A 57671-nucleotide genomic window follows, 5' to 3' on the forward strand; every position below is an offset into this window, starting at 1 on the left:
CCAGTGGGCCCGCCGCAAGTACTACACGCTCGTAATCAAGGCCACTCATTAATACTTTAACGCCTTCGTTTAAGTTACCAAGAATGTTTTCTTCTGGTACTTCACAGTTTTCGAACACTAACTCACACGTGTTTGAGCCACGCATCCCGAGTTTATCGAGCTTTTGTGCGGTTGAAAAACCAGGGAAGTTGCTCTCAACAATAAACGCAGTAATGCCTTTGGCACCGGCGGTTAAATCAGTTTTTGCGTAGATCACAAGGGTATGCGCATCCGGGCCATTAGTGATCCACATCTTATTACCATTAAGAATGTACTTATCGCCTTTTTTCTCTGCTTTGAGTTTCATTGACACTACATCAGAGCCGGCGTTTGGCTCACTCATTGCAAGGGCACCAATGTGTTCACCACTGATAAGCTTGGGTAAGTATTTTTCTTTTTGTGTTTGTGTGCCATTACGGTTAATTTGATTTACACACAGATTTGAATGAGCACCATAACTTAAGCCAATAGAGGCACTCGCACGGCTAATTTCTTCCATCGCGATAACATGCTCTAAATAACCTAAACCAGCACCACCTAGTTCTTCAGATACGGTCATACCTAATACACCCATTTCGCCAAGTTGTGGCCAAAGTTGATTAGGAAACGCATTATCAAGGTCGGTTTTCTCTGCTAAAGGGGCAATCTCTTGGCTGGCAAAGCTATTAACATGATCGCGGATCATATCTGCGGTTTCGCCAAGGCCAAAGTTCATTTCTTTATATAGTGAAATAGTGCTCATGATTCATTCCTGTGTGAGAGACTGTTAATGAATAGTCTTTTATTAATTGTTTAAACTGGGTTATTCATCTAATTGATTTAAGGTATCGCGACAACGACGCTCAGCGGTTACTAGCTCCATCAAGACAACTTTAATGTCATCCATTTGTTGGCTGAGATCGGCTTTTTTTTCTGAGATCAAGTCAAGCATAGTCACTAACTGTTTTGCGCTCGATTTATCCGCGTCATACAGTTCAAACAAACGGCCGGTTTCAGCTAAGGTAAAACCTAAACGCTTACCACGTAAGATTAGCTTTAAACGCACTTTGTCACGTTTTGAATAAATACGGGTTTGGCCATTACGCTCAGGTGAAATTAAGCCCTGATCTTCGTAAAAGCGAATTGAGCGGGTAGTGATGTCAAATTCTTTAGCTAATTCACTGATGCTAAAGGTTTGCTCGTGGCTGGCAGGCTCAGCGGCTGAGCTTGCAAAGTTTGTTTGATTATCTTGATTCATAGTCTAGTTACCTCATTCGAATAACTCCAATATAAGTGAAGTTTACGTAAAGGTAAAGTGGATAATAGAACTTATACTTTAGACTAATGCATTTCTAGTATAAAACAGGAGGTTTACCCGTATTTACAGGTGTTATAGCCCCAGTGTTTGCAAATGGCTACGCTAAAATAAAGATAAGTTTACAGTTTTACTTGCCGCAAAAATCTTGATTTTAGATTTACGTTGGCGTAAACGTAAATATTATGTATGCTCATAAACAAATCAAATTATAAATGACTAGGTGTAGCTCAAACAGTTGTGATTACACCTGATATTAAATGGAGCCTTTTTATGACTAGTGAAGCCGTTGTTATTGTAGCAGCAAAACGTACCCCGATGGGCGGTTTTATGGGATCCCTTAGTGATGCATCTGCCACCGAGCTAGGTGCAACCGCCATTGCCGGTGCTTTAGCCGATACAGGTTTAAGTGATACCGCGATTGATGAAGTGATCATGGGCTGTGTACTACCCGCAGGCTTAGGTCAAGCACCTGCGCGCCAAGCCATGTTAAAAGCTGGACTTGCTCGTTCAACCGGCGCAACAACAATTAATAAAGTGTGTGGCTCAGGCTTGAAAGCGACAATGCTTGCACACGATTTAATTAAAGCGGGCTCAATTAATAGCGCGGTTGCCGGTGGCATGGAAAGCATGACTAACTCACCGTATTTTATTCCTAAAGCCCGTGGCGGAATACGTATGGGCCACGGTGAAATAAAAGATCACATGATGAGTGATGGCTTAGAAGATGCCTACGATAACAAAGCCATGGGGTGTTTTGCACAAGACACCGCTGATGAATACGGGATTGGCCGTGAACAAATGGACACCTTTGCACTGGGTTCATTAAGCAAAGCCAATGCGGCGATTGAAAACGGCAGTTTTACCAACGAGATTGCACCACACACAATCAGTGGCCGCAAAGGCGATGTGACCATCAGTATTGATGAACAACCGGGTAATGCTCGTCCTGAAAAAATACCTAGCCTGCGCGCTGCGTTTAAACGTGATGGCACTATTACCGCTGCTAATTCATCGTCAATTTCAGACGGTGGTGCCGCACTTATTTTAATGAGTGAGTCACATGCAAAAGCACAAGGGCTGACGCCACTGTGTCGTATTGTTGCTCACAGCACACACTCACAAAAACCAAGTGAATTTACCCTAGCACCGGTAGGCGCTATGAATAGCTTACTTGAAAAAGCAGGCTGGACAACTAGTGATGTTGACCTTTGGGAAATTAACGAAGCCTTTGCCATGGTAACTATGCTTGCTATCAACGAGTTAAAGCTTGATGAAAGCAAAGTTAACGTTAATGGCGGTGCCTGTGCACTGGGCCACCCAATTGGTGCAAGCGGCGCACGTATTTTAGTGACCCTTATTCATGCTTTGAAAAACCGCGGCCTTAAAAAAGGCGTGGCGTCATTATGTATTGGCGGTGGTGAAGCAGTCGCATTAGCAGTAGAAGCTATTTAAAGTTGCGCTGTACAAATTAGTTAAATTTAAACTCTCACAGCCGCAGGCTCTTTTAATAATAACGTACCTTAACAGGTTAATGCTGCGGCTTAATTAATTACCCTCTGGGGAGGAGTGCAAAATGCACCAAGTACCATTACTTATCAACGGCGAATTTGTTCAATCAACATCAGATCAACTGATTGATGTTATTAATCCTGCTAACCAAGAGGTGCTTGCCCAAGTACCTTGTACAACAGATGCAGAAATGGATGCCGCAATTGCATCGGCAAGCAACACATTTAAAACCTGGAAAGACGTACCAATCACTGAGCGTGCGCGCATCATGATGAAGTATGCAGCGCTGTTAAAAGAGCATCACGATGAACTTGCCACCATTATTTGCCACGAATTAGGCAAAACATTTGAAGATGCCAAAGGCGATGTATGGCGTGGTATTGAAGTTGTTGAACAAGCAGCGAATGCCCCTTCATTAATGATGGGTGAGACCATGGAAAACGTGGCTCGTAAAATTGATACTTACTCATACATGCAGCCTCTGGGTGTATGCGCGGGTATTACGCCGTTTAACTTCCCAGCGATGATCCCACTGTGGATGTTTCCACTGGCGATTGTTTGCGGTAACACCTTTATTTTAAAACCATCAGAGCAAGACCCACTTACGCCAATGCGTTTGGCTGAGCTATTCATTGAAGCGGGTGCGCCTAAAGGTGTGTTGCAAGTTGTTCATGGTACTAAGCCACAAGTTGATCGTTTATTAGAAGATCCAGCCGTGCGTGCTATTTCGTTTGTAGGTTCATGTGGCGTAGGTGAATACATTTATTCTAAAGGCACCGCTAATTTAAAACGTGTACAAGCCTGTGTTGGTGCCAAAAACCACATGGTGATCATGCCTGATGCTAGTCGCTCTCACGTTGTTAATAACCTTGTGGGTGCTTCTGTTGGTGCGGCAGGTCAGCGCTGTATGGGGATTTCTGTGGCGGTATTTGTTGGCCAAGCAAAAGACTGGGTTGAAGATATCAAAGCAGGTTTTGCTAATGTTCGCCCAGGTGTATGGGATGACAAAGATGCAGCTTATGGCCCACAAACCTCAGCGGCAGCTAAAGCGCGTATTTTATCATTAATTGAAAGTGGTAAAGCGCAAGGCGCAACCTGCTTAATTGATGGTTCTGACTTTACTGTTGAAGGTTATGAAAAGGGTAACTGGGTTGGACCAACTCTGTTTAGCGATGTCACGACCGACATGGATTTATACAAAGAAGAGATTTTTGGCCCAGTTTTAGCCTGTATGTTTGTTGATTCGCTTGATGAAGCCATTGCCCTGATTAATGATTCACCATTTGGTAATGGTACGTCGTTATTTACCTCAAGCGGTGCAGTTGCGCGTAAGTTCCAACATGAAATTGAAGTAGGTCAAGTCGGTATTAACGTGCCAATTCCTGTGCCACTGCCATTCTTTTCGTTTACAGGCTGGAAAGGTTCATTCTACGGTGATACTCACACATACGGTAAGCAAGGTATACGTTTTTACACAGAGACAAAAACCATTACTTCACGTTGGTTTGAAGATGACATTGCTTCAGGTCCAAACATGAGCATTAATCTTAAATAATACGTTTCCCATAATAAAAAAGAGGGGTAACGAAGGCACTCCACAGCATTGAGCCTTCGTTACCCTTCACTAATCTTGATTTTGACAACACACATTTTATAAAGAGGTCGCTAATGGACTTTAACTTAACAGAAGATCAGCAAGCTTTTGCTGATACGGCGCGCCAATTTGCGCAGTCAGAGCTTGCACTCCATGCAGCCAAATGGGACCGAGAACATATTTTCCCAAAAGACACTATCAAAGCCGCCGGTGAGCTTGGTTTTTGTGGTTTATACACCCCAGAGGAAGCAGGCGGTCTAGGTTTATCTCGCCTTGATTCAAGTATTATCTTTGAACAACTTGCAATGGGCTGTACAGCAACCACCGCGATGCTGACTATTCATAATATGGCAACCTGGATGATTGCAAGTTTTGGTACTGAGCAAACTAAACAGCAGTACTGCGAGCAATTAGTGATGGGCGAATTATTAGCATCTTATTGTTTGACAGAGCCAGGTTCAGGCTCTGATGCTGCATCACTAAAAACCAAAGCTGTGCGTGACGGTGATGAGTACGTGATCAACGGCTCAAAAATGTTTATCTCAGGTGCCGGTGAAACCGAAGTGTTAGTGGTTATGGCACGCACTGGCGGCGAAGGCGCAGCGGGTATTTCTGCATTTGTCGTACCGGCTGATGCTAAAGGCGTTGAGTACGGTAAAGCAGAAGAAAAAATGGGTTGGAATGCACAGCCTACACGTTTAATAAGTTTTGAAGATGTACGTATACCAGCGCATAACTTACTAGGTGCTGAAGGCGAAGGCTTTAAGTTTGCCATGCAGGGCTTAGACGGTGGGCGCATCAATATTGCTACTTGCTCAATTGGTACGGCGCAAGCGGCACTTGAAACCGCTCGTGAATACTTAAAAGAGCGAACTCAGTTTGGTAAACCGTTAGCGGCTTTTCAAGCGCTGCAATTTAAAATTGCCGATATGAACACCGAACTTGTCGCTGCACGCCAAATGGTGCGTTTAGCGGCCTTTAAACTTGATGCAGGTGACAGCGAAAAAACCACTTATTGCGCTATGGCAAAACGTTTTGCTACCGATGTTGGTTTTACAGTGTGCAACGATGCGCTGCAAATTCATGGTGGTTACGGTTACATCAAAGAATACCCACTTGAGCGTCACGTGCGTGATGTGCGCGTACATCAAATTTTAGAAGGCACCAACGAAATTATGCGTGTGATCATCGCACGTCGTATTTTAGCCGAATCAGCCGCTGATATTTTATAAGGAGCAAGTTATGTCAAACCCAAGTATTGATTTAACCATTGAGGGTCACGTAGCGATTTTAACTATGTCTAACCCGCCAGCAAATACCTGGACCAAAGACACGTTAATTGCATTAAAAAATACCGTAAATGAGCTTAACGATAATAAAAATATCTATTCGTTAGTCATAACGGGTGAAGGCGAGAAGTTTTTTAGTGCCGGTGCCGACTTAAATGTATTTGCTGATGGCGATAAAGGCGTTGCCGCGACGATGTCGCAAGTGTTTGGCGAAGCCTTTGAAGCACTGACCGCCTTTAGAGGTGTATCAATTGCCGCGATTAACGGTTATGCCATGGGCGGCGGTTTAGAAGTGGCCCTTGCTTGTGATATTCGTATTGCTGAAGAGCAAGCACAAATGGCCTTACCTGAGGCGAAAGTTGGTTTATTGCCGTGTGCTGGTGGCACACAAAACCTTTCATGGTTAGTTGGCGAAGGGTGGGCTAAACGGATGATCTTATGTGGCGAGCGCCTAAAAGCCGATAAAGCGCTGCAAATAGGTTTAGTTGAAGAAGTGGTTGCGCAAGGCGAGAGTTTTGCTGCGGCACTTAAATTGGCTAATCAGGTGGCAGAGCAAAGCCCGGTTGCAGTTTCAGCGTGTAAAACCCTGATCCAAAAAGGTCGCACTCAGCCAATGGCGCATGTATTACCCCTTGAGCGTGAATTGTTTGTAGGTTTATTTGATACAGAAGATCAGCGCGAAGGCGTAAATGCTTTCTTAGAAAAACGCAAAGCAAACTGGGTGAACGGCTAATGGTTGCTTTAACACAATTAAATTCGCCTGATGCGCCAGTGGTGTTTGAAACCGCGGCCGCTGCAAACGGCTCATTAATTGGTTTTGCCACCCTTAATGCGCCAAAGTCATTAAACGCACTTAATTTTGCGATGATCAAATTATTAGAGCCACAGCTATTAGCGTGGCAAGAAGATAGTAACATTGCCATGGTCATCATCAAAGGTGCCGGGGATAAAGCGTTTTGCGCCGGTGGTGATGTGGTAAGCCTACACACAGCCATGAAAAGTGGCGAGCCTGCTAATCTAATTGAAGACTTTTTTACTCAAGAGTATCGCCTTGATCATTTAATCCATTGTTATGACAAGCCGATTTTGGTGTGGGGTAACGGGATTGTGATGGGCGGTGGCTTAGGCTTAATGGCCGGTGCTAGCCACCGAGTGGTCACTGAAACATCGCGCATTGCAATGCCTGAGCTGACCATAGGTTTATACCCAGATGTAGGCGGCAGCTACTTTTTACATAAAATGCCAGAGCACGTTGGGGTATTTTTGGGTTTAACCGCTGCGTCGATTAATTGTGACGATGCGATGTTTGTGTCACTGGCTGATCATTTTGTCAAAGCTGATAAATATGACACATTAATTAACCAGCTAGTGGATATTAAATGGGGCAAAACCGCAGCCCTTAATCACGAAAAGTTATCTAAACTATTGACCGAATTAGACAATACGTCTGGTCGTATGCCTAAAGGCAATGTAAAAGCCAATTTAGCGACCATACAGCGCTTGGGTGAATTTAGTAATTTAGCCGATAAAGTTGCCTACATTTTAAATCTTGAAACTGACGATACATGGCTTACCCGTGCACAAAAAGCATTAAAGCACGGTTGCCCATTAAGCTGTGCACTGGTTGAGCGCCAACTGGCAAACTCAAAAGGCAAGAGCTTAGGTCAGTGTTTTCAAATGGAGCTAGGCATGTCTGTTCGCTGCGGCGAAGTTGGTGAATTTCAAGAAGGCGTGCGAGCGTTATTAATTGATAAAGATGGCGTGCCTAATTGGCAGTTCAAATCAATTGCAGCACTGCCTGAAGAGCTCGTAGAGAGCTTTTTCACACCGCGTTGGACTGCTGACACGCATCCACTAAAACAACTCACACAAGGATAATGTTATGTCACTTTCAATTGGTTTTATCGGTTTAGGTAATATGGGCGGCCCAATGGCGGCCAACCTTGTTAAAGCAGGTCATCAAGTTAAAGTGTTTGATTTAAACCAGTCGGTCGTAAATGACTTGGCGAATAACGGGGCGATTGCCGCAACGGATGCTAAACACTGTGCAACCGACATTGATGTATTGATCAGTATGCTACCTGCTAGTAAGCATGTGAAGTCGCTTTATCTTGGTGAGACAGGGCTTGTTCATGTGTTAGCTAAAACCACCTTGGTTATTGATTGCTCTACGATTGATGCTGCATCGGCACGCGAAGTAGGCGTAGAGTTAGGTGAACACGGCATTGCTTTTGTTGATGCACCGGTCTCTGGTGGTGTTGCTGGCGCAACTGCTGGCACATTAACCTTTATTGTTGGTGGCGATGATGCCCATTTTAAGCAAGCACAGCCCGTGCTTGCTGATATGGGCAAAAATATCTTTCATGCCGGTGATATTGGCGCAGGGCAAGTAGCAAAAATTTGTAATAACATGTTGTTAAGCATTTTAATGGCAGGCACCAGCGAAGCGCTACAAATGGGTATTAATAATGGTCTAGACCCAAAAGTGCTGAGCGATATTATGACAGCAAGCTCAGGGCGTAATTGGACGTTAGAGCTTTATAACCCATGTCCGGGTGTTATGGATACGGCTCCTGCCAGCAATAATTATAAGCCAGGCTTTATGGTTGATTTAATGGCTAAAGATTTAGGTCTAGCGATGGAAGCCGCGCAGCAAAGTAATTCAGCAACCCCAATGGGGTCAATGGCGAAAAACCTTTATACCATGCTACAGCACCAAGGTGCTGGCAGTGATGACTTTAGCGCCATTTTTAAACTATTCTCGAAGGAGTAACAGGTGGAAATTAAAAATAATACGGTAGTGATCACCGGTGGTGCACAAGGCTTAGGTTTTGCAATGGCGCATAAATTTGCAGCACTGGGTGCTAATCTTGCGTTAATTGATATGCAACAGGATATATTGGATGCAGCCGTTGCTGAACTTAGCCTGCAAGGAACTACCGTAAAAGCCTATGTAGCAAATGTTACAGACGAGCAAGCGATGGTTGATACCTTTAATACCATTAATGCAGATTTTGGCCACATTGGTGTGTTAATCAATAATGCCGGTATTTTACGCGATGGTATGTTTATCAAAGCCAAAGAAGGCAAAGTGGTTGCTAAAATGGCCCTAGATCAATTTAAGTCAGTGATTGATGTAAACTTAACCGGCGTGTTTTTAGCGGGGCGTGAAGCTGCGTGTCATATGATTGAATCGGGTAAAGGCGGTGTTATTGTCAATATGTCGAGTGTGGCTCGTGCGGGTAATATTGGTCAAACTAACTACGCGGCATCGAAAGCCGGTGTGGTAGCGATGACCACAGGTTGGGCAAAAGAGCTTGGCCGTTTTGGTATTCGAGTAGGCGCTATTGCTCCTGGTGTTATTCGTACTAATATGACCGACGCCATGAAGCCAGAAGCTAAGCAACGTATGCTTGCAGTCACGCCAGTAGGGCGCTTTGGTGAAGCCGATGAGATAGCACATACTGCACAGTACATTATTGAAAATGACTTCTTTACCGGTCGTGTAGTTGAGATAGACGGCGGTATTCGTCTGTAATTAAGTCGTATTTTTTTGTTTAAAAAGCATAACTCATATGAGTTGTGCTTTTTTTTGCCCAAAGTTTAGAGTCTAGGAAAGGATCAGTAACTTAGTTAATAGCTTGCCTTAAAACAATTAATTTATCTGAATAGAGTCAATTCAGCGTTTACTTATAATAAGTCTCAGATTTACACTGTACTGTATAAATAACCAGTTGTTGTGGTTTGCCAAATTTTACTGTTGCTAGCGTTTTAGTGTATTTGCGCATTTATAAAATTTGAACCATAGCTAACTAATTGTTTACATAGGCGTATTTAATAGATAAGGTAAATTCATTGGAATATCTAGTAATGTGTCAGTTTAATAATAAGACAAATGTATTTTCGCGCTAGTTCACGAATTATAGTCGATTATGGAAAAGCGGTAGTCGGAAACAAAGCGTTGCATCGGGCAAACTGATAAGCGCGTCGTTCAATGACATAAGGAATAGTGGTATGTTTCAAAGTTTTTTTAAAACTCGAAAAATTAAAAAATACGCAAGAAAGTTGCCTCAAGACTTAAAAGCTCATTATGGTTACAAACAACATTACTCAAAAGCGCAAGTAGATTATGCTATTAAGCGTAAGAAGTTAGGTAACAGTGGTGCTGTTATTGTTACCGATAATTGCTACGCATATGCAATGTATTGCTCCCCAGAAGAGTTTAAAGAGATCCATGATAACGCAGGTGAAAATTGTGATTATGCTGCGATGCGTAGTGAAATTTCTGGCACTCTTTTCAACGGCGCATGCGACTTTTCATTTTCTACTCTTTTAGTCGAATCAACAAACTCAGCTTCTAGTTTCTCAACAGGAGATTTTGGTGGAGATGGCGGAGGAGGTTTCGGTGGTGGAGATGGTGGAGGGGGCGGTGATTAATCGCCAGCTAACATACATTTATTTTAACTCTGCCAAAAAGTATATATTCTTTTCACTTAACTTGTTAAGGCCTTAACTCGCTGATTGCAAATGGATTTAGCGCTAGAGCGAAACCGCGCCAAACTTAAGCGCATTGTGGCCTTATTGCAATATAAGTTTTAGAGATCAAAATCGAGCATCACGTATTTTTGTTTTTCTAGCAGATCTTGGCTGAAGGTTGTATTTAAAAAATCCACTAATAACTTCGCTTTTTCAAGTGATTGCGTAGATTGAGTATTAACAATTAATACTAAAGGTCTTACAAAGCTATACTCGCCACTTTTGATTGTTTGCTCTGTAGCTGTGATACCGTCAACACTTAGGATCCTAATTTTATCTATCGCGTTTTTATCAGTGAACTGTGCAATTGCACCAAATGAATCATAGGCAATTGCATTGGGAAAGCGTTGAACTATGCCTAACGCCTGATTGAATTCGTCATACATGTATACGTCTTGCTGTAAAAATAACCCACGGTTACCAGCCACTTTAAATTTAACGGTATCAGTGCCTGGCTCGTTTATATAGTCTAGTTTTAAAAACTCTAAAAGCACATCAAATGTGCCATGCTTGACACCTTTACTGAACAGTTGGATTTGATCATCCAATGTTGATTTCGGTTCAATATCGTCGTTTATTTGACTCCATAAAATATATTTCCCCGAATAGATATCGGTTAATTGCTGGGTACTTATATCGGTGATTGGATTTGCTGTATTAGTAAAAAAAACCATACCATCTTGGGCTAAAACGATCTGTTTTAAATAGGGCCATTGCTGTTGTTCAGATTTAGTCAAATAGCGAGAGGCTGCACCTATATCTACCAAATTCTCGCCTATGGCTTTGATACCTTGATCGCTACCCATGGCTCGTAATTGCATGATGGTGGTAGATTGTTGATTAAACCAAGCTTTTAATGGCTCAAGCATATGTATTACAGAAGTTGAGCCTGCAATTAAAATTGGTGTGCGTTGTGGTAGTTCTTCGCATACCGCACTCCAGGAGGCGGTAAACAAGCTTGCGACGATTAAAAAGTTTCGGTACATGATTTGCATTTGCTATTGCAATTTAGGTTAACTGTAGCGCATAACGACAAATTTTAAAGTGTAAAATGAAAACTAAAAGAATAAAAGTTTAGGCACATATTCTACAAAGTTATAGAAACTGGCTTATATAGTGATTAAAGCTATAAAGTACAAAATGAAAGGGTATTAGTATTTGCAAAGATGGCTTTTGGCGTAAAAGCCTATGTAGCAAATGTTATAGCCGAGCAAGTTACTGTTGATACTTTTAGCAGGTATTTTACACGATGGTATGTTTATCAAAGCTAAAGAAGGCAAAAGTGGTCACGTTGTTTAGATTGACAGCGGTATTCGTTTGTCAGTAATAGCTTAACTATTTGAGCTGTTAATCATCTAGCACTTTCTATTTTAGTTGGCGTAGTTGCGATGAACTTCTATTATTAATTATCTATTTGTTCTTATAATGATAAGAACCTTCAAGGATCGAACATACATGATTGAGATAAACGAACAAATATTGAAAGATATAAATAGAAATTTTATTATTCCCCCTAAACCTGAAATATTAACTGAGTTACAAAATTTAATTGCAACTGGCGATGCGCCTATTGCTGATGCCGCCAAGGTTGTGGTAAAAGATTTAGCGATTTCATCAGCAATACTAAAAATAGTAAATTCTCCTGCCTATGGCTTATCCCGTACTGTGGCTGATATAAAACAAGCTGTGATGTTTCTTGGTTGGGACGGAATCAATGCGCTTGTACAGGGCTTGAAATTAAAGGAAATGTTTGCAACCGATAACAGCTGTATTAGCTTAGAACGATTTTGGGATACGTCAACCGAAATTGCTAATGTAAACATGATGATAGGCCAGCGTCTTAAAAAACAAATTGCCATAGAACCCTTGTATACGCTTGGTCTTTTCCATGATTGCGGTGTGCCACCTATGGCCATAAAATATGATAATTATTTAACCGCTTTGCACTGCGCTAATCAAACAGACAAAGAAACTATTATTGAGATTGAAGAGCGTTTGTATAATACAAACCATGCAGTTGTTGGCTATTATTTTGCTAATAGTTGGCATTTACCAAAAGAGATATGTCAGTTAATCCTCAGCCACCACAATGCAGCTATTCTTGCTGAGGTGACAGATACAGATGAACAAATCTGCTTTGCTATTTTGAAAATGTCTGAAAACTTAGTGACTACGGTCAGGCGAGGTTCACCGATATCACAGTGGGGTATTATAGAATCAAAAGTCTTAGATGTACTGCATTTTAACAATGATGAATATTGTGATTTACAAGAGGACGTTATTGATTTTTTAAACAATTTATCATAAATATTCAGCATAAAAGTCAGCCATCACAGCTAAAGCCATTTGGTGGTAACCACATCAAAAACACAATCCCTTTTGCCTTAATTGATTACATTGAATTAGTTGATTGGAGTGGTCGTCACATAGATCCAAAGAAAAAAGGGCATATCAAGAACGCTGTACCAAAAGTGCTACTCACTTTAAATATAGAAGAAGCGCAATGGCTTGAATCAATAATGCGATTTAGGCAACAGTACTCAAATTTCGCAGGCAGTAAACAACGGTTAAAGCTGCACGCGGCAACCAACGATGTCAAATGGTACAAAGGGGTAGGTTAGCACTAAGTTCGTCAATTAATTGAAAAAACAACCTCATCAAAAAAGTAACCGTATTTAGCCAAGCCTTGCTCTGCAGCTTAATATCCTATCCAAGAATGTAAAATTTTTAATAATCATCAAATAGTGAATTTGATAGTGCATAAATGCTGGGGGATTAGTAAGTCCAAAGACGATTTTTGATGTTAGGCAAAATTTAAAACATGCCTGTCCTTTTTAGTTCTTGATCAACTATCGACATTTTTGCAGGAATAAACATTGCGCTAGACAATAACTACTTAGCTTTACAAGGTTTAGTGTCATTGAGAGATATTTGAATCAATATTCATTACGGAAGATGAACCGCCCATTGCACTTTCTGTTAATAAAAAGTGCATGATGAGTGGTGTGGGAGCTGGAGGAGATCTCCGGCTACCCGATTAGGCCAATTCTTGAATACCATATTTACGCTCTCTCTTCTCGAAAGCATAACTCCCACCTTCCAAAATATTACAAATCTCTGCTCTTATCCCTATGTTTTCTTTAACATTACCGTCTTCAACAGAACCTGAAGTGTAGCGGATACTCTCACCTTGGTTATCAGCGATAATAATTTGTTCAGCATCGGTATTTACCACCAAATTTGCATTATGAGTAACTATAATAACTTGTCGGTATTTCTTAATTTTCCTAAAAAGGGGAACCAGCTGTGACATAATAAATTCATTATCTAAGTCATCCTCTGGCTGATCAAATACAAATGGACTACCGAACGGGTCTGTTGCTAATTTTAAACAAACGTAGAATGTACCCCTTTGCCCTACAGATAATTTATTTACTGTTTTACCTTTGTACTGGAAATCTGCATTAGCATAAAGATATCTTCTAATATTTGAAGGTGAGTAGAGGTAATTTAACAACTCAAATCGTCCTCCCTTATTAAAGAACTCAGGCTTCCAAAAGAACTCTTCAATACTTGTAGGAGCTCCATCACAGTTGATAATTTTTTCCCCGGAAAGCAGTTTAAAAAAGTCATCAATTGATCTTACGCAAAATGTTTCTTTCAACCGTTCAAATGTCGATTTTTCACTTGTGCTTCTAAACTTTCCACGATTTAGGCATTCTTCAATTCCACTGTAGAAATGATTTACATTAAATACGACACGACCATTAATATGTATGTCTGAAAGAATCTCCTGTACTAATTCATTTTGCTCATCATTCCAATTGGGCTGTTTTATCTTAAGATTTTGAAAGGCCTGATCTATATTGTCTTTTTGGTAATCAATGTACTCTTTGTACTTTAATGCAAGTTCACCACGCTCTTTAACAAACGCTTGATAATCCATCGTCTTTTGGTTTATCTCATCTAATTTTGATGACGCCAGATCAATAGATTTTTGATATTCAGTCACTTTGCTTAACAAGGATGATATATCTTGATTGATACCTTGTTGTCTAAACTGGCTTGCTATTTCACTATTTGATTCTGTTAGTGCTTCTATTTCTTTATTGCATATATCAATATTTTTGCTAATAGGATATTTAATCAAAGAATCATCAATCAATGGCGCTTGATTGGTTGAGCATAGATTGGTATTTAAGAGTGTAATTTTTTGATTTATTTCTATTGCGTGCCGATTCAAAAGAGCTAAAGTGCTTCTTGCTTCGTCAATGAAGTTATTTTTTTCGTTAATATTCTTTGAGTTCTTTTGATATTGTTCAATTAACAGCTTATTTTGTGGATTGGTAAGTGTTCCAATTAACTGAGTATTATTGTCGATAACGCTTTGTTGATATTGTTGCGTATTAACACGCTGATTTTGAGAGTCAACATCTTCCCAATATTCAACGAACGTGCGATATTTACTCAGGTTATTTGATATTTCAGAACTGGTAACAGAATCAAATTCCACACCATGAATTCCTAACATTCTTTTAATTTCGCCACTTAGGTCATCAGGCTTTTGGCTAAAGTGTTGCACATCTCCTTGTGAAACATGCAAATAGGAGTAGGTATTTGCCGATGAATCGAACTTTAAAACTGTTCCATCACCTTGATCTAGTTCAACGCAAAGGCTTTCTCCACTTACTCTTCGTGCATTTGAGTGCTCAGATTGATGATTGAATCTTGAATGCATCGCATCTAAAAAAAGACTTTTACCTGTCCCTCTACCGCCCACTATTGTGACTAGGTTTGGATTTAATGGGATAGTTTGACTAAAAAAGTTAATATCCTCTCCAGCAAATACCTTTCCACCTAACTCAACTGATTTAAACCAAGGCTTTATGTATGTGTTTTCGACAAAGTCGTCAGTTTGCTGAACTCTCAAATCTGGCTCAATAATAGATTGCCTTAAGCCTTCAAAGGTTGGTTTAGCCTTAACCCAAGAGTACATTGTTCCGATATCTTCCAACTTGTGAGCATCTGAAGCATGAAATACCGGCTTTTGTTTTGCAGATGGATATCTATCCTCTTTAAGGAAAAAGTTCCTGTCTTGAGGTCGGCCTAAGATAATTTGGCACCGTTTCTCTATTTCTAGTGCAACAGCTAGAGACCTCCCTTCCTTCATATCAGGTCTAAAGCCACCATAACCATTTGGGCAAGCAGCTATTAAAAAATCAACTCCGAACTTTAAGTTATTATTTAGATGAGCTATCAATGAATCAAATTTTACAAACGCTTCAGATGTTTTAGTTTGGGATTCAGTAAAAGACTGTTGGGAGCAATAGATATGCTTACCGTCAGAAGTTGTATTGGAGATGGGAAGTGTGGATAAAATGCTGTTTATCTGCTGGGTGCTAATATTTTCCGAAAATATACAATGAACGTTAATCCACTCACCATCCTTATTTTGTTGATCAATACGAAATTCTAGGTTTCCTAGGACTGTATGTTCAACGCCTTTCTCTTGAAACTTTTCTCTGATTTCACCTAATTCATTATCTTTAAAGAAAAAGTAATTGGTAATCCCGGTTAGGCTAAGTTTTGAAGAGATTATTTTGTCAACAAACTCATCTATAGTAGAAGCCCCATATTCATTAGCCTGATGAGTATATGGAGAGTGAATGTGTAAATCCCATTTACCCCAAATTGATCCAATCATTTAATCTCCTTGATTTTTAACTGTTGCCAAGTACGCACATAGGTCTAACAGCTTATTAAACACCATTTTGATGGTTTATAAACCCCAAAACGGCATCTATTACATATTCTGATAATTCCACCAATAATTACTTTTGTAAACAAGTAATTAAAATAGCAAAATTCAAGGCTTGGTATTTTGCACCAAAACGGCGGTTAATAATGGCTGATAGCTGATAGCTGATAGCTGATAGCTGATAGCTGATAGCTTACAGCTTCTTTTTAGTTACTTTTAAACCCAATTCTAAAACCGCCCCAGTGTTTGCCATTTACATAAATGGGTACTGATAGGTCATGTAAAATCTCACCGGTATCACGTTTATAGGTTTGTAGTAAAAAACTCTCGGTATGGCTGCCACAGCGGCTGCCGGTTGCATCGTTGAAAATGCGTTTAGTGCGGTTGTTTACTAGATCTTGCTGGTAGTTACCGGTTAGTGGCTGGCTGTAGCGCTTATTGTGGGTAGGGAAGTAGCCTTTTTTGTCTACCGCTCCTGCAAACAGGATTTGTTTATTTTCAAGGATCGGTTCTTGAATTGGCGGTAAAACTTTATCAGTTAAGCTGTCGTAGTCGGTGCTGTACTTGGTTGGGTTACTATTGGGTATTTCTCTGTAATCTTGAGAAAATAACTGTTTTTCACTTAGTTGTGATGTTGCCAGCAGCTCAGTAAATTTAGTTGATATGGCTGAGCTTGCCTGTAGTGCAGCCTCTAAAATAGGTTTAAAGAATGCGTTATGTTCTACTTTATTGAGCTCTCTAAAAATTGTTTCAGATCCCAGCGATAAATTAGACGCTTGATCAGAGATTGAAGTACTTTTAGTGGCCACTTCTGCGAGTAGGTGGCTAATGCTACCTACCGAGGTATTAATTTGTGTGGTTGCGTGTTGAAACGAACTGACAGCTTGCTGCATGTTTTCAAGTGTTGAAGATGACTCACTAATATCGTGGTTAATTGCTAAAAATGATTGGGTAACGTTTTCTAATTGTTGTTTTACAGAATCACTGCGAGTTGATACTTGCTTCATGTCGTCATTTGTTTGCATGCTATTGGCATTAATTTCGGTGAGCATATCAGCAATTTGTTTAGTGGCTTGATTGGTTTTATTGGCTAGATTTCTTACTTCATCGGCAACTACAGCAAAGCCTCTGCCTTGTTCGCCAGCACGTGCCGCTTCAATCGCCGCATTTAATGCAAGTAGGTTGGTTTGCTCGGCGATGGTTTGAATAACTTGGGTGATGCTTTGAATATCTGTGGCGCTTTTTAATAGTAGATTGAGTTGCTGAGAAACTTTGTCGATTGAGCCAGATAACGAGTCTATTTGTTCTGTGGCTAGCTGCAGGCGTTGATCAGCAGAACTCGATGCCTTTGATGTTTGTATCATGGCTTGGCTAACTGTGGTTATGTTATTAGTCAGCTCGCTACTATTGTGGGATAGCGCTTGGGTTGCTTGGCTTACTGATTCGCTTTCGCTATAACAGCCATCAATTTCTTTGGCTAAACTATCAATATAAAACGCCACTTCAGCTGCGCCAATGGCATTTTTAGACGTTGCCTTAGTGATATTATCAGCAACCTTAGTAATAACTGCATCCTGATCAGGTTCAGGTTTAACTGGAGCTTTTGTAGTAAACAGCTTCTCCCTAAAAAACATCAGTGCGCTTAGTGCGGTTAACAGTAGCGCGCTAACGAGTGTCAGCTGTGCAAAAAAATACAGTGCCGCAATAGTGAAATAGAAGAATATGTAAAACAGTGAGTTTAAATTCATGCCATTGGCCTTTTTTTATTGTAATTTTTAGTCTTGAATATAAAACAGACAAAATCAATTACTAAAAGGTCTTATATGGTTATAAGTTTGCCATTAAAAAAGCCAACCCTAAGGTTGGCTTTTTGCAGTAATCTATTACAGTAATGAGCATTAACTCATTTTAGTAAGTTGCACTGCCTTTAGTACGCGGGAAGGCGATTACGTCACGCACGTTACCCATACCTGTTACATAGGCAACTAAACGCTCGAAACCTAGGCCAAAACCTGAGTGTGGTACAGTGCCGTATTTACGTAGGTCGCGGTACCAGCTGTAGTCTTCTTTGTTTAAGCCCATTTCTTCTAAGCGCGCATCAAGCACATCAAGACGTTCTTCACGTTGTGAACCACCAATGATTTCGCCAATACCTGGCGCTACAACATCCATTGCAGCAACGGTTTTGCCGTCTTCATTTTGGCGCATGTAGAATGCTTTAATATCACGTGGGTAGTTTTTAATAACTACTGGTGCTTTAAAGTGCTCTTCTGCTAAATATCGCTCGTGCTCAGACTGTAAATCTACACCCCATTCAACGGCGTATTCAAATTTCTTACCGCAGCTTTTTAGGATTTCCACTGCATCAGTGTAATCTACTTGAGCAAAGTCTTTTTCAACAAATTCTTCAAGACGGGTAATGGCTGTTTTCTCAACGCGTTGCGCAAAAAACTCCATATCATCACGACGTTCTTCAAGTACTGCTTTGAACACATACTTAAGCATGTTTTCAGCCAATTTGGCGATATCTTCTAAATCAGCGAAAGCAACTTCCGGCTCGACCATCCAAAACTCAGCCAAGTGGCGTGAAGTATTTGAATTTTCAGCACGGAAAGTAGGACCAAAGGTATAAATTTTTGACATCGCTGAGGCGTAAGTCTCACCATTTAACTGACCTGATACCGTAAGAAATGCTTCTTTACCGAAGAAATCTTCGCTGTAATCAACATCACCTTTATCTGTTCGTGGCAAGTTTTGCATATCAAGCGTTGATACGCGGAACATTTCGCCTGCACCTTCACAGTCACTTGCAGTGATGATAGGGGTGCTGATCCAGTAATAACCTTGCTCATGATAGAAACGGTGAATAGCTTGCGCTAAACAGTTACGTACGCGTGTTACCGCACCAATCATATTGGTACGTGGGCGAAGGTGAGCGTGCTCACGTAAATACTCAATGCTGTGGCGTTTTGCCGACATTGGGTATGAATCTGGGTTTTCTACCCAGCCTAGCACCTGTACGCTATTTGCTTGAATTTCGAAAGATTGACCTTGGCCTGCTGATTGTACTAAAACACCGGTAACTGACACAGAGCAACCGGCTGTTAGGCTAGTAACTTCATCATAATTATTAAGTGAATTAGGTACTACCGCCTGAATAGGATCAAAACACGAACCGTCATGAACGGCTAAAAATGAAATTCCTGCTTTTGAATCGCGGCGTGTACGGATCCAGCCTTTAATTGTTACTTGGCTGTCTACCGCAACCTTGCCTTTTAATAGCTCTGAAATCGCTAAGTGGCTCATCTTCACTCCAATGATATAAGTTGCCTACATTAATATGTGCGCCATCGCACTTGAACGGTGTATCTTACCTTTGAATGTAAAATAAAAAAACATTCAAAGGTAACTCTTTGCTTATTCTTTTGCATTTTTATGATTTTTGTCGCTAAAAAACCTGAAACTTTTAATTTTTGTGATAAAAAACAACTTAGATCATAATTTAAAGGTGATTTTCACTGCGATCAAAACGGGTTTTGTGGCATTATGTGAAATTACGATAATTAAATTAACTTGCTAAATATATAGGTATTATGAAACAAGTCTTTATTTTACGTGGTTTACCAGGGTGCGGTAAGTCTTATTATGCGCAAAACCTAGCCGATGAAATGGTTGCGGGCGATCAAAGTCAGTACTTAATTTGTTCGACCGATGATTATTTTTATAATGAACAGGGTGACTATCAGTTTGATAAGTTTAAGCTGTCGCAATACCACAATTTGAATTTAGCCCGTTTTATAAATGCGTTGGCGCAAGAAATTCCTCTTATCATTGTTGATAACACCAATATTAAAAAATGGGAATTTATTGCTTATAGCCAAGCAGCTATTGCTCTTGGTTACCAAGTTAAAGAAGTGATAGTAGGTGAAGTTAAAGACAAATCAATGCAACACCTGTATGCCAAACGTAATAGTCACAATATTCCATTAAAAATGATCAGCAAAATGGCCTATATGTTTGAGTGGTAACACTCACCCAAACTCGTTGTAGTTTGGGTGCTGGCTTTATCACTCATACTTGATCAGTAATATATGCTCAGAAATGTTTGCCCGCGATAGCGTCGTAAATCGCATTTGCCAATATGGTTATATCCTCTTCGCTGCTAATATACGGTGGCATTAAATAGATCAGTTTACCAAATGGGCGGATCCAGACATGTTGGCTGATGAAAAAAGCTTGGATCTTGGCAACATCAATTACACTATCAAGCTCAACGACACCAATAGCCCCAAGTGTTCTTACTTCAACAACGTGTTCAAGTTCATCACAGCGCTTTAATATTTGCAGCGCCTCATTTAGGTGACTTATTTGTGCTTGCCAATCTTGTTCAATTAATAAATCAATACTTGCACACGCAACAGCACAGGCCAGTGGGTTACCCATAAAAGTAGGGCCATGCATTAATACCCCAGCTTCACCTTCGCTGATACCAATGGCTATTTTATCTGTGGTTAAGGTGGCTGATAAGGTCATCATGCCGCCAGTTAACGCTTTACCTATGCATAAAATATCCGGTTCTATTTCTGCGTGTTCTACAGCAAATAATTTTCCTGTGCGGCCAAACCCAGTGGCGATTTCATCACAAATTAACAGCACGTCATAGTCTGTACATAACTTGCGAACGGTTTTTAAATATTCGGGGTGATAAAAGTTCATGCCACCGGCGTTTTGAACAATTGGCTCGATAATAAAAGCAGCAATCTGTTGATGATGTTTAGCAAAATGTTCTGCTAGCTGTTGCGCTTCTTGTTGATCAAATACTTGGCCAAATTGGCTCACAGGGGCAGGGACAAATACATGCTCTGGTAAAAAGCCTTGGTATAGTGAGTGCATTGAGTTAATCGGGTCACAAACACTCATTGCTGCAAATGTATCGCCATGATAGCCCTTTAACGGTGTCATTAGTTTTTGTTTACTAGTGATGCCTTGGCTTAGCCAATATTGCAGAGCCATTTTTATTGCTACTTCAACACACACTGAGCCGCTGTCGGCTAAAAACACTTTTTTGAGTGCACTTGGTGTGATGGCAACCAGCTTTTTACACAGCTCTACTGCAGGCGCGTGGGTTAGCCCGCCAAACATCACATGACTCATTTTATCAACTTGCTCAATCGCGGCATTTTTTAATACCGGGTGGCCGTAGCCATGGATTGCGCTCCACCAAGAAGCCATACCATCTATGAGTACTTCACTCGTGGCTAAAAAAATACGATTATCCTGGGTGTGACTTACAGGGTAAACGGGTAAAGGCTGAGTCATTGATGTATAGGGGTGCCAAATGTGCTGGCGATCAAAATTAAGGTCTATCGTGTGTTTTTTGTTCATTAGTAAACTTAATGCTGGTTGGCTTCGTTGACAATGTTACGTCAAGTCGTAGACTAAGCCAATATCACCGTCATGAAAAATAAAAAGAGAGAGTTATGGAGTTTGCAGCTGTTCGCCACGATTGGACACATCAGGAAGTAAAAGCCTTATTTGAAATGCCGTTTAACGATTTATTGTTTAAAGCCGCGTCTGTACATCGTGCTAACTTTAATCCTAATGAAGTGCAAATATCTACGTTACTATCAATTAAAACAGGCGCCTGCCCAGAAGACTGTAAATATTGCCCGCAATCGGGCCATTATAAAACGGACTTAGAGCGCGAACGCCTACTGGAAGTTGAAAAAGTAGTTGAACAAGCACGCTTAGCAAAACAAAAAGGCGCAACCCGTTTTTGTATGGGCGCTGCATGGTCTGATCCTAAAGACCGAGACATGCCGTATATTTCGCAAATGGTTAAAGAAGTTAAAGAGCTCGGCCTTGAAACCTGTATGACATTGGGTATGTTGGATAATCAAAAGGCTCATGCGCTGCGCGATGCAGGTCTTGATTATTACAACCATAACCTTGATACCTCGCCAGAATATTACGAGCAAATTATCACTACCCGTACATTTCAAGACCGTCTCGACACAATAGGTAATGTACGTGATGCAGGAATGAAAGTCTGTTCAGGCGGTATTGTGGGTATGGGTGAACAAGCAGCCGACAGATTTGGTTTATTAATGCAGCTTGCTAATTTACCGCAACAACCAGAAAGTGTGCCAATTAACATGCTAGTAAAAGTAAAAGGCACACCACTTGAAAATGTCGATGACTTAGATCACTTTGAGTTTATTCGTACCATTGCCACAGCGCGTATTATGATGCCACACAGTTATGTACGGTTATCAGCAGGGCGTAATGCGATGAACGAACAAATGCAGTCAATGTGCTTTTTTGCCGGTGCTAATTCAATATTCTATGGTGATAAGTTATTAACCACAGAAAATCCAGAAGCTGATGCGGATATGAATTTGATCAAAAAATTAGGCATGAACCCTGAAAAGCGCCATGATTATTCTGACGAAGCCTATGAAGCGTCGTTATCGTCAGCGGTCGCAGATAAAGCAACCTCTGAGATGTTTTACGAAGCATAATGGCATTTTCATATTTAAAAACGCATCTTCAGGCTCGACGAGAAGATACGTTGCTTAGAGAGCGACATTTAATTAGTCACGCTAGCGCACGTGAAATCACTATTGCAGGTAAACACTATTTAAACTTTGCCAGTAATGACTATTTAGGTTTTGCAGAGCAACCAGTTGATAGTTTAAGTTCGCAGCCTTTGGGGAGCCACAGCTCGCCGCTTGTAACAGGTTATAAACAGAGCCAGCATCAATTAGAGCGGTATTTATGTGAGCAGCTAGGTTTTGAAAGTGGCTTATTATTCAACAGTGGTTTTAGTGCCAATAGCAGTGTTCTTAAAGCCCTGTTCCAAGATAAAGCAACGGCTCAAAAAAGTGCTATTTTTCAAGATAAACTAAATCATGCCAGTCTTATTGACGGTGCTTTGCATAGCCAAGCTGCGATGATCCGCTTTAATCACAATGATATGCGGCACCTTAAATCACACTTAGAAAAATCACCGGCAATAAATAAGTTGATTATAAGTGAAGGGGTGTTTTCAATGGATGGTGACCAAGCTCCAATTGAATCACTCAGTGCTATAGCTAAAGAGTTTAATGCATGGCTAATGATTGATGATGCACATGGCTTTGGTGTGCTAGGTGAAAACGGGCTAGGCAGTTGCGACTTTATTAAGCCTGAATTACTGGTGATCACTTTTGGCAAGGCAGTCGCCAGTAGTGGAGCATGTCTATTAGCAAGTAAAGAGGTGATTGACTACCTGTTGCAATTTAATCGTGATTACATTTACTCAACCGGGATGTCACCTTTACTAGCGGAGCTGACATTAACAAGGCTACAACAAATTACAGCAGAGCAGGGAGCGCAAAAGCGCAAGCAGTTAGCTGATAATATTGATTACTTTAAATTATTAGCAACTAAACATAATATAGCGGTGATGCCATCAAACACAGCTATTCAGCCAATCGTACTTGGCTGTGCAGAACATACCCTAGAAGTTGCAAATACCCTTAAAAAAGCGGGTATTTGGCTTACTGCAATTCGCCCACCTACAGTGGCATTTAACACTTCTCGTTTACGTATTACCTTAACTGCTGCCCATACTAAAGCAGATATTGAGCATTTAATTGCAGAATTGGTGATTGCGTTATGATGGCTATGTCGATTCCTGTTGTGGTTAATCAACAGCTACAAAAAAGGCACACTGCGGATAAATTCTCTCGTGCAGTGGTTGATTACGCAGCACATGCAAATGTGCAAAAACGTTCGGCATCTGCACTTCTAAAAAAAATAACCAGTGTGACTGATGAAATCTGTGTAGATTTAGGCGCGGGCCCTGGTGTTAATATTACTCAGCTTAAGCAGCATTTTGATCAAGTTTATGCTGTTGATCTAAGTTTTGATATGCTCAAAATGGCGGAACACTCAACTGCATCAATTTGCGCTGATATGGATGCGTTACCGCTGCAAAGTAATAGTGTAGATGTCATATTTAGTAATTTTGCCGTACAATGGTCAAGTAATTTAGCTGAGCTGTTACAAGAACTTAACCGTGTGCTTAAGTGCAAAGGGCGAGTTTATTTAAGTTGTGTTGTTGATGGCTCACTTGCGGAAATAGCCTCTGCATTTGCCAAAGTGGATCAACAAAGTCATGTTAATTCGTTTCACAGCGTCGTTCAGTTAAGAGAATTTATTGCTAATGCCGAGTTTAAAATTAATAGTTTTGACCAAGCGTGTTACCAAGATGCTTTTCAAACCCCGATGGCAGCACTGCGCTCATTAAAAGCAATTGGTGCAACTAATCAGTTGGGGCCGCAAAAGCGCCAAGGGTTATTGACGCGCAAAGCATTGCAACAGGTGTGCGCAGCTTATCCAATAACAAATACGCAAGCTGTGGTGAGCTATCAGGTTGTTTTAATGGAATTAACCAAAATATGAATGAATTTTTTATTACTGGCACTGATACCGATGCCGGAAAAACACATGTTAGTTGTTTATTATTGAAGTTGTTGGCGCAACATAAAAAACGTGCGTTAGGCTTTAAACCACTGGCCGCAGGTGCAGAGCTTGCCTTTGGCGAACTGGTTAATGATGATGCACTAGCGTTGATGGAAAGTGCCAGTGTTTCTGCACTTTATAAAGAGGTTAACCCATTTGTGTTTGCGCCACCTATTGCCCCTCATATTGCCGCAGCACAAGTGAATGAATTACTGACGGTTGATAATATAAGCCAAGCTTATAGCCATTTAACGCAAAAAGACACGGACTATATACTTACCGAAGGCGCTGGTGGCTGGGCTTTACCAATCAACAATGATGAGTATTTGTATGATTGGGTAAAAGTGCAGCAATTACCTGTGATATTAGTTGTTGGTATGAAACTGGGTTGCTTAAACCATGCATTTTTAACCGCTGCTCATATGCGCGCCCTAGGTGTTAATTGTGTTGGCTGGATTGCTAATCAAGTTGACCCAAATATGGCCGAATACGATGCTAATCTTGAATCACTGCAACAACGACTTCCTTTTCCGCTTTTAGCGATCAGCCCCTACAGCACTGGCACACCTAAATTAAAAATTTATCAAACCCTGCTTGATATTTTAAAGTTGCGCCCATAGTATCTAGAATAGTTAGTTGACATAGTTTGTCATTTTTTCGCTAAAAATGATTGCTTTTTAAGTGGCTCAGTTTACTATCTGGCTATTCTCAGCTTTATAATTTTATTAAGTAACGGTTCTAAGTATTACCTTTGTTCGTAGGTATAACCGTTACTTAATACAATTGAAGTTACACTGAGGAAATTATGAAACGTGTTGTGTTGTTTTTACTTACAAATTTAGCCGTTATGCTTGTTTTAGGTATTGTGCTATCTATTTTAATGAGTGTGTTTGGCATCAGTAATCGCAGTTTAGGCGGTATATTATTGATTGCTGCAGTGTTTGGTTTTGGTGGCTCGTTTATATCTTTATTCATGTCAAAATGGATGGCGAAGAAGTCAACCGGCGCTTATGTGATCGAACAACCTCGTAATGAAACCGAACATTGGCTTTTTGAAACCGTAGCAGCGCAAGCCAAAAAAGCAGGCATTGCCATGCCTGAAGTGGCTATTTACGACAGCCCTGAAATGAATGCGTTTGCAACAGGGCCAAGCAAAAATAATTCATTAGTTGCAGTAAGCTCTGGTTTATTACAACACATGAGCCGAGATCAAGCTGAAGCGGTACTGGCCCATGAGGTATCTCATGTTGCTAATGGTGATATGGTGACCTTAACCTTGATCCAAGGTGTAGTGAATACCTTTGTTATATTTATTGCTAAAGTGCTTGCTGGCATAGTTGATAACTTTATTAATAGCGATGAAGAAGAGGGCGGCAGTAGCTGGACATACTTCTTGTTTGATATGTTGTTCCAAGTTTTATTTGGAATTTTAGCCAGTATGGTCGTGGCTTACTATAGCCGTAAACGTGAGTTTGTTGCCGATGCTGGCGCTGCTAAATTAGTTGGTGCTGATAAAATGCGCTCAGCTCTTGAGCGACTTAAACAGAATCACCCTTCGCAATTAGAAGGCTCAATGATGGCGTTTGGTATTGCCAGTGGTAAAGGAGTTGCTGAATTGTTTTCATCTCACCCACCGCTTGACGCACGTATAGACGCACTACGTCGTTAAATTCAAGTTTTTCACAGTACTTGTAAACAAAAAGCCTGCATTTGCAGGCTTTTATATTTTTAATGTTTTTTATTGCGATTGAATGATCTCAGTTATGCCCTCCGGCGAGAGTATTTCAATCCAGTAACCGTCGGGGTCTTTAATAAAGGCGAGGCCTTTCATTGAGCCATCATCTGGTTTTTTCACAAACTCCACATCGTATTTTGCAAAGCGCTCACACGCCGCGTATACATCGGGCACGCTAATACCAATATGGCCAAAGTCTTTTGGTGCTTCATTACCGCTAACATAGCCCGTAAAGCTATCGTCGCTTTCAGTGCCCCAGTTATGGGTAAGCTCAATGAGTGCAGGGCGGCGAAACACCCACTGGGTTTTTTGTTTATCATCGCCTTTAGGCAAGTCTTGCTCATAGCCTAAAAAGTACAGGGTAAATTTCATACCCGGAAAGTCATACTTACCTAACAGCTTCATACCCAATACGTTTTGATAAAATGCCAGCGACGGTTTGGGATCTTTAATGCGTAACATAGTTTGCTGCATCACATAGCCCTCAGTGGCCTGTGCAACTTGCTCTGGAGATTCGTTATAGCGAGACATGAGATAATCCTTAATGAAATGACGGAAAAACCTTAATGAATTTAAAAAGGCAGGGTGTGCGCTCATCATAATCATCAGTAGCAAAAATTAAAACCACCTAGCTAAATTACCAGCCAGTGAGCTGGATGTTTTATAAGTGAAAAATGACATATTTAGCGATACTATTTATTTATACAGTAATGGTGTTTTGTCTAATATTACTGATCTCCACCATTTTGGTGTATTGCTACATTTATAAAACCTGAGCATAGATTAACTAATTGTTTACAGGTGTTTATTTACTGGCTAAGATGAACAGATTGTAATATATGGACATTTGATGGTTTGTAAAACGACAAATGTCGTAGGCAAAATTGTTAAAAATACATAATAATCTTTAATGTTCTACCTAATTGGACAAGGGAAAAGGCAATTTTTAATGACTGAATCAATACTTCAAACCTACCTTAACGAACAGCACATAAAAACTGATGTCCCAGCGAACATTGATAGCCTGACGAAGGCTGTAAAAGAAGTCAAAAAATATTTAACAAGAAAAAAGACAAAGTCGGATTTCATCCCCTATACCCTAGTGGCTTTCGACCCAAAGGTAAAAGACAGTGACCCAGTGGCGCAGGAAGTGGAAAAGATAATTATCAAAAATTGGCCTGCTTTTAAGAATAGTGTGACGGCCACCAATGATACATCCACCACCTACGTACGGTCAGTGATCTTAGAATCGCTGTCCCAGCTATCGAAAGATGATGGGGCTACGGCAGCACTGGTCTGGTTGACAGCTCGTGATGTGATCGGGCATTACCAGCTTGATGCGGAGGAGAATTCGATTCGTTTGCTTCTTCAGGAACTGGCCGACAAAGTGGAGGAAAATGGACAAGCGGCATGGGGAATTGGTCACAAACTTCAGGCCAGTAAATTTAATGGAGTTGAGATTTCTATTTCAGCAGTTAAAGCGGCTCAAATAGATGAAGTATCACTAAAGTCACAATTACTCGATGCGATGGTTCACTCTGGATGGAGTCAGCAAGCTGGAGGAGGAAAGAACCCTCAATCTGCAGCTCAGAATAGCTGGCAGTGGCCTCAGTTTGCAGCTGAAAATTCAGCAACAGGAATTGCTGAGGTTGTGAACTCCGCCTTATCCCAACAAGCCCAATCCCTTTCTACGGTTTCTTCCTCCATTAAAAAGAATTTGGATGATTATTTCTCCCAACTCCAACCGTTTTTCGAAGACGTGAATGATTCTATCGTCAACAGCATCACTGCCAACAATAAGCGCAGTGAGCTACTGTGGTGGAAGCAATCGCTGTATTCTGGTTCTTTGAATGCTAGTTATCGTAGCCTTGACCTATTGAACGCGGCCGTTTGCATGGCGCACGACCTTGCCGAACAAGTAGATCCAATCTACCCAGAAAGCCTGGATTACTTGCTGCGAGAAACGCTGAAAGACGTGCATGGGGATATGGCATCCGAAGAGCGTCCACTGATAGAGTGGTTAAAGGATAGCCTTAGCCTGCATGGTAACATTCAATCAGCATTGAAAGCATATTCAGAACAAGGAGAGCAGCGTAAATCCCTGCTTAGCGCATGGGGCAATACATTGCATTTGAGCGAACCTACCCGTTTTTTCATAGAAACGGGCATAGACAAAAGAGCCAAACTTACGGCATCCGATCTGGCGGTGTGGTTGTTTCATGGATTACAAGCTCAAAAACTGGCAACCGATAAATAAGGCGAAACATGGCAAACGAAAGATGTACTAAAGAAGGCTGCTATGCACCGAAGGATTTTTGTCTTGAACTTGCTGGCCCTCTGCACGAACAATGTCAGTTTTTCGCAGTGACAGGAGCCACAGAACCATCGGCCAAAACTTCAAAAAAATTGGCTGCGTCCATTCCTTGGACCGGAGAATGGTTGCGGCCGAAACAGCTCGAAATTCTGACACACCGAGGGACGCCCAGGATCATCGGTTTGGTTGGGTCGTCTGGTGCAGGTAAAACCACCTACCTTGCCATGTTGTATTCGCTGCTATTCAACGGCAGACGAATCGAAAACTGGGATTTTGCTGGAAGCTATACGCTGAACGGATGGGAACTGCAGGCCAAAACATTGCAAGTCCAGGACGATGGTACGGTTCGAAACCCAGATGCCACGCCTTCCGACAATGATTTTTACAGCCTTTACCACCTAGCCTTGCGCCATGACGGTTTTTTACATGACATCTTTTTTGCTGACTCATCAGGCGAAGTATTTTCCAAATGGGCGAATAATGTGAACGATCCTGCAGCTGAAAATGCTCGCTGGATTTATGACAACGCCCATGCTTTCCTGTTTTTTGTTGATTGCGAGGCAATTATTGGGCAAAGAGGCAGGGCGAGACGTGACATTGTTCAAGTAGCCGAACAGGTTAAAAGCAGCCTTAGAGGTAGACCTGTAGTGATCTTATGGTCGAAAGCCGACCTGGCTAAGAATATGCGCGAAAACATTGTGGATGCCATCAAACGAAATCTTTCTGAAATCTTTCCCGGAGCCATCTCACTGGAGATCAGCAATTATTCGAAATCCGACTCCGACCAGTTATGTCACATTAATAATATAAATGTGGCAGAAACGGTACTCAACTTACTAGCTAACCCGAAACGACTGCGCATTGCACCTGCATCTATTCAAGCAGATGATTTCTTCCTTTTATACCGAGGCAACTATGATAGCAAATAACGAAATATTGATCATCGGACCGCCTAAAACGGGGAAAACTACCTTTCTAGCCCAATTGTATGGCCGCTTATTAGATAAAAAAGGAAAGCTGCAATTGGCTTCCGCACCTGAAAATATCGATGGGATCAAAAGCGCATACGATCGACTTACTGACGGGGAAGAAACGGAACCAACGCCTTCTACAGATAACCTGGAGGTCAAAATACCGGTCATGCACGAAGGGCTGGAATTTGTGTTGCATTGTAAAGATTATGGTGGGGAGCAGGTACGCGACCTCATAGCATTGATGGAATATGACAAAACGTGGATCGAACGGGCGAAAACGAACGACCGTTGGATTCTTTTCATTCGCCCCTCAGAAATTGAACAGCGCTTCGACTTAAGTAAGAAGGGGTATGCTGAAAAAGATCAGAAAGAATCGAATGCCTCAATTTCCGGCACTTCCGAGCAATCCCAATTTATCGAGCTAGTGCAAGTCCTGATGCACGCGCGCGGCACGGGAATGAAAGATCTTATTGATACCCCTAGGTTACTCATTGCATTAACCTGCTGGGATGAGTTGAAGACCGATTCGACACCGGAGGAAATCTTGCAGCAGAAGATGCCGTTGTTCACACAGTTCATTGCAGCCAGTTGGTTGCCGGGGTCCTTCAAAATCATTGGAGTATCAGCACAGGAATTCCCTTTAAAAACCAATGAGGATCGCGACAAATACCTGGACGAGATGCCTCAAAATTTCGGCTACCTGGTATTGGACGATAATCCTAAGGAAAAGGATCTGACCCGACTCATCGAAGAAGCTCTGACTCTATGACCATTATCCAGCAGGCCATATATGGAGAAGTGCAGGGGAAAACTTCAGGGCACGAACTGCTAGCCGCTTCCGATGAAAAAAATGAACTATTCAGACGAGTGAGCGGCCATACCGATCTGGCCGACCGACCTGAAGGGGGAGTTTTATCCAGCTCTGTGATGCGTGGTTTATTTGCTGAAGATCACTTTCTGCTTATTAAGACATTTCCCGATAAAAGTCCTGGATTGCGTTCTGGACGCGTTTTTTCGCATGCTTTATTTATACCAAAAGCAGACTTACATCGAGTACACAACCTCAGCAACCTATTTCAATATCTCCTGCCTGATATTCAAAAAGAAGCGAAAATGCATTCGATAGACTACCGCTCGCAGGGAGCCATAACGATAATAGGGGCAGTGGATGGAAGGGAAGCAGCTGCTACTAATGCCTTGATAGAAAAGCAGCCATTTGTTTGGTTGGGGGAGGAAGGCTACTGGGACTGGCTAGCCCGAATCTGGCCTAGGTTACCGGCCAAAGAGAAATGCACCTTAAAAATCGGAGCGGCATTCGGCCCCTCCTATGTAAAAAAAGAAAACCTCAACCTACTCTACATTCCCATAGGTGCTAAAACTCTGTGGGTAAGGCATTCCTTTCGTGTCGTCGATACGGAAGAATCGCAGAACCTTGAGTCCTTAACCGCAAATTGGTTGGTAGGAGTTGCTAAAAAGTCAGCTTCCCTCGAGGTCTTGATCGATGATTTTGGTCCGATAATTGATTCCATAGAAACGCTAAAGCAGCTTGAGGATTATGGTAAAGCCTACCATCAGATTAACAATACCTCTGAGCTTAACCATTTATTGGTGTTGGCTAATTTTGTTTCGAGGATTAGTCCCAGTGAAAAAGTTGGAATTAAGGGGAAAAGCAGGCTGATGAATGCCATACTTCAAGCTATTCCCAATGCCCCAATTAATATCTTAATCGCGCTCATATACCAAACTTGGAAAGGATTTCCGAAAGCAGTTACTTCTTTGTCGGATTCTCTGCGTGACTGGCTCACCAATCATCTTATTAACGGAAAACAAGCAAAAGAGTGTGGTGCTGTGCTGGTAAGAGCAGTGGAGACTGAAACGAAAAACTGGTGGAGCAGCACGGTTTTGAGTTATTTGAATAACCGGCTTAAAAACTGGCAATCTCGCGACGCCTCCATTTTGTGGCAATGGATGGAAAAGGAACCTATGTTGATTACCCGACACCATTCCTGGTTGCCGGATGATGTTGAAAATGAGCTAACTGAAAAAATTCCACTACTGGAAAAAACAGTAGCGGAATCGGTTCTGCACATGTCCGAACAGAAGAATTGGCTTGTGCTACACGCGCAAGTGGCAGTGCAGCTTTATTCTGCTGAAAAAGCCATCGAAGCCCAGTTGCGTATCGATACTGATGAAAACCATATTCAAGCGCTCCAAACACTTTCTAGAAGCATCAATAGCAGCTCATTTGTATCCGCAGCAGCCAGTCACACTGATGCCCGCTTGTACAGCATCGCGGGAAAACTAATTGCCGAAAACAGCAATTTAATGAAAGGTGTCGACATTACCAGTAAAGGTTGGCAGAACTGCTGGAAAACAGCCATTGAACATGGCAGTGAAGTTTGGCAAGGCATTCCCAAACCACAGCAGGTTCTGTTTGAAATTCTTGATCACATGCTGGCTGGAAATTCGTTTAACAGTACTTTGTTAAGTGCAATAAGCATTGGCAAATATAACAACCTGAAAGATTATCCACAGCGCGTATCTATCTGGTCTGTATTACCCGAACATGCACGTACCGAGTTCGTTAGTGCAACGTTTGTTGAGCTAATGGTTGATAATGCGAACGGTAAATTTAACTATAACGTCCTCGAATCTGAGTTAAAAAAGGAACTGCAATCGCAAAAAGTGCAACAGTATATTTTCAGCAGCAAAGCAATCCCCCTCACCAAAAAACTACAGTTGTTCGGTGTGTTTTCGAGTTTGGGTGAGTATCACGCACGGCAGTTAATACAGGATAATCAATTTTCACCAGCAGAAGCTAAAGAATTTGGTCGGATTGTTGCAACTACAGGCCACTGGAAAACGGTAGTTGATGAGCTTTACAATAAACGCTCTCATAGAAATGATCTACTACCGGCTTTATTACAATGCAGCCACTTACTTGGGTTTTGGCAACGCATGGCACTTGCTTCCAGTGGGTTAAAGCCAGATGCAATCAGCGCAGAAGAATGGATGGATGAATTTTTCGAAATTGCTATTAAGCTGTTCCCAAGTGGACCAGACCAAAATGGATTGTGGGTAAGTGCAGGCGGTGACCAGTCACAACTTATAACAGCCGGTACAGGCCGAGACAAGTGGAGTCATGCAGTCCAAATCATGCGAAATAATGGAAATCCAACACGTAAAAAACTGTTAAGTAAAATGCGTGATATATATTCTTCAAACGAAATTCTTAAAAAACTACAAGGGACTTTATGAACAAACCTATTCTGATTCTTACTGCTTTGGAAGTGGAGCGCCTGGCTATCGAGCAGCATTTAAATAACATCGAGACAGTACTACACCCCTCAACCTGTACCGATTATACCAAAGGCGATTACAACTGCAACGGCAGAGTCCTTGAAGTGATAGTCGCCCGTACTGATCAAACCAATGTGAATGCTGCTATAGAAACAGAGCGTGCCATAGCTCATTTCGAACCGGAGTATGTCTTTTTTGCAGGTGTGGCAGGTGGTCTGAAAGATGTAGAAGTTGGTGACATTATTATTGGTCGGGACGTTTACGGTTTTGAGCGAGGAAAGGCCGAAGAAAACAATTTTAAACCTCGTCCACAATTTGGTGCTTCTTCATATGCTCTGGAACGGTTGGCCAGCCTGTACGCAAAAAGTATCGCATGGAATCAAAAAATTAAAGAACTACTAAACTCGGATTTTGCTCCCGTCATCCGCACTTACACCGGAACCATTGCTTCTGGTGAAAAGGTAGATGCTTCCATCGATTCAGATCTTCATCAATTCCTTAAACAAAACGCTAGCCATGCCCTCGGCATCGAAATGGAAGGCCTCGGCTTTCTGGAAGTCTGTCGTATGCGTCCGCTTGTTAAAACCCTGCTGCTTCGCGGCATCTCCGACCTAGTAGACGGCAAAAATCATATGGATAGCAAAGGCTCCCAGCCCTACGCCTCAGCAAATGTAGCTGCCTTTATGTTCGGTCTGCTTGAACAACTGGATTTTTCAGATACCACAACTAAACCAAACCGAGAGCAAAAGCTGGTTGAAATTATGTGTAAACTTTATCCAGGCGGATTGAAAGATAATCAAATATGGATTGCAGCTGGTGGTGATTTGTCTTTAATTAATCTAGGCCAAACTGGCAAAGGTCAATGGGTCGAAGCTATTCGAGCTTTGAAGTTTGGCGGTGGAGGAAGTGTGAGTTTAGATAGTTTAATTAAAACTGTTGCAGAAGAGTATGGAAGTAATGAAGATGTTAAAGAGATTATGTAGATTGGACGGAATCAGTCTAGTACAAAAGATTAGGGACTTTAGGGATCATTCCAAAAATATGGGATGCTTACTCAATTTGAGCATCTAGGTGACTTTTCGGAGTATTTGCGATCATTGCAGATCGGGGGCCTACAAAAGAGGACGCGCTTGAATTCGTGGGGGGTAAAAAGTGATCAAAACGGTGTTCTGAAAATGTTTTTGAATCGGGTAGCTGGAGGCACACCACCCATCATGCGCTTTTTATTAGCTGGAAGTGCAATGGGCGGTTCATCTCCCGTAATGAATATTGATCCAAATATCTCTCAATGACACTAAACATTGTGAAGCTAAGTAGTTATTGCCTAGCGCAATGTTAATTCCTTTTGTTTTTGAGCTTCTAAAAGGACCTTCGCTTCCAAGCGCCTACTTTTGGTACTGGTGATACCGCAGGCTATGCGAGCTGTTCGCTGACACCCAGTTTCATTAAACTGCGTACTTTTGGTGCGAGCTATACCTTTCTAAAGAGCGCCATTGCCGCCAGTAGCACATTCTTATCCTACGGTGGATCCAATGATCTAAATCCACTGTTAGCTGATAAGCGTTGCTATTCGGTAGTAGTGTCCCCAGCCGCGTAAATACTTCTGGGTCTAGAATCTTTATTACTCTTAAAGCGCAGCGTCTCTAAACCTCTTTGTGAATAATTCAATTAAAGATCTTTTGCACAAAGAGAAGGGAATGAGAAGTAAATGAGGGAAACTTAGCGCTTAGTATTGGCATGGCTAAACCACTAATAAAAATAAATTTAAAACAAGTTATTCTACAGGCTCATTAGCTGCCATATAAATGTGATGTGTTCAACTTGCTGTACATGTTAATTTTCTAAGCCTATACTTGGTCCATCAAATATACATGTAGAGGTTCTGATGAAAATTGTATCTTTTACTGAAGCCAGAAATGGTCTCAAAGCTGTTTTGGACGGAGTAGTTAATGATGCTGATACAACAGTAATTACTCGCCGTGATTCTGAGGATGCAGTGGTTATGTCTTTAGATTATTACAATAGCCTTATGGAGACCGTTCACTTGCTTCGTTCACCTGAAAATGCAGAGCATTTAAATCGTTCAATAGCTCAGTATCGTGCTGGCAAAACAACAGCACGAGAGCTAATTGATGAGTAGTCGTTTACTGTCTTGGACTGACGATGCTTGGACTGACTACTTGTTTTGGCAAACTCAAGACAAGAAGACGCTAAAACGTATTAATAAACTTATCAACGATGTAAAGCGCTCTCCGTTTGAGGGCATAGGTAAACCTGAGCCACTAAAAGAAAATTTATCAAGTTTTTGGTCTCGCCGCATTGATGATACCAATCGACTTATTTATGTAGTAGATAATCAGGCTGTCACAATAATTTCGTGCCGCTATCATTATTAAAACAGATCTTAACGTCAGGCAACTAATCGGGCAGCCGGATGTCTTTTCCAACCCCCACATCATATGCCTTCTATTAGCGGGAAGTGAAATAGGCGGTTTACTGGTGATACCACATGCTATGACTATTAGGTAATTCCACAACCGCGTAAATTTTTTTTACTCTAAAGCGCAGCGTCTCTTAACCTCTTTGTGAACAATTCAATTAAATACTTTTTGCACAAAGAGCAGAGAAATAGAAGCAAATGAGGATTAACTTAAAGGCTAAGATCTCTTAATGACGTTAAATAGTCATTGTCTAACGCAATGTTAATTCCTTTTGTTTGTTGATAAGTTATTCTGCTATATCTTGTTTTTGTCTAGCAGCTTGGTTTGGCAGTAGTTGCTCAACAATTTCCCTTGCTGGCAATGTGTAACGCACGCCATCGAACATTACAGATGTAAATTCATCAATACTTGTTATACCTGTTAATGTCCATCCTTCACCACGCTCTGGACAATAAACAGTGGTTGTTGGTTGTATTACTTTAAATTCATCGCTCATAATAATATTACTTTGTGATTAACTTGGATGCCTGTTATTTTAAGGTAATAGTATCTAAAGGCAATGAAAGCGTGCTTTAATGCCGTAATTTAATTTTATCTATGAACACTGAGTTTGCACTAACCCGCATTACATTAAAGCCAATTAAGCATAAAGATTGCAATGCACTTTGGGCTATTTTGTCTGATCCGTTAGTTGCTCAATATAATGACTACTGTGTGCCAGTTACACGTGACGCGGTAAAACAATTGATCCAAGATGATATTACTGGCATGTATGAAGGCAATACGCTGCGTTTAGGAATATATTTAAAAAATACGGTGATCTTGATTGGCTGCGTTGGTTTATATGATATTGAGGTCAACAGCGCTTGGTTAGGTTTTGAATTAGCCCCAGATCATTGGGGGAATGGGTATATGTCTGAGGCATTAGCATTCATACAAACAAATATAAAAACCCTTGTTACTCAGTTAGGCAACATTGCGCATTTAGATAATGAGTTGAACATTACTAATTTACAGGCGAAAGTGGCTATAGAAAACACTCAAAGCCAGCAATTACTTCGTCGTTTTAACTTCACTCATGTAGCGAGTGAACATTGGATTTATAAACTTTAAATCATACTTTGTTACAAAACAGTCATTTAATCTTAGCCTGAACAAGGGTATTGTTTTTAAACAATATTTAACAGGAAGTTATGATGGCTTTATTAGAAAAACTAAATCGCACTGTAATTTTTATTTTGTTAAGCCTAGCCGCACTGATCGCAGCAGCCGTAGTGATTTATAAATACACAACACATTACACGTCAAACTTTAAAGACGTCACTATTTACTCCCAGGTATTGGATGAAAGTAGGAAAGTGTTTATTCGTTTACCGAGCAATTTTACGCCAACCAAGCGCTATTCTTTGATCATTAGAACCGACGGTAACTTTAATCTTACGCAGTGGGATTCAGTGATGACTGAGTTACCAGCGCAGCAGGATACTATTTTAGTGTCTATCCCTAATCAATTTTGGACCTTTACCAGAAATCGTGATTTAGTGCCGCCGTATGCACGACAGGATGTTAATACTCAGCCCAGACCTGCAAGTGAAAATGCGCCTGAATTATTTGGCCAAGCGGATAAGTTTTTAACTTTTATAGACAGTGAATTATTACCTTATTTAGAGTCTCATTATAATTTGAATAACAACCGCATATTATCTGGCTATTCAGCAGGAGGGAGTTTTGTTTTATATACAATGAGTACCAAACCATGGCTGTTTAACAGTTATTTTGCATTTAGTCCTGCAGCTTGGTATGACGACATGACTGTGGTTACTGAGTTTAATCAATTCTTAGTGCAGCGAAAAGCTGAGCAGATGAATATGCAACCATTGTTTTTGTATCTTTCTGTCGGTGGGGATGAGCACCCTTTAATGCTAAGTGCGTTTAACTTGCTACAAAAGAAACTTAATACGAACGCCTCGAACATAACCTGGTATAGTGAGGTTAATCAGGGGCTTACTCATTCGAGTAATCCAGTGCATAGCGTAAAACCAGCTTTAGATTTCTATAACTCGCAGTTAGATTAATTTAATACTGATTTAGTGAAAGTATAATTAGCACTACCACTAAAAGAACACATCATACCATGTTTTGTATAAGTAAAAATTAGCATCAATCATATTAAAAAGAAGGCTTATCAAAGGTGAGTGTCACATTAAAAGTTTGTAATAGTGCTTATTTAGCCAAGTCATAGAGGCTTTGCTAATTAAATAATGACTAACGGACAAGTTTGTTCTTAAACAGTTTAAAAGAACAATCATGAATCGTAGGCACAATGTATAAAGACGTGATTATCTTAGTTCCAACATTAACAGCGGCTACCTTTAGCAAAGCGACTAATATAAAACCAAACTTATCATTTTGTGTTTAAATTACAGAGAGTTTATTAGTAAGTTGTCGTAGCATTTTTTCAGGCTGTGGTTGTTGCTCATTTAAGCCTGAAATTATTGTCATAAAATAACAGTCGAGCATTACGCTTGCTTTTATATCATCAAACTCGGGTTGTTCGCTAAATAATCGTTGCTTAAATTCATTCATTTGTTGCTCAAAAAAAGCGCTCTGCCAGATTATATCGCTAATTAATATTTTGCTGAACTCACTATTATTACAATAAAACTCAAACAACGGCAGGGCATAGTGACGAAGTTTTAAGCGTGGTGCATGTTGGTTATCTGTCAGACTTGATTGATGAATGATTTCATCAATTTGCTGCCGCATTCCAGCCTTAAGTAAATCAATTTTATTCTCGAAATGGCTAAAAACAGTCCCTGTAGCAACGTTTGCTGCTTTTGCTATTTCCCGCGTTGAAGTTTGCTCGTATCCTTGTTGTAAAAACAGTAGCCAAGCACTAGTAAGGATTTTGTTATACGTTTGAGTTTTTTTATTCATTTTATTTTTCAATAAGTTAATTTTATTATCAATGTAAAGAACAAATAATAGATTGTAAAAATGACTGTGCTCAATTATATTTTTGAGCGCGCTCATTTTTATAAGGAGGATGTCATATGACACAAATTAAGCTGATTATTGGCTACGTTCTATTTGTTCCATTTATTATTTTTTATTCTTACATGTTAGGGCCACTACTAAAAGCAATTTTATTGCTTGGCGGACTATTAATGTTGTGGATCATACTTGGTCCAAAAGCAGGGTATTTAGCGTTTAAGCAAGCATTTATTAATCAAGGAAAGAGTAAGACGTAAGATGCTTTTAATTCAGATAGGCTGATTCATTCGGTGGTCAACGTAATCAGCCTATCTGCTTAGCGGTTATAAAGTGTAATGAAACCCGATAGCAATACCATCGTCTTCAGATAATCCCATTTGATACTCTTGTTCTTTATCCGCGCTTGAAAAGTCACTAAAGTCTTTACGCGCTTCTATGTACACAATCGTATCGGCATCAAATAAATAGTGAATCCCAAGCACACTAAATTGACGTTTAAAATTGTCATTAGGATCTGCATTAAAGTTCGGCTGTATTACGTAATCGGTTCCTGCATCAAACACGTTATAAGCTATGAAGGTACGAATATCATTATCGAATTTATAAGAGAGTAACGATTCTAAACCCACCGCATCTTTGATCAAACGGCCTAAATTATCGGTATCGTGATTTTCATTTTTATTGATGTTCGCCGCAAAATAGACTCCATCACTGTCAAAGTTGCCCCAAGTAACCCCAGCGCCATAAATAAAATCATCAACGGATTGAACTCGGCCGTTTGTGTAGTTTACGTTAAGCTCTCCACGGTTGAATCCTGCGGTAAGTTTTAAATCATCGCTTACTGAATAGGTGACGGCAGCACCATAGGTTGAATTAAACTCCACCTGTTGGGCGATATTACTGCCATTCTCCCAGAGTGTTTGACAAGCAGCTTCTGAAATAGCCTCAATATCGCAGGTATAAAAATCATTATTTTTGAACTGCACTTGGGCCGCAAAGCTAAAGTCGCCATAACTATTTCGATATTGTAATAACTTATCACCGCGACCGGTACCGTTAATCGCGCCATCGTCTTTGTTATACGTGTAAACACCCGCTGCATTGCCGTCCCAAACTAAACTATAGTTGGTGCTATATACTACGTCGTACCACGCACCCCATTGTTTACCTATCGTTACTTGGCCATATTTTTCATGGGCAATGCCCACATACCCTAAACGGTTATATAAGAATTCATCTTGAATCGATTCAAAGCGATTATTATAAAGAATATCGCTACTACCAACCGGGTTAACTCCCCATTCTAGTAATGCCAGCGCAGTCCATTGATTTTTAAGTTTACGGCTAAAATCAAAACTGATCCGCGATGCTCCATTAACTATTTCTGTCTGTCCTTGGGTATGAATGACTCGTGCATCGATAAATCCACCAATAGACAGCTTATTGGTATCATCATTGTAAATTTCCAATGCAAACACGCTTGGTGCGATAAATAGCGTAGATGCTATTGTTGCAGCTAATCCTTTATTCATTGAGTAAAACCTTGTTAGTTATGTGTGTTGTTGTAAACCGCGCAAGCCTAACAAAGGGACAAGCAGCGCTAAAGTGAAAAAATATCACTTAAAAAGCATAGAGGAAAATTAAAATATTAAGAACTAATTAATATTGAACATGATACAGACTTACTAAATTAGGCGCACGTAAATGCGCAGCGTACAGAACAGAAACACTATTATTGCATAGAAAAAAAAGCCTATTTAGTTTACACTCCTGTCAATTTTAATACTTTGATTTTCCCCGTTGGAGGGTAGCGCTATCATCAGTACAGCTAATATCACCATGCAATTTGGTGCTAAACCGTTATTTGAAAATATTTCAGCTAAATTTGGCGAAGGTAACCGTTATGGTTTAATTGGTGCAAATGGCTGTGGTAAGTCTACATTTATGAAGATCTTAAGTGGTGAACTTGAGCCATCAGCTGGTAATGTCAGCACAGATCCAAATGAACGGGTTGCTAAGCTTAATCAGGACCAATTCGCTTATGAAGAGTATTCAGTGATTGATACTGTGATCATGGGCCACAAAGAGCTATGGGCAATTAAACAAGAGCGTGACCGTATTTATAGCCTGCCTGAAATGAGTGAAGAGGATGGCATGAAAGTGGCCGACCTTGAAACTGAGTTTGCTGAAATGGATGGCTATTCTGCTGAATCTAAAGCGGGTGAGTTACTAATGGGCGTAGGTATTGCTACTGAACAGCATTACGGCCCAATGTCAGAAATTGCCCCAGGCTTTAAATTACGAGTGTTGTTAGCGCAAGTGTTATTCTCTGATCCAGATATCATGTTATTAGATGAGCCTACCAATAACTTGGATATTTATACTATCAAGTGGTTAGAAGATGTGTTGAATCAACGCGATTGCACTATGATCATCATTTCCCATGACCGTCATTTCTTAAACTCAGTATGTACGCACATGGCCGATATCGACTATGGTGAATTACGTGTATACCCTGGTAACTATGACGAATACATGTTTGCAGCAACACAAGCGCGTGAACGCTTATTAAGTGAAAATGCCAAGAAGAAAAGCCAAATTGCCGAGCTACAACAGTTTGTTTCGCGCTTCTCAGCCAATGCATCAAAAGCAAAACAAGCAACATCACGCGCTAAGCGAATCGATAAGATTCAATTAGATGAAGTTAAAGCGTCATCGCGCCAAACGCCGTTTATCCGTTTTGAGCAAGAAAAACAGTTATTCAGAAATGCCCTTGAATTAACCAATTTAGGTCAAGGCTTCGAAGAGATGCTTTTCACTGGCCTAGAAGGTTTAGTTGAAGTAGGTGAGCGTATTGCGATCATCGGTGAAAATGGTGTTGGTAAAACCACATTATTAAACACCTTAGCTGGGCGTTTAGCACCAAAACAAGGTGAGTATAAGTGGTCTGAAAACCATAACATTGGTTATTACGCGCAAGATCATGCTGATGAATTTGCCACAGACATGAACTTATTTCAGTGGATGGAACAATGGCAACAAGAGGGCGATGATGAACAAGTGGTTCGTAGCTTCTTAGGCCGTATGTTGTTTTCACAAAATGATATTAAAAAATCTGTAAAAGTGATTTCTGGTGGTGAGCAAGGCCGCATGCTATTTGGTAAGATTATGATGCATAAACCAAATATCTTGTTGATGGATGAACCAACCAACCACATGGATATGGAATCAATTGAAGCATTAAACTTGGCGCTTGAAGCCTATGAAGGCACGTTAATGTTTGTTTCTCATGATCGTCAATTTGTATCGTCAGTTGCGACTCGTATTTGGGAAATAAAAGACGGTAAAATCATCGATTTTAGAGGCACATACTCTGAATACCTAGCAAGCAAAGAAGCCTAACGCTAAATTTGTTTGTAGATCGAAAAGCCATGCATGTCATGGCTTTTTTGTTGCTTGAAATTCGCAATTTAATAATTAATGCGTGTATAATACCGACCATAAATGCGGACATAAGTCCGCTATAAGTATTAAAAACTATTACTGAGGAGTATTTATGACTGTTGGCATTATTATGGGTTCCAAATCAGATTGGCCAACGATGGAACACGCGGCGATCATGTTAGAGAAATTTGGCATCGCGTATGAAACTAAAGTTGTATCGGCTCATCGTACTCCTCAACTTCTTGCTGATTACGCAAGCTCTGCGGCAGAGCGCGGTATCAAAGTGATTATCGCTGGTGCCGGTGGTGCAGCTCATTTACCGGGAATGGCTGCTGCGTTTACGTCTTTACCTGTTCTAGGTGTTCCAGTGAAGTCTAAAACGTTAAATGGAATTGATTCATTACTTTCTATTTGCCAGATGCCAAAAGGTGTGGCAGTTGGGACGTTAGCAATTGGTGAAGCTGGCGCTGCAAATGCGGGTCTACTTGCTGCACAAATTTTAGGTTGTCAGCAGCCTGATATTTTTGCCAAAGTTGAAGCATTCCGTAAAGAACAAACAGAGACTATTTTAGCTAACCCTAATCCAGCAGAGTAATATGACTATTTTAATTTTAGGCGCAGGCCAATTAGCACGCATGATGTGTTTAGCCGGTGCACCACTGAATTTAAATGTGGTTGCCTTTGATGTGGGCAGCGAGAAAATTGTTCACCCACTAACTGGGCAAGTCTTTGATACGACTTTAGCGCAAGCAATCGTGGATGCCGACGCAATCACTGCTGAGTTTGAGCATATCCCAGACGATGTACTCACCCTATGTTGCGCAAGTAATAAATTTTACCCTGGTAAAGCGGCAATCAAAACCGGTGGCGATCGCGCGCTTGAAAAAGCCTTACTGAGCAAAACTGCTGTTCAATGTGCACCATACCAGTTAATCACTGAAAAAACGCATTTAGAGCAAGCTGTTGCTACTTTAGGCAAACCTCTAGTGATCAAAACCTGTCAAGCAGGTTACGATGGCAAAGGGCAGTGGCGCTTAAAATCTGACGATCAAATTGAACAGATTTGGTCTGAAATGGCTGACTTTATTGCCTCAGGTACAGAGCAAGCCCCGCATACAATTATAGCCGAGCAGATGATCCCATTTGACCGTGAAGTGTCTATTATCGGTGTGCGTGATAAAAGTGGCAACACAGCTATTTATCCACTCACTGAAAACCAACACACAAATGGTGTTTTAACATTATCAGTGGCAGGTAAAGAGAAGTCAGCAATTCAACAGCAAGCTGAAGATGCATTTAATAAATTAGCAAATGAACTTGATTACGTTGGTGTACTAGCCATTGAGTTTTTTGATGTGAATGGGCAATTACTCGTTAACGAAATAGCGCCTCGCGTACACAATTCAGGCCATTGGACACAGCAGGGGGCACATTGTAGCCAATTTGAAAATCACATGCGTGCAGTTGCAGGTCTGCCATTAGGAAGTACAGAGCTTCAGCGTGTAACAGCGATGATCAATGTACTTGGGCAATCTTCTATCCCTGAGCAAGTTTTGAGTGTACCGAGTGTTACTAGCCACTGGTACGGTAAAACAGCAAAGCCAGGACGAAAAATGGGCCATATTAATGTCTCAGCTAATAACCTCCATGAGCTTGGAGAGCGTCTAGCGCAGCTTACAGAGTATCTTCCGGAGGAAGATTACCCCGGAGTATTAGCAGCCAGTACCGCACTGATTTTAAATTAGTCATAAAAGCCGAGTTTATCTCGGCTTTTTTATTAATCCCAATAGGAGATTGTTCATGTTCAGTGCTAAATACCGCACTATCGTATTTGCTTTTTTTATGGCGTTATTTATGTCAGGCTTTATGTCATTAGTTATTTCAATTTTCAATGTTGGTTTAATTGATAACATAATTTCTATCTGGCTAGCTGCGTGGGCTTTTGCATTTTGCGTTGCTTTTCCAACCGTCATTTTTGTAGCGCCCGTTGTTCATAAACTTACAGCAAAGCTTATTCGCCCTTAAGGAATATTATGCTTTTGTCGGATAGCATTAAAAAACCTTTTTATCTGATTTTACTGATCTTGTGTATTACTCCACTGATTGGTGGTGGAACAGCACTGATCTTTGGCGCATTGTTTGCAATTTTACTAGGCAACCCGTTTGCTGAGCTATCACAAAAAGCCAGTAAGTGGATGCTCAAAGCTGCAGTCGTTGGCTTAGGTTTTGCCGTTGATTTTAATCAAGTGATTGAAGTCGGTCGCAGTTCTTTGGTGTTAACGATTGTTAGTATTACGGCAATCATCGGCTTAGGTGAAATTTTAACGCAAGTATTTAAATTAAACCGTAATACAGGGGTGCTAATTTCCTTTGGGACTGCGATTTGTGGCGGTAGTGCCATTGCGGCTATGGCCCCGGTAATTAAAGCCAAAGATCATGAAGTTGCAGTTGCACTGGGCGTGGTATTTTTATTAAATGGCGTGGGCTTATTGCTGTTTCCTACAATCGGTCATTACTTTAATTTAAGCCAAGAACAATTTGGCTTATGGGCTGCTTTGGCAATCCATGACACCAGTAGTGTAGTAGGGGCATCAGCCGCATATGGTGCTGTCGCGCTTAGCATTGCGACAACAGTAAAGCTGACTAGAGCGATGTGGATTATTCCTTACACTACCATTGCAGGAGTATTTTGGCGCTCTGAAGAAAAAGCCAGTATTCCTTTATTTATTATTGGCTTTTTAGCCGCAGCCTTGATCAATACTTATTTGCCTCAGTTTAGCGAATCTTGGCAGCTGATCAATACCGTGGCAAAACAGTTATTAGTTATGACTTTGTTCTTAATTGGCAGTGGTTTATCACTTTCTGTATTAAAACAAGCAGGACTAAAGCCCTTTATAATGGCAATTATTTTATGGATAGTGGTAAGTAGTGTCATTTTATTATTAATTTTAGATGGATTCATAATATGAATAGTAAGTTTTGTATGGCCGCATTAACGAGTGTCATGCTTTTCAATGGTATGACAAACAGTGCTGAGGCCGCTAATACAATCAGAGTAGCCACATTCAATGTCAGCATGGATGCAACCAATTACACTGAAAAAGATCAGCAAGTTGATGCAAATGCGCTGACTAATGCATTGCAAAGCAAGCACCCGCAAATTAAAAATATTGCTGAGATAATTCAACGTGTTCGCCCAGATATACTGCTATTAAACGAATTTGATTACATTAGCAAAGCGCAAGGGATTGATTATTTTCGGGCTAATTACTTAGCTGTAAGTCAAAATAAACAACCCGCTATTGATTATCCCTACAGCTATATTGCCCCTGTAAATACGGGTTTAAAAACCCCATTTGATCTTGATCACGACGGCCAAGCGACCGGTATTAAAGGGGACGCCTTTGGCTTTGGTTTTTTTGAAGGCCATTATGGCATGGCGATACTTTCTCGTTATCCAATAGATTTCGACAAAGTCAGGACATTACAAACATTTAAATATAAAGATATGCCAGATGCACAAATGCCTATTGATCCTAAAACAGGCGAGAATTGGTATAACCAAGAGCAGTGGCAAGTACTTAGGTTGAGCTCTAAATCTTTTTGGGATGTTCCGGTAACCGTAAAAGGTAAAACCTTGCATGTCCTGGCTTCTCATCCGACTCCGCCTGTATTTGACGGTGATGAAGACAGAAACGGCAAGCGTAATCACGATGAAGTGCGTTTAATAAAAGATTATATTGCCAATGCTGATTATTTATATGATGACCAAGGTGTAAAAGGTGGCATAGCCCCACAATCACGTTTTGTGGTTGTCGGTGATTTAAATGCCGCCCCAGAAGGTGATAAAAAGCGCCCAAACACAACTGATCAACTATTAAAAAATCCATTAATTAATTGTCAGTTTGTACCAACCAGTAAAGGCGCCAAAACCAGTTATAGCGAAAAATACGCAGCAGCATACACAGCCTATTGGCAAGCGCGCGTTGATTACGTACTGCCTTCGACTTATGGCATAGACGTTCACGACGGTGGGGTATTTTGGCCTGTTAAAAATAGTGAGTTATACCGATTAATTAAAGATCGAAATGCTTCTTCCGATCACCGTATGGTGTGGTTAGATATTTCGCTAAAATAACTTGCTATTAAACAGCAAAGTTTGGCGGTTTATCTGAAATAATTGCTATTACATAGGTGCTTCTGCTTAAATCAAGGTAATTACAATAACCTTACAGAAGCCCTATGATTTTTAAATCTTCTACTAAAAAAACCTTAGTTGCACTGAGCGTTGCATCAAGCTTTATCTTAGCGGGTTGTCAATCAACCGCATCTACGCCATCTGAGCAACCACAAGCCGCTGTCGCAAGTGTTGTGGTAACACCCACCGATACAGGAACCACTGCCATCACGCTTGAACAAGCAATGGCTCATCCAGATTGGTTAGGTCGCCAAGCTGAGCGCGCTTTTTGGGCGGCTGATTCAAAAACAATAGTCTATGCACAAAAACAACAAGGTAATGAGCTAAGAGATTTATACACTCAAGCTGTAAATAGCCAAGCTGCCAGCCAAGTTGCACTAAATAAGTTACATACACTAGGTGCTGCGAATGCGGTTTATTCTGCAGATGGTAAAGTGCAAGCTTATGTTTTTGAAGGCAATGTATTTGTAAAAAACATTAATACTGGTGCAATTACACAAATAACCCACGACAGTGCTAAACAATCTAAACCACAATTTTTGACTGATGGTAATTTAGCTTATCGCCAAGGCAACACATTTTACAAAGTTAACTTAGCAACTGGTGCGCAAACAGAAATCGCAAATTTACACCTAAGCGATGCGCCCGAAGGTATTGCTGAGCCTGCAACCTATATTGCCAAAGAGCAACATAAGCTAATAGAATACATTGCGCTGACTCATAAAAATAAAAAAGATAAACAAGCACGTAAAGAACAACTAAACGCTGAAAATGCGTCAATTGCTAACGCACAGTTTTATTTAGGCAAGGGTAATGAATTAGCCGACGTACAATTATCACCTAATGGCAAAGCGTTAGTTGCTGTAGTTAAAGAAAGCCGCTCATGGCGAGATGACAGCGACATCATGCCAAATTATATTGCTGACGATGCTGGTGTTAAAGCTGAAAAAGTACGCCGTCGTGTTGCTGATGAAAAACCAATAACATCTGAAATTATTTATATCGATTTAGAAGAGCAAAAACAAACTAGCTTAGCATTCGATACCTTACCGGGTTTTGATGAAGATGTGTTAGCAGCTGTTAAAAAAGAAAATTTCGCCCGTGAAGGTAAAACATACGAATCTAAAAAACAGCCACGTGCTATTAACCTAATGATGGATTGGGGCTGGGATCAAAGTGCTATTGTATGGAATAAAGCGGGCACGCAAGTCGCGATGATGCTTGAAGCATGGGATAATAAGGATCGCTGGTTAGCAACTGTGGATGTGGAAAGCTCGAAGCTTGTATCACAACATCGCTTGCATGATGATGCTTGGGTTAACTATGCTTATAACGATTTCGGTTGGTTAAATAATTCAGATACTTTGTATTTCTTATCTGAACAAACAGGCTATAGCCATATCTATAAAAAACCACTTAATGGTAAAGCAAGCCAACTTACTAAAGGTCAATTTGTAGTATCAAACTTAACGCTTACTAATGACGACAGTGCAATTTATTATAAAGCCAATGTTGAGCATCCAGGCCTTTATGAAATATACCGTGTTGATCCAAGCAATGGTAACGCTGAGCAAGTAACTAACTTAGACGGCATGACTGACTATAAGTTAAGCCCAGATCAAACTAAACTATTGTTAACGCATTCAAAAATCATGTCTCCACCAGAGTTATATGTTGCTGATGCAAAGGCAAATACTACAGCCACTCAGTTAACAGATACTGTATCAGATGAATTTTTAGCGAAACAACTCATTGCTCCTAAAATTGTAGCTGTGCCATCAAGCCACACTGATCAACCAATCTATGCAAAAGTATATTACCCAGCAGACTACGTTGAAGGTGAAAGCGGAAAAAACCGTAAAGCGGTTATTTTTAACCATGGTGCCGGCTATTTGCAAAACTCACACATGGGCTGGTCAGGTTACTTCCGTGAATTTATGTTCCATTCTTTATTAGCCTCAGAAGGTTATGTAGTAATGGATATGGATTATCGTGCATCTAAAGGCTATGGCCGTGACTGGCGTACAGCCATTTATCGCCAAATGGGCACACCGGAAATTCAAGATTTGGCTGATGGTGTCAGTTGGATGGCAGAAAATGCCAATGTTAATAAAGGCTCGGTTGGTACATATGGTGGTTCATACGGTGGCTTTATGACCTTTATGGCCTTGTTCACTCAACCTGATTTATTCCAAGCGGGTGCTGCGCTTCGCCCCGTAACAGATTGGGCTCACTACAATGGCCCATACACATCAAACATCTTAAACCATCCAGATGTTGATCCAATTGCGTATGAAAAAAGCTCACCAATTTATTATGCAGAAGGTCTTAAAAATCGCCTGTTGATCAATGCCCCAATGGTTGATAACAATGTGTTTTTCCAAGACTCTGTACGTTTAGTACAACGTTTAATTGAGCTTGAAAAAGAAAACTTTGAAACGGCTATCTTCCCAGTAGAACCGCATGGCTTTGTTCAGCCGTCAAGCTGGTTAGATGAATACCGCCGTATTCATAAGTTATTTAAAGAAACACTTTAAGGTTTAAAAATAAAACGCCAAGTTCAAACTTGGCGTTTTTTTAGATAGGTAATAAAAAGAGGCAAAGCGAGTACAATGCCTCCAATTGCACCAATCAGGTGTGCATCAACCGCCACCCGTGAGGCGATTAACTTACCAACCTCAGCACTTGGGCCGTGAAATTGCTCATAGCCAATCTTCAGCCAAATACCGATAAATAGTAATACTCCGGTTTTCATACCCGCTTCAATATCTTTAATTGCCCCCCACACAATCACCCCATGCAGTAACGCACTTAGACCTGTGTATATTCTTATATCTGGGCAAAAATAATATATACCGATACCACACCAAGCGGCCAAAAACAGCGTATGTAATGCATATTGAGCCGGTTTTGTGTGCTCAGCATGCAGTGCCCAAATTAATATGATACCAGCACAGTTTAGTGCTAAGTGAGGCCAATTTGCATGAACGTATTGGCTGGTGATCAAACGCCACACTTGGCCTTGCTCAATTAATTGCCGATTAAACTCTAATACATCGTTTAAGTTTAATGCAGCCAATAGGGCACTTAATGCCATTAAACACAGCGGAGGTAAAATATAACGCGGTTGCAGGGGTAAATTGACCATTTTATTCTTATTTTCATAGTAAAATTTTGCATATTGTGCCCGTTTAACTTTAAGATGCCAAATATCTCAATGCAAATCAGGCTTTTTTATGTATTTACCTTTTCAGCGCAGTGTTGCCTTTAGTTTAACGCTGCTCGCTTTACCCGTTTTAGCCAGCCAAACCCCAAGAGAAGTTCGCGAGCCAGAAGCGGCAACCGGTCATCAAATTAAGCAACAAGTCACTGGTAAACAGTTTATGGTCGCTGCGGCCAATCCTTATGCAGCACAAGCAGGGCAAACAATACTCGCGCAAGGGGGTAGTGCTGTTGATGCGGCAATCGCAACGCAACTGGTGCTAACCTTAGTTGAGCCGCAATCATCTGGTATTGGTGGTGGCACATTTATGCTCTACTACAACAAACAGCACAATAAACTTACTAGTTTTGATGGCCGTGAAACGGCTCCAAGTCATGCCGATGAAACATTATTTTTAGATAAAGATGGCAATGCAGCACCGTGGATAGAGGCGGTTGTTGGCGGTCGCTCAGTTGGTGTACCCGGTATATTGCATGCCTTTGCAAATGCACATAAACAATATGGCAAACTTGCTTGGGCCGAACTATTTAAACCTGCGATAGCACTTGCAGAGCAAGGGTTTGTGGTGTCGCCGCGATTACATGCGTTATTAGCCAAACAAATAAATCCTGGTGTGACTAAGTTGCCCGTGATCCGTGATTATTTTTTTCCAGATGGTAAGCCGCTTGCGGTCGGTACAGTCAAGAAGAATCAACCGCTAGCTGACTTATATAAACAAATAGCCGCTGTTGGTATTGATGCTTTTTATAAAGGCGATAATGCACAAAAAATGGTCAGCGCTGTTAAAAATTCAGTGGTTGCGCCAGGCACCTTAGCAATGACTGATTTAGCAAACTACCAAAGTAAGCAACGCGACGCAGTTTGCACCCCATACCATGCATATAAAGTATGCTCTATGGCACCACCTAGCAGCGGTGGTGTAGCCGTTTTGCAAATTTTAGCCTTACTTGAAGATAAAAATATGGGGCAATATCAACCAAATTCTGCGCAAGCGTTGCATTACTTTAGCCAAGCTTCACGTTTAGCCTTTGCTGATCGTAATGTCTATATGGGCGACCCTGATTTTGCTGATATTCCAACAGCAGAGTTGCTTGAAAAACGCTATGTAAAGCAACGTGCAGAACTTATCAGCGAACGCGATCAAAAAGCCGAAGCAGGCCAACCTCGACCTTTACTTAGCTACGCGCAAGATGATGCCTATGAATTGCCATCTACCTCTCATGTATCAATCGTTGATAGTGATGGTAATGCAGTATCCATGACCAGCTCGATAGAAATGGCCTTTGGCTCAACTGTGATGGTTAATGGCTACATATTGAATAACCAATTAACTGACTTTGCATTATCACCACGCAAAAATGGCAAATTATTAGCAAACCGTGTTGAAGCAGGCAAACGCCCACGTAGTTCGATGTCACCTGTGATGGTGTTTAATAAAGATGGCAGCTTACGCTTAGTGGTCGGCTCACCCGGTGGTAGCCGCATTATCAATTATGTCGCGCAAGTAGTGATTGGTGTATTAGATTGGCAATTAACCGCTCAACAAGCAATCGACTTACCAAGAATAACCAACCGTAATAGCTACACTAGCCTTGAGAAAGGCACTGCGATAGAAAGCATTATTGCTGATCTTGAAAAGCGTGGACATACAGTGAAAGTAGTTGATTTAAATTCTGGATTACATGCCGTTGAGTTAACCAACGGTAGTTTAGTTGGCGCCGCGGATCCGCGCCGTGAAGGGGTTGCTTTAAGTGAGCATAATTTTGTGCTTAAAGAGCATGAAATGCCAGTTAATAAGCCTTAATAGACATCGTTATTTAATGTACAATTACGTTTTACGTGTGTTAAACACACATCGAGTATTTTCTTTTAATGGTCTGACAAGGTTGAATGTCGTTGCTTTTTTATATTCAACAGCAATAATGGCAGATCACAACTTAAAGACATCGTTAAGCTTGGACTTATGACTACAAATACAGACCCAAATTATCTTTATATTCATCACTCAGGCCCAGGTCTGATCGAAACACCACTACTTAATAAAGGCAGTGCATTTACTCAAAAAGAGCGGGAAAGTTTCAACCTTGCGGGATTACTGCCTCCTCGCTATGAAACAATTGAAGAGCAAGTTGAGCGTTGTTACCAACAATATTCAAGTTTTCAAGACAATTTAAATAAGCACATTTATCTACGTGCTATTCAAGATAATAATGAAACACTTTACTACCGTTTAGTACGTGATCACCTTGAAGAAATGCTGCCAATTATATACACCCCAACAGTGGGTGATGCCTGTGAAAAATTCTCTGATATTTATCGCAGTGCCCGTGGTTTATTTATCTCATACGAAGATCGCTATCAAATCGACGACATTCTACGTAATGCCACCAAGGGCAAAGTAAAAGTAATCGTTGTTACCGATGGTGAGCGTATTCTTGGTCTTGGAGACCAAGGTATCGGCGGTATGGGTATTCCAATTGGTAAATTATCACTGTACACCGCCTGTGGTGGTATTAGCCCTGCGTATACGCTACCTGTTATGCTAGATGTGGGTACTAACAACGAAAAATTGCTTAACGATCCTATGTACATGGGCGCGCGTCATAAACGTATCGCACAAGATGAATATGATGAATTTTTAGATTTATTCATTAAAGCTGTTAAACGTCGCTGGCCTAATGTATTACTGCAGTTTGAAGACTTTGCTCAACCTAACGCAATGCCTTTATTAAAACGCTACCGTGATGAAATTTGTAGCTTTAACGATGACATCCAAGGCACAGCCGCTGTAACCGTTGGGTCACTACTTGCGGCATGTCGCGTTAAGAATGCACAGTTATCAGAGCAAAAAGTTGTTTTTGTTGGTGCCGGTTCAGCAGGGTGTGGTATTGCTGAGCAAATTATTACGCAAATGGTGTCAGAAGGTATTTCTGACGAACAAGCTCGTAGCCAAGTGTTTATGGTTGACCGTTTTGGTCTGCTAACCCAAGGCATGGAAGGGTTACGCGACTTTCAACAAGCGCTTGCTCAACCAACTGATAAACTAGCTGATTGGAAATACAGCGGTGAGTACGCTTCACTCCTTGATGTGATGCACTGCGCCGCACCTGATATTTTAATTGGTGTATCAGGGCAACCCGGTTTATTCACTGAGCAAGTTATTCGTGCCATGCACGCTGGGTGCGCACAACCGGTGATCTTCCCGTTGAGTAACCCGTCTAAGCAAGTAGAAGCATTACCAGAAGATGTGATCAATTGGACCGAAGGTAACGCAATTGTTGCAACCGGTAGTCCATTCGCACCTGTTATCTACAACGGTGAAACTTTTGTTATCCCGCAGTGTAACAATAGCTATATTTTCCCAGGCATTGGCTTAGGTGTGATTGCCGCTAAAGCGACACGTATTACTGATGCGATGTTGATGGTCTCTAGTGAAATTTTAGCTGAGTCGTCACCGCGTGCCAACACTGGCATAGGCAGCTTATTACCCGCATTGACTGAAATTGAAACCTTGAGTAAACGCATTGCATTTGGTGTTGCTAAAAAAGCCATCGAAGAGGGCGCTGCACTTGAGATAAGTGATGACATGCTATGGGCTGCTATCAATAAAAATTACTGGTTACCTAAATACCGTAATTATAAGCGTTGTAGCATCTAATAAACCACTAATCAAACAACAGGCTTCGGCCTGTTTTTTTTTGCTTGTTCATTTTAAATTAACCGCGTACGGTATCTAATAGTGATACTAAAATTATTAAGGATATTTATGCGTTATTTACCATTGTTAGCCGCGGTACTTAGTTTCAACGTTTTTGCAGCCAGTACTCCCGATGCACCACACATTTATATTCAAGGGCAAGGCCAAATTACCACTGTTGCTGATAATGTGAAGCTTAGCGTTGGCATTGTTGAAATTGATAAAGATCTTATGGCAGCGAAACAAAAAGCTGATATAACGATGGCTAAAGCAATTAAACTTGCAAAACAAGCCAGTGTATTAGACACGGATATTAACGCAGGCCAGATCAGTATTCATCGAGAAAACCAATACAACCGTGAAACCAATAAACAAGAGTTTGTTGGTTTTAGAGTGTCACGCAGTTTATCTTTGACTTTAAAACAAATTGATAAATACCCGCTGTTATTACAAAACTTGGTAAGCGGTGGTATTAACGAAATCAATCAAACTGAATTTGTATCTAGCCGATACAAAGAATTACAGCAACAAGCGCAAAAATTGGCAATTAAAGACGCGAAAAGTGCGGCCGAAGAGTTTGCAACAGATTACGATGTTAAAATTAAAGGCCTTTACAGTGCGTCAATGAGTCCAATGGATACTAATACACAGCCTTATATGCGCGTAAAAATGGCCAGTATGGCAGACACAGAATCGGGCAACTTTGTGCCAGATGCCTACCACGCTGGTGAATTAGTGATCACAGCATCAAGCTATGCTATTTACTTGATCAAATAATCTCTACTTTATGTTTGCTGGTGCTCAAAACGTGCCAGCAATTTATTGCCTTGCTCCTCACTCGTTCTTGCAATCGCTTTTAGCATATTACTCACTTCTTTACGGTCATACTGATTACTAATATGTTCATTAATATCATCCACTATGGCTGTTAAGTAATTAAATAGGCTGTTTGTCGCTTGCTCATTGCTATGGGCAACAAACAATATATTTTTAAACGCCTCTAAAACATTGGTCATTACATAGCCATCAGTTTTTGCGTAATTACGAATAGGGGTAAAATTATCATGCAGCAGTTCGTCAAATGAGGTCTCATGCAAATACAATAACGGTGAACCCTCACTGTGTTTAAATGAGTAATTAATATCACTTATTTTTAGCCGCTCAATCAATAAAATACTCAGCATATCAATCGCTTTAACGGCAGTACCCGGATCATTTATGCCAGGGCTCATCGCCTTAACTGCTATTTCAGAAATTTGCGTTAAACCATATCGGTAGTGGTCGCTTATGTATTCCTCAATATAAAAAATAAAGCATTTAAGTAGGTCTTCAAGTAATTCTGGATCTTGGCTTAAATCACGATTACATTTTAAAAATGGGTAACCTTTGACGGTAAAGAAACCTTGGTTAACTACAATGTACAACTCTATGTTTTGCTTAGCTAAAATGGCACATAACTTATCACTGTGTACGCCTTTAAAATAGCCTTCGGTGTTACTGCCGATAGAATACCATTGTTCAAAGTCAGGGAAATTCTCAACTTTCTGTTGCTGCTGGCGCGTAACGATTTCTGCAATGACATTTTTGGTGTGATTAAATAAATCATTTAATACATTATCGACCTGAATTGCTTTAGAAATTGAATGAATAAAGTAAACAAATAGCCCCAATGATATCAGCCCAAAAATCAACGCAAATAAAACTCCAAGGGCAGGGATAGCTACGGTGTCCTGATCAATATGTTTAATATTGATCAACATAATGATTGAATAAATAATACTACCCAGATAAAACCCCAGCACCATTTGATGTGATTTACGGGTAACAAGGCCGGGCACAACCCTAGGCGATAAACTTGCGCTGTCGCTATTTAACACTATCATTACCATAGAGAAGCTAAACACTGTCAGCGATATAATGCTACCTGCCAGTGTACTTAGAATGGTTCGCGCATTTTCTTCACTATCAACTAATACCACGGATAAAAACTTTTTTATCTCTTGCACTATGTCTGTGTATTCTATTGACATACTAAATACGGCAAACAGTAAAAAGCCTACCGACATCATCGAAGGATAAAAACCAATACTGTTAATCATTTCTCTGTAGTTGTCCGCAATCTTACGGGGTGTAAACATGACAATCCTTTCTTTGAGTGAAGAATTAGTACGTTATCATATAAATCAGCATAACAGCGGGCTATTCGATAATAAATCTTGTGTTATTATGGCAAAAAATAATGGGGAAATTAATGTGATCATCTCTTTCTATGCAGCTATATTAGCTTTTATGTACATTTATTTAAGTATAAATGTAGTGAAAGTGCGAAAATCAAACCAAATATCATTAGGCACTAACGACAATCCGCAATTACTAAGAGCAACACGTGCTCATGGCAATTTTATTGAATATGTTCCTTTTGCACTTATTCTAATATTTTTAGCCGAGTACCAAGGTTTAAGTAGTTATTACTGCCATATTTTAGGCACTTTACTGGTGTTTGGCCGTGTTTGTCACAGTATTGCTATTAATGACAACACATTAAAACTTAGAGTAATTGGTATGTTAGCTACTTTTGCGACATTAGCACTGAGTGCCCTTGCTTTATTACTAGGTCGTTTTTTCTAATATGATGGCTGGCAGGTTAGCACTTGCAATTACTTTGCTGGTATACCCAGTTACTACGTTTGCTAGCAATGATCAGCCAAAAGCCACTCTCAATATTATTTACCCTAAGCCTGAACGAGAGCACGAACTGGATAATTGGTATCCGTTGGCGTTACTCAAACTGGCATTAGAGCATAGTGGCCAAGCTTACACGTTACAATCATCAATAAAAATGGTGCAAAGTCGCTCTTTAAAAGAGTTAGAGCAAGGTGAGTTGGTCAACGTAGTGTGGTCAATGACCAGTATAGAAAGAGAAGCGGTTTTTAAACCGATTCGAATTCCAATTTACAAAGGCTTGTATGGCTGGCGTTTATTACTCACGACAAAAGACAAACTCCCCCTATTTGAACCGCTAAAAACACCGACTCAACTTAAAAAACTTTATTTTGTGCAAGGTCATGATTGGCCCGATACAGAGATTTTAAAGGATAATGACTTTCAAGTATCCACGTCAACAAGTTATGAATCTTTGTTTAATATGCTTATTAAAGGGCGAGGTGATGCATTTCCACGATCAATTTTAGAAGTTGATTGGGAATTATCACAACTAGCAAAAACCCACGAGATCACTGTCGTGCCTAATGTTGTATTTTCATATCCTGCAGCAATTTATTTTTTTGTGAATTCGCAGCGTGATGATTTACATAATGCAATCGAAACTGGGCTTGAAAAAATACACAGCAATGGCCAGTTCAATAAATTATTTGATCACTACTTTGCCCAAACTATCGCAAATGCAAAACTAGCAGATAAAAAAATTATAAAATTAGAAAACAAACACCTTCCAAAATTAACACCAGTGAATAACAGTACCTTGTGGTTCACGCCTGAAAAACAACCAACTCAATAAATAAGTCGTCATGGATCCAAACACTAAAATTTTTATTATTGGCTTACCACGTACGGGTACCACCAGTGTATGTCATGCCTTTTTACAGTTAGGTTTTAGCTGCGCACATACGGCGTATACTCAAAAAACCTTTGTTAATGCACAAGTGCTAGCCGATACGCCAATTTTTAATGACTATCAACAACTTGATAAACTTTACCCAAACGCTAAGTTTATTTATTTAGAGCGCGCGTCTGACAAATGGCTGCCGTCAATTCGCCAACTATTACAACGTATGCAAGTAAACTTAACTAGAGCGGATGGCGGATTTAATCCTCATATTAAGCGCTGTTATTTAAACACCTTTGGGGACTTTTCGAGTAACGATATTGAACGTGACGATGACCTGTTGCGATGCTATGAAGCGCACAAAAATACCGCCCAGCATTACTTTGTCGCTCGGCCTAATGATTTTTTATCCATTGATATCGCCAACCCAAACAGCTTTGCGTCACTGTGTGCATTCTTACAGGTACAAACAACGCTCACTCAGTTTGAAAAAATGAATATGGGCGGCAAGGTCACAGCTTGGAATGCAATTAAGCATCCACTTAAAATAGCATCTACAGCAAAGGGTAAAATTGATAAACAATTATACCCAGAACAATAAAACAACCACACAGTCGAGGATAATACGCATTAACGCTTTTAAAATTGCCTCAACAACAAGATTTTGCTGTTCAATTACGTTAAAATCGCGCCATTAGTTTTTAGGTAAAATATTTATGTTTGAATTAAAATACCATACGCCATTTTCGTGGACCGAAGCTGTACTTGCTGACTTTGATACCTTTTTACAAGACCATGCCGCTGCTGAGAAAAAAGCATCGGGCATGGCTATGTCTATGCTGTCACATTATCCTGATCGCAGAAAACTTGTTAAAGCGATGACCGACTTAGCACTGGAAGAAATGATCCATTTCAAACAAGTACTTAAGCTACTTCTTGATCGCGATGTTAACTTAGGCAACGACCAAAAAGACCCTTATGTAAAACAAATTCGCGCCGTATTTAGAAATGGTCGTGATGAATTTTTAATGGATAGGCTGCTAGTTGGCGCAGTAATAGAGGCGAGGGGACATGAACGTTTCTCACTGGTTGCTCAAGCATTGCCGCTTGGTAAAGAGAAAGATTTTTACGTTGCTATCGCCAAGTCGGAAGAAAAGCATAAAAACCTATTTGTTGAATTAGCCTATGAATATTTTGATAAAAGTGACGTTGATAATCGCTTAGAAGAAATACTTATTGCCGAAGCGAAAATTTGT

The 57671-nt window shown here is 40.7% G+C and carries 53 protein-coding genes and 1 pseudogene (1 of these 54 running past the window's edge); 40 read left to right on the forward strand and 14 right to left on the reverse strand.

Annotated elements, in window-relative coordinates:
• Together V7783_RS14510 and V7783_RS14515 are read right to left on the reverse strand one after the other, a co-directional pair.
• Window positions 1–781 (reverse strand): acyl-CoA dehydrogenase family protein (locus V7783_RS14510; protein ID WP_335679319.1); only part of this gene is annotated, 781 nt, incomplete at its 3' end.
• A 60-nt stretch (window positions 782–841) separates the two neighbouring features.
• Complete coding sequence (locus tag V7783_RS14515) at window positions 842–1276, reverse strand: MerR family transcriptional regulator (protein ID WP_016709690.1); 435 nt, start codon at window positions 1274–1276, stop codon at window positions 842–844.
• Window positions 1277–1606: 330 nt separating this feature from the next.
• Here V7783_RS14515 and V7783_RS14520 point away from each other — a divergent pair, with 330 nt between their 5' ends.
• The 8 genes from V7783_RS14520 to V7783_RS14555 all read left to right on the forward strand — a co-directional run bounded on the left by V7783_RS14520 (window position 1607) and on the right by V7783_RS14555 (window position 10165).
• Window positions 1607–2788 carry a thiolase family protein gene (locus V7783_RS14520; protein ID WP_335679320.1) on the forward strand — a complete coding sequence of 394 codons (1182 nt, stop codon included), beginning with the start codon at window positions 1607–1609 and terminating at the stop codon, window positions 2786–2788.
• A gap of 121 nt (window positions 2789–2909) precedes the next feature.
• Window positions 2910–4400 carry a CoA-acylating methylmalonate-semialdehyde dehydrogenase gene (locus V7783_RS14525; protein ID WP_335679321.1) on the forward strand — a complete coding sequence of 497 codons (1491 nt, stop codon included), beginning with the start codon at window positions 2910–2912 and terminating at the stop codon, window positions 4398–4400.
• Window positions 4401–4513: 113 nt separating this feature from the next.
• Window positions 4514–5671, forward strand: coding sequence for an acyl-CoA dehydrogenase family protein (locus V7783_RS14530; protein WP_335679322.1), 1158 nt, complete (start codon window positions 4514–4516; stop codon window positions 5669–5671).
• A gap of 10 nt (window positions 5672–5681) precedes the next feature.
• The gene (locus V7783_RS14535) at window positions 5682–6461 is read left to right on the forward strand and encodes an enoyl-CoA hydratase (RefSeq protein ID WP_335679323.1); all 780 of its coding nucleotides are present in this window, start codon (window positions 5682–5684) and stop codon (window positions 6459–6461) included.
• Window positions 6461–7606 carry an enoyl-CoA hydratase/isomerase family protein gene (locus V7783_RS14540; RefSeq protein WP_335679324.1) on the forward strand — a complete coding sequence of 382 codons (1146 nt, stop codon included), beginning with the start codon at window positions 6461–6463 and terminating at the stop codon, window positions 7604–7606. Before V7783_RS14535 ends, V7783_RS14540 begins: the two co-directional genes overlap by 1 nt.
• Window positions 7607–7610: 4 nt before the next feature.
• Window positions 7611–8501, forward strand: coding sequence for a 3-hydroxyisobutyrate dehydrogenase (mmsB, locus tag V7783_RS14545; RefSeq protein ID WP_335679325.1), 891 nt, complete (start codon window positions 7611–7613; stop codon window positions 8499–8501).
• A 3-nt stretch (window positions 8502–8504) separates the two neighbouring features.
• On the forward strand, window positions 8505–9266 hold the full coding sequence (locus tag V7783_RS14550; protein ID WP_335679326.1) for an SDR family oxidoreductase: 762 nt from the start codon (window positions 8505–8507) through the stop codon (window positions 9264–9266).
• Window positions 9267–9742: 476 nt separating this feature from the next.
• A complete protein-coding gene (locus tag V7783_RS14555; protein WP_335679327.1) occupies window positions 9743–10165 on the forward strand; it encodes a DUF6559 family protein in 423 nt (140 codons plus the stop codon).
• Between the two features lie 158 nt (window positions 10166–10323).
• On the opposite strand, the gene V7783_RS14560 is transcribed toward V7783_RS14555, so the two are convergent.
• Window positions 10324–11259, reverse strand: a complete 936-nt coding sequence (locus tag V7783_RS14560) for a substrate-binding domain-containing protein (RefSeq protein ID WP_335679328.1) — start codon at window positions 11257–11259, stop codon at window positions 10324–10326.
• Window positions 11260–11719: 460 nt separating this feature from the next.
• Between V7783_RS14560 and V7783_RS14565 the strand changes: the two genes are divergently transcribed.
• A complete protein-coding gene (locus tag V7783_RS14565) occupies window positions 11720–12571 on the forward strand; it encodes an HDOD domain-containing protein (RefSeq protein ID WP_335679329.1) in 852 nt (283 codons plus the stop codon).
• A 2-nt stretch (window positions 12572–12573) separates the two neighbouring features.
• Window positions 12574–12885 (forward strand): annotated as a pseudogene (locus V7783_RS14570) (alpha-amylase family glycosyl hydrolase); the annotation flags it as partial.
• A gap of 416 nt (window positions 12886–13301) precedes the next feature.
• Here the strand turns inward: V7783_RS14570 and V7783_RS14575 are convergent.
• From V7783_RS14575 to asnS, 3 genes are all read right to left on the reverse strand, one after another.
• Window positions 13302–15968 (reverse strand): TrlF family AAA-like ATPase, encoded by a 2667-nt coding sequence (locus V7783_RS14575; RefSeq protein ID WP_182730578.1) that lies wholly within the window; start codon window positions 15966–15968, stop codon window positions 13302–13304.
• A gap of 260 nt (window positions 15969–16228) precedes the next feature.
• A complete protein-coding gene (locus V7783_RS14580) occupies window positions 16229–17770 on the reverse strand; it encodes a methyl-accepting chemotaxis protein (protein ID WP_335679330.1) in 1542 nt (513 codons plus the stop codon).
• Window positions 17771–17930: 160 nt separating this feature from the next.
• Window positions 17931–19328, reverse strand: coding sequence for an asparagine--tRNA ligase (gene asnS, locus V7783_RS14585; RefSeq protein WP_064666209.1), 1398 nt, complete (start codon window positions 19326–19328; stop codon window positions 17931–17933).
• Between the two features lie 287 nt (window positions 19329–19615).
• Between asnS and V7783_RS14590 the strand changes: the two genes are divergently transcribed.
• Window positions 19616–20050: an AAA family ATPase gene (locus V7783_RS14590; protein WP_335679331.1), complete on the forward strand. Its 435-nt coding sequence runs from the start codon at window positions 19616–19618 to the stop codon at window positions 20048–20050.
• A gap of 67 nt (window positions 20051–20117) precedes the next feature.
• On the opposite strand, the gene bioA is transcribed toward V7783_RS14590, so the two are convergent.
• Entirely contained in the window at window positions 20118–21407 is a 1290-nt protein-coding gene (gene bioA, locus V7783_RS14595; RefSeq protein WP_335679332.1) for an adenosylmethionine--8-amino-7-oxononanoate transaminase, read from the reverse strand.
• Window positions 21408–21502: 95 nt separating this feature from the next.
• Here bioA and bioB point away from each other — a divergent pair, with 95 nt between their 5' ends.
• From bioB to htpX, 5 genes are all read left to right on the forward strand, one after another.
• Window positions 21503–22543 (forward strand): biotin synthase BioB, encoded by a 1041-nt coding sequence (bioB, locus tag V7783_RS14600; RefSeq protein WP_335679333.1) that lies wholly within the window; start codon window positions 21503–21505, stop codon window positions 22541–22543.
• On the forward strand, window positions 22543–23685 hold the full coding sequence (locus V7783_RS14605; RefSeq protein ID WP_335679334.1) for an 8-amino-7-oxononanoate synthase: 1143 nt from the start codon (window positions 22543–22545) through the stop codon (window positions 23683–23685). Before bioB ends, V7783_RS14605 begins: the two co-directional genes overlap by 1 nt.
• Window positions 23682–24470 (forward strand): methyltransferase domain-containing protein, encoded by a 789-nt coding sequence (locus V7783_RS14610; RefSeq protein ID WP_335679335.1) that lies wholly within the window; start codon window positions 23682–23684, stop codon window positions 24468–24470. The genes V7783_RS14605 and V7783_RS14610 overlap by 4 nt, the downstream gene beginning before the upstream one ends.
• Window positions 24467–25150: a dethiobiotin synthase gene (gene bioD, locus V7783_RS14615; protein ID WP_335679336.1), complete on the forward strand. Its 684-nt coding sequence runs from the start codon at window positions 24467–24469 to the stop codon at window positions 25148–25150. Before V7783_RS14610 ends, bioD begins: the two co-directional genes overlap by 4 nt.
• A 185-nt stretch (window positions 25151–25335) precedes the next feature.
• Window positions 25336–26199, forward strand: a complete 864-nt coding sequence (htpX, locus tag V7783_RS14620) for a protease HtpX (protein WP_335679337.1) — start codon at window positions 25336–25338, stop codon at window positions 26197–26199.
• Window positions 26200–26268: 69 nt separating this feature from the next.
• On the opposite strand, the gene gloA is transcribed toward htpX, so the two are convergent.
• Entirely contained in the window at window positions 26269–26796 is a 528-nt protein-coding gene (gene gloA / locus V7783_RS14625; protein WP_335679338.1) for a lactoylglutathione lyase, read from the reverse strand.
• A 418-nt stretch (window positions 26797–27214) separates the two neighbouring features.
• Between gloA and V7783_RS14630 the strand changes: the two genes are divergently transcribed.
• Genes V7783_RS14630 through V7783_RS14650 form a run of 5 tightly spaced genes read left to right on the forward strand, consistent with a single transcriptional unit; the run spans window position 27215 to window position 33836 of the window.
• Window positions 27215–28522, forward strand: coding sequence for a GTPase-associated system all-helical protein GASH (locus tag V7783_RS14630; protein WP_335679339.1), 1308 nt, complete (start codon window positions 27215–27217; stop codon window positions 28520–28522).
• 8 nt (window positions 28523–28530) lie between these two features.
• Window positions 28531–29508, forward strand: coding sequence for a TRAFAC clade GTPase domain-containing protein (locus tag V7783_RS14635; protein ID WP_335679340.1), 978 nt, complete (start codon window positions 28531–28533; stop codon window positions 29506–29508).
• The gene (locus tag V7783_RS14640) at window positions 29495–30322 is read left to right on the forward strand and encodes a hypothetical protein (RefSeq protein ID WP_335679341.1); all 828 of its coding nucleotides are present in this window, start codon (window positions 29495–29497) and stop codon (window positions 30320–30322) included. The genes V7783_RS14635 and V7783_RS14640 overlap by 14 nt, the downstream gene beginning before the upstream one ends.
• Window positions 30319–32811 carry a GAP1-N1 domain-containing protein gene (locus V7783_RS14645; protein ID WP_335679342.1) on the forward strand — a complete coding sequence of 831 codons (2493 nt, stop codon included), beginning with the start codon at window positions 30319–30321 and terminating at the stop codon, window positions 32809–32811. Before V7783_RS14640 ends, V7783_RS14645 begins: the two co-directional genes overlap by 4 nt.
• Window positions 32808–33836, forward strand: coding sequence for a phosphorylase family protein (locus V7783_RS14650; RefSeq protein WP_182794834.1), 1029 nt, complete (start codon window positions 32808–32810; stop codon window positions 33834–33836). Before V7783_RS14645 ends, V7783_RS14650 begins: the two co-directional genes overlap by 4 nt.
• 462 nt (window positions 33837–34298) lie before the next feature.
• Here V7783_RS14650 and V7783_RS14655 read toward each other — a convergent pair whose 3' ends face one another.
• Window positions 34299–34364, reverse strand: coding sequence for a hypothetical protein (locus V7783_RS14655; RefSeq protein ID WP_335679400.1), 66 nt, complete (start codon window positions 34362–34364; stop codon window positions 34299–34301).
• 374 nt (window positions 34365–34738) lie between these two features.
• On the opposite strand from V7783_RS14655, the gene V7783_RS14660 reads away from it, so the two are divergent.
• Window positions 34739–34993 (forward strand): type II toxin-antitoxin system Phd/YefM family antitoxin, encoded by a 255-nt coding sequence (locus tag V7783_RS14660; protein WP_064666222.1) that lies wholly within the window; start codon window positions 34739–34741, stop codon window positions 34991–34993.
• Window positions 34986–35249 (forward strand): Txe/YoeB family addiction module toxin, encoded by a 264-nt coding sequence (locus V7783_RS14665; RefSeq protein ID WP_335679343.1) that lies wholly within the window; start codon window positions 34986–34988, stop codon window positions 35247–35249. The genes V7783_RS14660 and V7783_RS14665 overlap by 8 nt, the downstream gene beginning before the upstream one ends.
• Window positions 35250–35580: 331 nt before the next feature.
• Here the strand turns inward: V7783_RS14665 and V7783_RS14670 are convergent, their stop codons facing one another.
• On the reverse strand, window positions 35581–35790 hold the full coding sequence (locus tag V7783_RS14670; RefSeq protein ID WP_335679344.1) for a hypothetical protein: 210 nt from the start codon (window positions 35788–35790) through the stop codon (window positions 35581–35583).
• A gap of 101 nt (window positions 35791–35891) precedes the next feature.
• Here V7783_RS14670 and V7783_RS14675 point away from each other — a divergent pair, with 101 nt between their 5' ends.
• Together V7783_RS14675 and V7783_RS14680 are read left to right on the forward strand one after the other, a co-directional pair.
• Window positions 35892–36407, forward strand: a complete 516-nt coding sequence (locus tag V7783_RS14675; RefSeq protein ID WP_335679345.1) for a GNAT family N-acetyltransferase — start codon at window positions 35892–35894, stop codon at window positions 36405–36407.
• A gap of 83 nt (window positions 36408–36490) precedes the next feature.
• Entirely contained in the window at window positions 36491–37369 is an 879-nt protein-coding gene (locus V7783_RS14680) for an alpha/beta hydrolase (RefSeq protein ID WP_442961381.1), read from the forward strand.
• 340 nt (window positions 37370–37709) lie between these two features.
• Here V7783_RS14680 and V7783_RS14685 read toward each other — a convergent pair whose 3' ends face one another.
• Window positions 37710–38231, reverse strand: coding sequence for a TetR/AcrR family transcriptional regulator (locus V7783_RS14685; protein WP_335679347.1), 522 nt, complete (start codon window positions 38229–38231; stop codon window positions 37710–37712).
• 116 nt (window positions 38232–38347) lie between these two features.
• On the opposite strand from V7783_RS14685, the gene V7783_RS14690 reads away from it, so the two are divergent.
• On the forward strand, window positions 38348–38545 hold the full coding sequence (locus V7783_RS14690; protein ID WP_335679348.1) for a hypothetical protein: 198 nt from the start codon (window positions 38348–38350) through the stop codon (window positions 38543–38545).
• A gap of 66 nt (window positions 38546–38611) precedes the next feature.
• Here V7783_RS14690 and V7783_RS14695 read toward each other — a convergent pair whose 3' ends face one another.
• Window positions 38612–39820 carry a porin gene (locus tag V7783_RS14695; protein WP_335679349.1) on the reverse strand — a complete coding sequence of 403 codons (1209 nt, stop codon included), beginning with the start codon at window positions 39818–39820 and terminating at the stop codon, window positions 38612–38614.
• A gap of 283 nt (window positions 39821–40103) precedes the next feature.
• Here V7783_RS14695 and V7783_RS14700 point away from each other — a divergent pair, with 283 nt between their 5' ends.
• The 7 genes from V7783_RS14700 (at window position 40104) to V7783_RS14730 (ending at window position 48467) form a co-directional block, all read left to right on the forward strand.
• Window positions 40104–41690, forward strand: coding sequence for an ABC-F family ATPase (locus V7783_RS14700; RefSeq protein WP_335679401.1), 1587 nt, complete (start codon window positions 40104–40106; stop codon window positions 41688–41690).
• A gap of 154 nt (window positions 41691–41844) precedes the next feature.
• Window positions 41845–42327, forward strand: a complete 483-nt coding sequence (gene purE, locus V7783_RS14705; RefSeq protein ID WP_335679350.1) for a 5-(carboxyamino)imidazole ribonucleotide mutase — start codon at window positions 41845–41847, stop codon at window positions 42325–42327.
• 1 nt (window position 42328) lies between these two features.
• Window positions 42329–43477: a 5-(carboxyamino)imidazole ribonucleotide synthase gene (locus V7783_RS14710; protein WP_335679351.1), complete on the forward strand. Its 1149-nt coding sequence runs from the start codon at window positions 42329–42331 to the stop codon at window positions 43475–43477.
• A 55-nt stretch (window positions 43478–43532) separates the two neighbouring features.
• Window positions 43533–43757 carry a DUF2798 domain-containing protein gene (locus tag V7783_RS14715; RefSeq protein WP_335679352.1) on the forward strand — a complete coding sequence of 75 codons (225 nt, stop codon included), beginning with the start codon at window positions 43533–43535 and terminating at the stop codon, window positions 43755–43757.
• A gap of 8 nt (window positions 43758–43765) precedes the next feature.
• On the forward strand, window positions 43766–44701 hold the full coding sequence (locus V7783_RS14720; RefSeq protein WP_335679353.1) for a YeiH family protein: 936 nt from the start codon (window positions 43766–43768) through the stop codon (window positions 44699–44701).
• A gap of 35 nt (window positions 44702–44736) precedes the next feature.
• Entirely contained in the window at window positions 44737–45870 is a 1134-nt protein-coding gene (locus tag V7783_RS14725) for an endonuclease/exonuclease/phosphatase family protein (RefSeq protein ID WP_335679402.1), read from the forward strand.
• Window positions 45871–45974: 104 nt separating this feature from the next.
• Window positions 45975–48467: a prolyl oligopeptidase family serine peptidase gene (locus tag V7783_RS14730; RefSeq protein ID WP_335679354.1), complete on the forward strand. Its 2493-nt coding sequence runs from the start codon at window positions 45975–45977 to the stop codon at window positions 48465–48467.
• 23 nt (window positions 48468–48490) lie between these two features.
• On the opposite strand, the gene rrtA is transcribed toward V7783_RS14730, so the two are convergent.
• On the reverse strand, window positions 48491–49078 hold the full coding sequence (gene rrtA / locus V7783_RS14735; protein WP_335679355.1) for a rhombosortase: 588 nt from the start codon (window positions 49076–49078) through the stop codon (window positions 48491–48493).
• Between the two features lie 88 nt (window positions 49079–49166).
• On the opposite strand from rrtA, the gene ggt reads away from it, so the two are divergent.
• The 3 genes from ggt to V7783_RS14750 all read left to right on the forward strand — a co-directional run bounded on the left by ggt (window position 49167) and on the right by V7783_RS14750 (window position 53627).
• A complete protein-coding gene (ggt, locus tag V7783_RS14740; protein ID WP_335679356.1) occupies window positions 49167–50957 on the forward strand; it encodes a gamma-glutamyltransferase in 1791 nt (596 codons plus the stop codon).
• Window positions 50958–51116: 159 nt separating this feature from the next.
• Entirely contained in the window at window positions 51117–52811 is a 1695-nt protein-coding gene (locus V7783_RS14745; protein WP_335679357.1) for an NAD-dependent malic enzyme, read from the forward strand.
• Between the two features lie 108 nt (window positions 52812–52919).
• Entirely contained in the window at window positions 52920–53627 is a 708-nt protein-coding gene (locus V7783_RS14750; protein ID WP_335679358.1) for an SIMPL domain-containing protein, read from the forward strand.
• Window positions 53628–53635: 8 nt separating this feature from the next.
• On the opposite strand, the gene V7783_RS14755 is transcribed toward V7783_RS14750, so the two are convergent.
• Complete coding sequence (locus V7783_RS14755; RefSeq protein ID WP_335679359.1) at window positions 53636–54988, reverse strand: DUF2254 domain-containing protein; 1353 nt, start codon at window positions 54986–54988, stop codon at window positions 53636–53638.
• A 115-nt stretch (window positions 54989–55103) separates the two neighbouring features.
• On the opposite strand from V7783_RS14755, the gene V7783_RS14760 reads away from it, so the two are divergent.
• The 4 genes from V7783_RS14760 to V7783_RS14775 form a co-directional block, all read left to right on the forward strand.
• Complete coding sequence (locus V7783_RS14760; protein WP_335679403.1) at window positions 55104–55478, forward strand: MAPEG family protein; 375 nt, start codon at window positions 55104–55106, stop codon at window positions 55476–55478.
• Between the two features lies 1 nt (window position 55479).
• A complete protein-coding gene (locus V7783_RS14765) occupies window positions 55480–56367 on the forward strand; it encodes a substrate-binding periplasmic protein (RefSeq protein WP_335679360.1) in 888 nt (295 codons plus the stop codon).
• 10 nt (window positions 56368–56377) lie between these two features.
• Window positions 56378–57016, forward strand: coding sequence for a sulfotransferase (locus tag V7783_RS14770; RefSeq protein WP_335679361.1), 639 nt, complete (start codon window positions 56378–56380; stop codon window positions 57014–57016).
• A gap of 115 nt (window positions 57017–57131) precedes the next feature.
• Window positions 57132–57671, forward strand: the 5' portion of a protein-coding gene (locus V7783_RS14775; RefSeq protein WP_335679362.1) for a tRNA-(ms[2]io[6]A)-hydroxylase. The gene runs 33 nt beyond the window's last position; the window shows 540 of its 573 coding nt (coding positions 1–540); the start codon lies at window positions 57132–57134; the stop codon falls past the right edge of the window.

The sequence above is a fragment of the Pseudoalteromonas sp. genome (assembly GCF_036960685.1).
In the GTDB taxonomy this organism is placed as follows: Bacteria; Pseudomonadota; Gammaproteobacteria; order Enterobacterales; family Alteromonadaceae; genus Pseudoalteromonas.

Coding starts and splice junctions, on each gene's coding strand:
- V7783_RS14725 (WP_335679402.1), top strand. CDS start 44,737: ATGCTTTTCAATGGTATGACAAACAGTGCTGAGGCCGCTAATACAATC.
- htpX (WP_335679337.1), top strand. CDS start 25,336: ATGAAACGTGTTGTGTTGTTTTTACTTACAAATTTAGCCGTTATGCTT.
- V7783_RS14730 (WP_335679354.1), top strand. CDS start 45,975: ATGATTTTTAAATCTTCTACTAAAAAAACCTTAGTTGCACTGAGCGTT.
- V7783_RS14645 (WP_335679342.1), top strand. CDS start 30,319: ATGACCATTATCCAGCAGGCCATATATGGAGAAGTGCAGGGGAAAACT.
- V7783_RS14650 (WP_182794834.1), top strand. CDS start 32,808: ATGAACAAACCTATTCTGATTCTTACTGCTTTGGAAGTGGAGCGCCTG.
- V7783_RS14660 (WP_064666222.1), top strand. CDS start 34,739: ATGAAAATTGTATCTTTTACTGAAGCCAGAAATGGTCTCAAAGCTGTT.
- V7783_RS14590 (WP_335679331.1), top strand. CDS start 19,616: ATGAAACAAGTCTTTATTTTACGTGGTTTACCAGGGTGCGGTAAGTCT.
- V7783_RS14535 (WP_335679323.1), top strand. CDS start 5,682: ATGTCAAACCCAAGTATTGATTTAACCATTGAGGGTCACGTAGCGATT.
- V7783_RS14680 (WP_442961381.1), top strand. CDS start 36,491: ATGGCTTTATTAGAAAAACTAAATCGCACTGTAATTTTTATTTTGTTA.
- V7783_RS14525 (WP_335679321.1), top strand. CDS start 2,910: ATGCACCAAGTACCATTACTTATCAACGGCGAATTTGTTCAATCAACA.
- V7783_RS14575 (WP_182730578.1), bottom strand. CDS start 15,968: ATGATTGGATCAATTTGGGGTAAATGGGATTTACACATTCACTCTCCA.
- V7783_RS14560 (WP_335679328.1), bottom strand. CDS start 11,259: ATGCAAATCATGTACCGAAACTTTTTAATCGTCGCAAGCTTGTTTACC.
- V7783_RS14770 (WP_335679361.1), top strand. CDS start 56,378: ATGGATCCAAACACTAAAATTTTTATTATTGGCTTACCACGTACGGGT.
- bioB (WP_335679333.1), top strand. CDS start 21,503: ATGGAGTTTGCAGCTGTTCGCCACGATTGGACACATCAGGAAGTAAAA.
- rrtA (WP_335679355.1), bottom strand. CDS start 49,078: ATGGTCAATTTACCCCTGCAACCGCGTTATATTTTACCTCCGCTGTGT.
- V7783_RS14765 (WP_335679360.1), top strand. CDS start 55,480: ATGATGGCTGGCAGGTTAGCACTTGCAATTACTTTGCTGGTATACCCA.
- V7783_RS14690 (WP_335679348.1), top strand. CDS start 38,348: ATGACACAAATTAAGCTGATTATTGGCTACGTTCTATTTGTTCCATTT.
- bioD (WP_335679336.1), top strand. CDS start 24,467: ATGAATGAATTTTTTATTACTGGCACTGATACCGATGCCGGAAAAACA.
- V7783_RS14635 (WP_335679340.1), top strand. CDS start 28,531: ATGGCAAACGAAAGATGTACTAAAGAAGGCTGCTATGCACCGAAGGAT.
- V7783_RS14540 (WP_335679324.1), top strand. CDS start 6,461: ATGGTTGCTTTAACACAATTAAATTCGCCTGATGCGCCAGTGGTGTTT.
- V7783_RS14710 (WP_335679351.1), top strand. CDS start 42,329: ATGACTATTTTAATTTTAGGCGCAGGCCAATTAGCACGCATGATGTGT.
- gloA (WP_335679338.1), bottom strand. CDS start 26,796: ATGTCTCGCTATAACGAATCTCCAGAGCAAGTTGCACAGGCCACTGAG.
- V7783_RS14630 (WP_335679339.1), top strand. CDS start 27,215: ATGACTGAATCAATACTTCAAACCTACCTTAACGAACAGCACATAAAA.
- ggt (WP_335679356.1), top strand. CDS start 49,167: ATGTATTTACCTTTTCAGCGCAGTGTTGCCTTTAGTTTAACGCTGCTC.
- V7783_RS14675 (WP_335679345.1), top strand. CDS start 35,892: ATGAACACTGAGTTTGCACTAACCCGCATTACATTAAAGCCAATTAAG.
- V7783_RS14580 (WP_335679330.1), bottom strand. CDS start 17,770: ATGAATTTAAACTCACTGTTTTACATATTCTTCTATTTCACTATTGCG.
- V7783_RS14605 (WP_335679334.1), top strand. CDS start 22,543: ATGGCATTTTCATATTTAAAAACGCATCTTCAGGCTCGACGAGAAGAT.
- V7783_RS14715 (WP_335679352.1), top strand. CDS start 43,533: ATGTTCAGTGCTAAATACCGCACTATCGTATTTGCTTTTTTTATGGCG.
- asnS (WP_064666209.1), bottom strand. CDS start 19,328: ATGAGCCACTTAGCGATTTCAGAGCTATTAAAAGGCAAGGTTGCGGTA.
- bioA (WP_335679332.1), bottom strand. CDS start 21,407: ATGAACAAAAAACACACGATAGACCTTAATTTTGATCGCCAGCACATT.
- V7783_RS14685 (WP_335679347.1), bottom strand. CDS start 38,231: ATGAATAAAAAAACTCAAACGTATAACAAAATCCTTACTAGTGCTTGG.
- V7783_RS14565 (WP_335679329.1), top strand. CDS start 11,720: ATGATTGAGATAAACGAACAAATATTGAAAGATATAAATAGAAATTTT.
- V7783_RS14530 (WP_335679322.1), top strand. CDS start 4,514: ATGGACTTTAACTTAACAGAAGATCAGCAAGCTTTTGCTGATACGGCG.
- V7783_RS14640 (WP_335679341.1), top strand. CDS start 29,495: ATGATAGCAAATAACGAAATATTGATCATCGGACCGCCTAAAACGGGG.
- V7783_RS14670 (WP_335679344.1), bottom strand. CDS start 35,790: ATGAGCGATGAATTTAAAGTAATACAACCAACAACCACTGTTTATTGT.
- V7783_RS14720 (WP_335679353.1), top strand. CDS start 43,766: ATGCTTTTGTCGGATAGCATTAAAAAACCTTTTTATCTGATTTTACTG.
- V7783_RS14520 (WP_335679320.1), top strand. CDS start 1,607: ATGACTAGTGAAGCCGTTGTTATTGTAGCAGCAAAACGTACCCCGATG.
- V7783_RS14695 (WP_335679349.1), bottom strand. CDS start 39,820: ATGAATAAAGGATTAGCTGCAACAATAGCATCTACGCTATTTATCGCA.
- purE (WP_335679350.1), top strand. CDS start 41,845: ATGACTGTTGGCATTATTATGGGTTCCAAATCAGATTGGCCAACGATG.
- V7783_RS14745 (WP_335679357.1), top strand. CDS start 51,117: ATGACTACAAATACAGACCCAAATTATCTTTATATTCATCACTCAGGC.
- V7783_RS14665 (WP_335679343.1), top strand. CDS start 34,986: ATGAGTAGTCGTTTACTGTCTTGGACTGACGATGCTTGGACTGACTAC.
- V7783_RS14750 (WP_335679358.1), top strand. CDS start 52,920: ATGCGTTATTTACCATTGTTAGCCGCGGTACTTAGTTTCAACGTTTTT.
- V7783_RS14515 (WP_016709690.1), bottom strand. CDS start 1,276: ATGAATCAAGATAATCAAACAAACTTTGCAAGCTCAGCCGCTGAGCCT.
- V7783_RS14555 (WP_335679327.1), top strand. CDS start 9,743: ATGTTTCAAAGTTTTTTTAAAACTCGAAAAATTAAAAAATACGCAAGA.
- V7783_RS14610 (WP_335679335.1), top strand. CDS start 23,682: ATGATGGCTATGTCGATTCCTGTTGTGGTTAATCAACAGCTACAAAAA.
- mmsB (WP_335679325.1), top strand. CDS start 7,611: ATGTCACTTTCAATTGGTTTTATCGGTTTAGGTAATATGGGCGGCCCA.
- V7783_RS14755 (WP_335679359.1), bottom strand. CDS start 54,988: ATGTTTACACCCCGTAAGATTGCGGACAACTACAGAGAAATGATTAAC.